66 protein-coding genes (2 of these 66 only partly in view) are annotated in these 54745 nt (G+C 59.8%); 16 read left to right on the plus strand and 50 right to left on the minus strand.

The window, feature by feature from the left end; translation table 11 throughout:
* From rpoA to rpsJ, 27 genes are all read right to left on the minus strand, one after another.
* Window positions 1–711 carry the 5' portion of a DNA-directed RNA polymerase subunit alpha gene (rpoA, locus tag MRK42_RS20175; RefSeq protein ID WP_005307997.1) on the minus strand. It extends 279 nt beyond the left edge of the window, so 711 of the gene's 990 nt are visible here — the first part of the coding sequence; it begins with the start codon at window positions 709–711; its stop codon lies off the left edge, out of view.
* 25 nt (window positions 712–736) lie between these two features.
* Entirely contained in the window at window positions 737–1357 is a 621-nt protein-coding gene (gene rpsD / locus MRK42_RS20180) for a 30S ribosomal protein S4 (protein ID WP_005307996.1), read from the minus strand.
* A 40-nt stretch (window positions 1358–1397) separates the two neighbouring features.
* Window positions 1398–1787 carry a 30S ribosomal protein S11 gene (gene rpsK / locus MRK42_RS20185; protein WP_005319702.1) on the minus strand — a complete coding sequence of 130 codons (390 nt, stop codon included), beginning with the start codon at window positions 1785–1787 and terminating at the stop codon, window positions 1398–1400.
* A gap of 14 nt (window positions 1788–1801) precedes the next feature.
* A complete protein-coding gene (rpsM, locus tag MRK42_RS20190; protein ID WP_005307991.1) occupies window positions 1802–2158 on the minus strand; it encodes a 30S ribosomal protein S13 in 357 nt (118 codons plus the stop codon).
* Between the two features lie 139 nt (window positions 2159–2297).
* Entirely contained in the window at window positions 2298–2411 is a 114-nt protein-coding gene (gene rpmJ, locus MRK42_RS20195; RefSeq protein ID WP_005319705.1) for a 50S ribosomal protein L36, read from the minus strand.
* A 27-nt stretch (window positions 2412–2438) separates the two neighbouring features.
* Entirely contained in the window at window positions 2439–3767 is a 1329-nt protein-coding gene (gene secY / locus MRK42_RS20200) for a preprotein translocase subunit SecY (RefSeq protein ID WP_026456047.1), read from the minus strand.
* 8 nt (window positions 3768–3775) lie between these two features.
* Window positions 3776–4213: a 50S ribosomal protein L15 gene (gene rplO / locus MRK42_RS20205; RefSeq protein WP_026456046.1), complete on the minus strand. Its 438-nt coding sequence runs from the start codon at window positions 4211–4213 to the stop codon at window positions 3776–3778.
* 2 nt (window positions 4214–4215) lie between these two features.
* Window positions 4216–4395 (minus strand): 50S ribosomal protein L30, encoded by a 180-nt coding sequence (gene rpmD, locus MRK42_RS20210; RefSeq protein WP_005307985.1) that lies wholly within the window; start codon window positions 4393–4395, stop codon window positions 4216–4218.
* A gap of 6 nt (window positions 4396–4401) precedes the next feature.
* Window positions 4402–4902, minus strand: a complete 501-nt coding sequence (gene rpsE, locus MRK42_RS20215; protein WP_005342686.1) for a 30S ribosomal protein S5 — start codon at window positions 4900–4902, stop codon at window positions 4402–4404.
* 14 nt (window positions 4903–4916) lie between these two features.
* On the minus strand, window positions 4917–5270 hold the full coding sequence (gene rplR, locus MRK42_RS20220; protein ID WP_005340606.1) for a 50S ribosomal protein L18: 354 nt from the start codon (window positions 5268–5270) through the stop codon (window positions 4917–4919).
* Window positions 5271–5279: 9 nt separating this feature from the next.
* Window positions 5280–5813: a 50S ribosomal protein L6 gene (gene rplF, locus MRK42_RS20225; protein ID WP_026456045.1), complete on the minus strand. Its 534-nt coding sequence runs from the start codon at window positions 5811–5813 to the stop codon at window positions 5280–5282.
* Between the two features lie 13 nt (window positions 5814–5826).
* On the minus strand, window positions 5827–6219 hold the full coding sequence (rpsH, locus tag MRK42_RS20230) for a 30S ribosomal protein S8 (RefSeq protein ID WP_010672564.1): 393 nt from the start codon (window positions 6217–6219) through the stop codon (window positions 5827–5829).
* 20 nt (window positions 6220–6239) lie between these two features.
* The gene (rpsN, locus tag MRK42_RS20235) at window positions 6240–6545 is read right to left on the minus strand and encodes a 30S ribosomal protein S14 (protein ID WP_005340609.1); all 306 of its coding nucleotides are present in this window, start codon (window positions 6543–6545) and stop codon (window positions 6240–6242) included.
* A gap of 10 nt (window positions 6546–6555) precedes the next feature.
* Window positions 6556–7095 (minus strand): 50S ribosomal protein L5, encoded by a 540-nt coding sequence (rplE, locus tag MRK42_RS20240; protein WP_005331162.1) that lies wholly within the window; start codon window positions 7093–7095, stop codon window positions 6556–6558.
* Window positions 7096–7108: 13 nt separating this feature from the next.
* Window positions 7109–7426 (minus strand): 50S ribosomal protein L24, encoded by a 318-nt coding sequence (gene rplX, locus MRK42_RS20245; RefSeq protein WP_005307977.1) that lies wholly within the window; start codon window positions 7424–7426, stop codon window positions 7109–7111.
* Window positions 7427–7437: 11 nt separating this feature from the next.
* Entirely contained in the window at window positions 7438–7806 is a 369-nt protein-coding gene (rplN, locus tag MRK42_RS20250) for a 50S ribosomal protein L14 (protein WP_005307975.1), read from the minus strand.
* A gap of 147 nt (window positions 7807–7953) precedes the next feature.
* Window positions 7954–8202: a 30S ribosomal protein S17 gene (rpsQ, locus tag MRK42_RS20255; RefSeq protein ID WP_005307966.1), complete on the minus strand. Its 249-nt coding sequence runs from the start codon at window positions 8200–8202 to the stop codon at window positions 7954–7956.
* Entirely contained in the window at window positions 8202–8393 is a 192-nt protein-coding gene (gene rpmC, locus MRK42_RS20260) for a 50S ribosomal protein L29 (protein ID WP_005307965.1), read from the minus strand. The genes rpsQ and rpmC overlap by 1 nt, the downstream gene beginning before the upstream one ends.
* Window positions 8393–8806 carry a 50S ribosomal protein L16 gene (gene rplP, locus MRK42_RS20265; RefSeq protein ID WP_005307963.1) on the minus strand — a complete coding sequence of 138 codons (414 nt, stop codon included), beginning with the start codon at window positions 8804–8806 and terminating at the stop codon, window positions 8393–8395. Before rplP ends, rpmC begins: the two co-directional genes overlap by 1 nt.
* 13 nt (window positions 8807–8819) lie before the next feature.
* Complete coding sequence (gene rpsC, locus MRK42_RS20270) at window positions 8820–9533, minus strand: 30S ribosomal protein S3 (protein ID WP_005331168.1); 714 nt, start codon at window positions 9531–9533, stop codon at window positions 8820–8822.
* Window positions 9534–9536: 3 nt separating this feature from the next.
* Window positions 9537–9881, minus strand: coding sequence for a 50S ribosomal protein L22 (gene rplV, locus MRK42_RS20275; protein WP_005319741.1), 345 nt, complete (start codon window positions 9879–9881; stop codon window positions 9537–9539).
* A 10-nt stretch (window positions 9882–9891) separates the two neighbouring features.
* Window positions 9892–10170 (minus strand): 30S ribosomal protein S19, encoded by a 279-nt coding sequence (rpsS, locus tag MRK42_RS20280; protein WP_005307960.1) that lies wholly within the window; start codon window positions 10168–10170, stop codon window positions 9892–9894.
* Window positions 10171–10192: 22 nt separating this feature from the next.
* Window positions 10193–11014, minus strand: a complete 822-nt coding sequence (rplB, locus tag MRK42_RS20285; protein ID WP_026456043.1) for a 50S ribosomal protein L2 — start codon at window positions 11012–11014, stop codon at window positions 10193–10195.
* A gap of 15 nt (window positions 11015–11029) precedes the next feature.
* Window positions 11030–11329: a 50S ribosomal protein L23 gene (rplW, locus tag MRK42_RS20290; RefSeq protein WP_342690021.1), complete on the minus strand. Its 300-nt coding sequence runs from the start codon at window positions 11327–11329 to the stop codon at window positions 11030–11032.
* Window positions 11329–11934 (minus strand): 50S ribosomal protein L4, encoded by a 606-nt coding sequence (gene rplD / locus MRK42_RS20295; RefSeq protein ID WP_005307949.1) that lies wholly within the window; start codon window positions 11932–11934, stop codon window positions 11329–11331. Before rplD ends, rplW begins: the two co-directional genes overlap by 1 nt.
* A 17-nt stretch (window positions 11935–11951) precedes the next feature.
* Complete coding sequence (gene rplC, locus MRK42_RS20300; protein ID WP_005307947.1) at window positions 11952–12584, minus strand: 50S ribosomal protein L3; 633 nt, start codon at window positions 12582–12584, stop codon at window positions 11952–11954.
* Between the two features lie 22 nt (window positions 12585–12606).
* Window positions 12607–12918 carry a 30S ribosomal protein S10 gene (gene rpsJ, locus MRK42_RS20305; protein WP_005307944.1) on the minus strand — a complete coding sequence of 104 codons (312 nt, stop codon included), beginning with the start codon at window positions 12916–12918 and terminating at the stop codon, window positions 12607–12609.
* Between the two features lie 356 nt (window positions 12919–13274).
* Here rpsJ and MRK42_RS20310 point away from each other — a divergent pair, with 356 nt between their 5' ends.
* Entirely contained in the window at window positions 13275–14189 is a 915-nt protein-coding gene (locus MRK42_RS20310; protein ID WP_354688603.1) for a DMT family transporter, read from the plus strand.
* 36 nt (window positions 14190–14225) lie between these two features.
* Here the strand turns inward: MRK42_RS20310 and envZ are convergent, their stop codons facing one another.
* The gene (gene envZ, locus MRK42_RS20315; protein WP_042027322.1) at window positions 14226–15536 is read right to left on the minus strand and encodes a two-component system sensor histidine kinase EnvZ; all 1311 of its coding nucleotides are present in this window, start codon (window positions 15534–15536) and stop codon (window positions 14226–14228) included.
* Complete coding sequence (gene ompR, locus MRK42_RS20320; protein ID WP_124239256.1) at window positions 15533–16255, minus strand: two-component system response regulator OmpR; 723 nt, start codon at window positions 16253–16255, stop codon at window positions 15533–15535. The genes envZ and ompR overlap by 4 nt, the downstream gene beginning before the upstream one ends.
* Before the next feature lie 227 nt (window positions 16256–16482).
* Here ompR and greB point away from each other — a divergent pair, with 227 nt between their 5' ends.
* Entirely contained in the window at window positions 16483–16956 is a 474-nt protein-coding gene (gene greB / locus MRK42_RS20325; protein WP_354688604.1) for a transcription elongation factor GreB, read from the plus strand.
* Between the two features lie 177 nt (window positions 16957–17133).
* Complete coding sequence (locus tag MRK42_RS20330) at window positions 17134–19443, plus strand: Tex family protein (protein ID WP_354688605.1); 2310 nt, start codon at window positions 17134–17136, stop codon at window positions 19441–19443.
* Window positions 19444–19500: 57 nt separating this feature from the next.
* On the opposite strand, the gene MRK42_RS20335 is transcribed toward MRK42_RS20330, so the two are convergent.
* The 4 genes from MRK42_RS20335 to bioH all read right to left on the minus strand — a co-directional run bounded on the left by MRK42_RS20335 (window position 19501) and on the right by bioH (window position 21706).
* The gene (locus tag MRK42_RS20335) at window positions 19501–19779 is read right to left on the minus strand and encodes a hypothetical protein (RefSeq protein WP_124239259.1); all 279 of its coding nucleotides are present in this window, start codon (window positions 19777–19779) and stop codon (window positions 19501–19503) included.
* An 82-nt stretch (window positions 19780–19861) separates the two neighbouring features.
* Window positions 19862–20635: a putative metalloprotease CJM1_0395 family protein gene (locus MRK42_RS20340; protein ID WP_354688606.1), complete on the minus strand. Its 774-nt coding sequence runs from the start codon at window positions 20633–20635 to the stop codon at window positions 19862–19864.
* Window position 20636: 1 nt separating this feature from the next.
* A complete protein-coding gene (locus MRK42_RS20345) occupies window positions 20637–20870 on the minus strand; it encodes a flagellar hook protein FlgE (protein ID WP_042027316.1) in 234 nt (77 codons plus the stop codon).
* Between the two features lie 71 nt (window positions 20871–20941).
* A complete protein-coding gene (bioH, locus tag MRK42_RS20350; protein ID WP_216993449.1) occupies window positions 20942–21706 on the minus strand; it encodes a pimeloyl-ACP methyl ester esterase BioH in 765 nt (254 codons plus the stop codon).
* A 38-nt stretch (window positions 21707–21744) separates the two neighbouring features.
* Here bioH and MRK42_RS20355 point away from each other — a divergent pair, with 38 nt between their 5' ends.
* Complete coding sequence (locus MRK42_RS20355; RefSeq protein ID WP_354688607.1) at window positions 21745–22473, plus strand: ComF family protein; 729 nt, start codon at window positions 21745–21747, stop codon at window positions 22471–22473.
* An 80-nt stretch (window positions 22474–22553) separates the two neighbouring features.
* The gene (gene nfuA, locus MRK42_RS20360) at window positions 22554–23132 is read left to right on the plus strand and encodes a Fe-S biogenesis protein NfuA (RefSeq protein WP_026456827.1); all 579 of its coding nucleotides are present in this window, start codon (window positions 22554–22556) and stop codon (window positions 23130–23132) included.
* A 71-nt stretch (window positions 23133–23203) separates the two neighbouring features.
* Here nfuA and gpsA read toward each other — a convergent pair whose 3' ends face one another.
* The 3 genes from gpsA to MRK42_RS20375 are packed head-to-tail and all read right to left on the minus strand — an operon-like array spanning window position 23204 to window position 25160.
* Window positions 23204–24208, minus strand: a complete 1005-nt coding sequence (gene gpsA, locus MRK42_RS20365; protein ID WP_354688608.1) for an NAD(P)H-dependent glycerol-3-phosphate dehydrogenase — start codon at window positions 24206–24208, stop codon at window positions 23204–23206.
* Window positions 24209–24210: 2 nt separating this feature from the next.
* Window positions 24211–24681 (minus strand): protein-export chaperone SecB, encoded by a 471-nt coding sequence (gene secB, locus MRK42_RS20370; protein ID WP_026457218.1) that lies wholly within the window; start codon window positions 24679–24681, stop codon window positions 24211–24213.
* A 47-nt stretch (window positions 24682–24728) separates the two neighbouring features.
* Entirely contained in the window at window positions 24729–25160 is a 432-nt protein-coding gene (locus MRK42_RS20375; protein WP_026457217.1) for a rhodanese-like domain-containing protein, read from the minus strand.
* Between the two features lie 245 nt (window positions 25161–25405).
* Between MRK42_RS20375 and gpmM the strand changes: the two genes are divergently transcribed.
* Window positions 25406–26935: a 2,3-bisphosphoglycerate-independent phosphoglycerate mutase gene (gene gpmM / locus MRK42_RS20380; protein ID WP_354688609.1), complete on the plus strand. Its 1530-nt coding sequence runs from the start codon at window positions 25406–25408 to the stop codon at window positions 26933–26935.
* A 9-nt stretch (window positions 26936–26944) separates the two neighbouring features.
* The gene (envC, locus tag MRK42_RS20385; protein ID WP_354688610.1) at window positions 26945–28246 is read left to right on the plus strand and encodes a murein hydrolase activator EnvC; all 1302 of its coding nucleotides are present in this window, start codon (window positions 26945–26947) and stop codon (window positions 28244–28246) included.
* A gap of 139 nt (window positions 28247–28385) precedes the next feature.
* Here the strand turns inward: envC and MRK42_RS20390 are convergent, their stop codons facing one another.
* Complete coding sequence (locus MRK42_RS20390) at window positions 28386–29036, minus strand: Qnr family pentapeptide repeat protein (protein ID WP_201942480.1); 651 nt, start codon at window positions 29034–29036, stop codon at window positions 28386–28388.
* Between the two features lie 88 nt (window positions 29037–29124).
* On the opposite strand from MRK42_RS20390, the gene MRK42_RS20395 reads away from it, so the two are divergent.
* Window positions 29125–30153 carry a substrate-binding domain-containing protein gene (locus tag MRK42_RS20395; RefSeq protein WP_201942477.1) on the plus strand — a complete coding sequence of 343 codons (1029 nt, stop codon included), beginning with the start codon at window positions 29125–29127 and terminating at the stop codon, window positions 30151–30153.
* Window positions 30154–30206: 53 nt separating this feature from the next.
* Here the strand turns inward: MRK42_RS20395 and MRK42_RS20400 are convergent, their stop codons facing one another.
* From MRK42_RS20400 to MRK42_RS20410, 3 genes are read right to left on the minus strand one after another with little or no spacing between them, the layout of a single operon-like run.
* A complete protein-coding gene (locus MRK42_RS20400) occupies window positions 30207–30848 on the minus strand; it encodes a bifunctional 4-hydroxy-2-oxoglutarate aldolase/2-dehydro-3-deoxy-phosphogluconate aldolase (protein WP_354688611.1) in 642 nt (213 codons plus the stop codon).
* Window positions 30849–30871: 23 nt separating this feature from the next.
* On the minus strand, window positions 30872–32668 hold the full coding sequence (gene edd / locus MRK42_RS20405; protein WP_201942471.1) for a phosphogluconate dehydratase: 1797 nt from the start codon (window positions 32666–32668) through the stop codon (window positions 30872–30874).
* Complete coding sequence (locus MRK42_RS20410; protein WP_026456630.1) at window positions 32665–33174, minus strand: gluconokinase; 510 nt, start codon at window positions 33172–33174, stop codon at window positions 32665–32667. Before MRK42_RS20410 ends, edd begins: the two co-directional genes overlap by 4 nt.
* A gap of 245 nt (window positions 33175–33419) precedes the next feature.
* On the opposite strand from MRK42_RS20410, the gene gntU reads away from it, so the two are divergent.
* The 4 genes from gntU to MRK42_RS20430 all read left to right on the plus strand — a co-directional run bounded on the left by gntU (window position 33420) and on the right by MRK42_RS20430 (window position 40634).
* A complete protein-coding gene (gene gntU / locus MRK42_RS20415; protein WP_026456631.1) occupies window positions 33420–34760 on the plus strand; it encodes a gluconate transporter in 1341 nt (446 codons plus the stop codon).
* A 152-nt stretch (window positions 34761–34912) separates the two neighbouring features.
* Window positions 34913–36262 (plus strand): CDP-diacylglycerol--serine O-phosphatidyltransferase, encoded by a 1350-nt coding sequence (pssA, locus tag MRK42_RS20420; protein WP_268856201.1) that lies wholly within the window; start codon window positions 34913–34915, stop codon window positions 36260–36262.
* A 192-nt stretch (window positions 36263–36454) separates the two neighbouring features.
* On the plus strand, window positions 36455–38524 hold the full coding sequence (gene recG, locus MRK42_RS20425; protein WP_354688612.1) for an ATP-dependent DNA helicase RecG: 2070 nt from the start codon (window positions 36455–36457) through the stop codon (window positions 38522–38524).
* A 31-nt stretch (window positions 38525–38555) separates the two neighbouring features.
* Window positions 38556–40634, plus strand: a complete 2079-nt coding sequence (locus tag MRK42_RS20430) for an AsmA-like C-terminal region-containing protein (RefSeq protein ID WP_354688613.1) — start codon at window positions 38556–38558, stop codon at window positions 40632–40634.
* Window positions 40635–40679: 45 nt separating this feature from the next.
* On the opposite strand, the gene MRK42_RS20435 is transcribed toward MRK42_RS20430, so the two are convergent.
* On the minus strand, window positions 40680–41600 hold the full coding sequence (locus MRK42_RS20435) for a bifunctional GNAT family N-acetyltransferase/hotdog fold thioesterase (RefSeq protein WP_026456896.1): 921 nt from the start codon (window positions 41598–41600) through the stop codon (window positions 40680–40682).
* Window positions 41601–41651: 51 nt separating this feature from the next.
* On the opposite strand from MRK42_RS20435, the gene MRK42_RS20440 reads away from it, so the two are divergent.
* Window positions 41652–42332 (plus strand): methyltransferase domain-containing protein, encoded by a 681-nt coding sequence (locus MRK42_RS20440; protein WP_354688614.1) that lies wholly within the window; start codon window positions 41652–41654, stop codon window positions 42330–42332.
* On the opposite strand, the gene dtd is transcribed toward MRK42_RS20440, so the two are convergent.
* From dtd to MRK42_RS20460, 4 genes are all read right to left on the minus strand, one after another.
* Window positions 42321–42758 (minus strand): D-aminoacyl-tRNA deacylase, encoded by a 438-nt coding sequence (gene dtd / locus MRK42_RS20445; protein WP_201942457.1) that lies wholly within the window; start codon window positions 42756–42758, stop codon window positions 42321–42323. The two genes, MRK42_RS20440 and dtd, sit on opposite strands and share 12 nt — an antisense overlap.
* A gap of 86 nt (window positions 42759–42844) precedes the next feature.
* The gene (locus MRK42_RS20450) at window positions 42845–43717 is read right to left on the minus strand and encodes a virulence factor BrkB family protein (RefSeq protein ID WP_354688615.1); all 873 of its coding nucleotides are present in this window, start codon (window positions 43715–43717) and stop codon (window positions 42845–42847) included.
* Window positions 43718–43880: 163 nt separating this feature from the next.
* A complete protein-coding gene (locus tag MRK42_RS20455) occupies window positions 43881–45137 on the minus strand; it encodes a malic enzyme-like NAD(P)-binding protein (protein ID WP_354688616.1) in 1257 nt (418 codons plus the stop codon).
* Between the two features lie 179 nt (window positions 45138–45316).
* Window positions 45317–46750 (minus strand): DUF2867 domain-containing protein, encoded by a 1434-nt coding sequence (locus MRK42_RS20460; protein WP_354689067.1) that lies wholly within the window; start codon window positions 46748–46750, stop codon window positions 45317–45319.
* Window positions 46751–46970: 220 nt separating this feature from the next.
* Between MRK42_RS20460 and MRK42_RS20465 the strand changes: the two genes are divergently transcribed.
* On the plus strand, window positions 46971–48056 hold the full coding sequence (locus MRK42_RS20465) for a hypothetical protein (RefSeq protein WP_354689068.1): 1086 nt from the start codon (window positions 46971–46973) through the stop codon (window positions 48054–48056).
* Window positions 48057–48119: 63 nt separating this feature from the next.
* Here the strand turns inward: MRK42_RS20465 and priA are convergent, their stop codons facing one another.
* Window positions 48120–50327 carry a primosomal protein N' gene (priA, locus tag MRK42_RS20470; RefSeq protein ID WP_354688617.1) on the minus strand — a complete coding sequence of 736 codons (2208 nt, stop codon included), beginning with the start codon at window positions 50325–50327 and terminating at the stop codon, window positions 48120–48122.
* A 147-nt stretch (window positions 50328–50474) separates the two neighbouring features.
* Here priA and rpmE point away from each other — a divergent pair, with 147 nt between their 5' ends.
* Window positions 50475–50690: a 50S ribosomal protein L31 gene (gene rpmE, locus MRK42_RS20475; protein ID WP_005306787.1), complete on the plus strand. Its 216-nt coding sequence runs from the start codon at window positions 50475–50477 to the stop codon at window positions 50688–50690.
* Between the two features lie 80 nt (window positions 50691–50770).
* Here the strand turns inward: rpmE and MRK42_RS20480 are convergent, their stop codons facing one another.
* Window positions 50771–51421, minus strand: a complete 651-nt coding sequence (locus tag MRK42_RS20480) for a chromophore lyase CpcT/CpeT (RefSeq protein ID WP_354688618.1) — start codon at window positions 51419–51421, stop codon at window positions 50771–50773.
* Between the two features lie 306 nt (window positions 51422–51727).
* Here MRK42_RS20480 and rraA point away from each other — a divergent pair, with 306 nt between their 5' ends.
* Window positions 51728–52213: a ribonuclease E activity regulator RraA gene (gene rraA / locus MRK42_RS20485; RefSeq protein ID WP_026456861.1), complete on the plus strand. Its 486-nt coding sequence runs from the start codon at window positions 51728–51730 to the stop codon at window positions 52211–52213.
* A 272-nt stretch (window positions 52214–52485) separates the two neighbouring features.
* On the opposite strand, the gene MRK42_RS20490 is transcribed toward rraA, so the two are convergent.
* From MRK42_RS20490 to MRK42_RS20500, 3 genes are all read right to left on the minus strand, one after another.
* On the minus strand, window positions 52486–53160 hold the full coding sequence (locus MRK42_RS20490) for a 7-cyano-7-deazaguanine/7-aminomethyl-7-deazaguanine transporter (RefSeq protein ID WP_042027298.1): 675 nt from the start codon (window positions 53158–53160) through the stop codon (window positions 52486–52488).
* A gap of 94 nt (window positions 53161–53254) precedes the next feature.
* Window positions 53255–53542, minus strand: a complete 288-nt coding sequence (locus tag MRK42_RS20495) for a DUF3630 family protein (RefSeq protein ID WP_042070595.1) — start codon at window positions 53540–53542, stop codon at window positions 53255–53257.
* A gap of 10 nt (window positions 53543–53552) precedes the next feature.
* Window positions 53553–54745: the 3' portion of a protein adenylyltransferase SelO gene (locus MRK42_RS20500; protein ID WP_354688619.1), read on the minus strand. It continues 235 nt past the right edge of the window; only the last 1193 of its 1428 coding nucleotides appear in the window; its start codon lies beyond the right edge, outside the window; the stop codon is at window positions 53553–53555.

Below are 54745 nucleotides of genomic sequence, written 5' to 3' on the forward strand. Positions count from 1 at the left end.
GACATCGCGCAGATCCACGAAGGCTTCCAGTTGCTCGGCCAGAATAGTGGCAGAACGACGGATGGCTTCTTCAGGATCCAGGGTACCATTGGTCTCCATGTCGATGACCAGCTTGTCCAAGTCGGTACGCTGTTCAACCCGTGCTGCCTCAACATTGTAGGCAATACGAACGATGGGGCTGAACGCGGAGTCCAGCAGCAGGCGACCGATAGGACGCTCTTCATCATCGTTGTGAACACGAGCAGAAGCAGGCACATAACCACGACCGCGCTGAACTTTCAGGCGCATGCTGATTTCAGCATTGGCACCAGTCAGGTGGCAGATTACGTGCTCCGGGTTTACGATCTCGACTTCATCACCGTGAGTGATATCACCAGCGGTAACGGGGCCTGTTCCAGACTTGGTCAGGGACAGAGTTACCTCGTCCTTGCCTTCCAGCTTCACAGCGATACCTTTCAGGTTGAGCAGGATTTCAAGAATGTCTTCCTGTACACCTTCTTTGCTGCTGTACTCATGCAGTACCCCGTCAATTTCGACTTCAGTAACTGCACAACCGGGCATAGAAGACAGCAAAATACGACGCAGGGCGTTGCCCAGCGTGTGACCAAAGCCACGCTCAAGTGGCTCAAGAGTCACTTTCGCATGAGTCGGGCTAACTTGCTCGATGTCAACTAGCCGCGGTTTAAGAAAATCTGTTACAGAACCCAGCATTGTGTCCTCTCTTTAGAAGCTAGCTTTACTTGGAGTAAAGCTCGACGATCAGCTGTTCGTTAATGTCGGCAGACAGGTCGGAACGCTCCGGCAGGCGCTTGAAGGCACCTTCCATTTTAGCGGCATCAACCTCTACCCAAGTCGGCTTCTCGCGCTGACCAGCAACCTCAAGGGCAGCTTTGATACGCGCTTGCTTCTTAGCCTTTTCACGAACGCAGATCACGTCCTCAGGGGAAACCTGGAAAGAAGGAATGTTCACAACGCGACCGTTGACCATGATGGCCTTGTGGCTCACCAGCTGACGAGACTCAGCACGGGTAGCGCCGAAGCCCATACGGTAAACAACGTTGTCCAAACGACCTTCCAGCAGCTGCAACAGGTTTTCACCGGTGTTACCCTTTTGACGGGCAGCGTCGCGGTAGTAGTTGCGGAACTGTTTTTCCAATACGCCGTAGATACGACGAACTTTTTGTTTCTCGCGCAGCTGAACACCGTAGTCAGACAGACGCGCTTTACGCGCACCGTGTTGACCAGGAACGGTGTCAATCTTGCACTTAGAATCAATCGCACGAACACCAGACTTCAGGAAGAGGTCGGTGCCCTCACGACGGCTAAGCTTAAGCTTAGGACCGATATATCTTGCCATCTTCTTTCTCCAACAATCCTAGACCAAGTAGCTAAACGCGTTACACGCGGCGCTTCTTGGGAGGACGACAACCGTTGTGCGGGATCGGAGTCACATCAGTAATGTTAGTGATGCGGAAACCAGCCGCGTTCAGAGCGCGGATGGAAGACTCACGACCGGGACCCGGACCTTTGACCATGACTTCCAGGTTCTTCACGCCGTATTCTTTGGCGATCTCACCAGCGCGCTCAGCAGCTACCTGGGCAGCAAACGGAGTGGACTTACGGGAACCACGGAAACCGGAACCACCAGAGGTAGCCCAAGACAGAGCATTGCCCTGACGGTCAGTAATGGTCACGATTGTGTTGTTGAAAGATGCATGAACGTGCGCAATACCGTCGCTCACTTGCTTTTTAACGCGCTTGCGAGCACGAGTCGGAGTTTTAGCCATTTTCTACCTTCCCGTTACTTCTTGATAGCCTTGCGCGGACCCTTACGGGTACGAGCGTTGGTCTTGGTACGTTGACCACGAACAGGCAGGCTACGACGGTGACGCAAACCACGGTAGCAACCCAGATCCATCAAACGCTTGATGTTCATGGAAATCTGACGACGCAGGTCACCTTCAACGGTGAATTTACCTACTTGTTCACGCAGACTCTCGATCTGAGCTTCGTCCAGGTCTTTAATTTTCACATTCTCAGCGATACCGGCTGCGGCACAGATGGCCTTGGAGCGGGTACGACCGACGCCATAAATAGCAGTCAAAGCGATGACAGCATGCTTATGGTCAGGAATGTTAATGCCAGCGATACGGGCCACTATTCACTCCTACATATAGTAGATTACGACCACCACAAAGCCCGTGAGCGGATACGTGGCGGTCAACCAATACACAACAAAAGTTGGCTGGCTATATTAGCCAGCACAACTATTTGTTGCAAGTACTAACCGTAAAAAATTAGCCTTGGCGTTGCTTATGCTTAGGCTCGCTGCAAATCACACGCACCACACCGTGACGCTTGATGATTTTGCAGTTACGGCAGATTGCCTTAACGGAAGCACGAACTTTCATTGCTTAACTCCGTAACTACGCCGACCTTTAGCGGCCGTAGCCCTTCAGGTTGGCCTTCCTCAGGACATCACCATATTGATGAGACATCATATGGGTCTGAACCTGAGCCATGAAGTCCATGATAACTACCACGATAATCAGCAGCGAAGTGCCACCGAAGTAGAACTGTACGTTCCAGGCAGTCATCAGGAACTGGGGTACCAGACAGATAAAGGTTATATAGAGTGCACCTGCCAATGTCAGGCGAGTCATAACCTTATCGATATAACGTGCTGTCTGCTCGCCCGGGCGAATCCCCGGGATAAAGGCTCCACTCTTCTTCAGGTTGTCTGCTGTCTCGCGCGGATTGAACACCAGCGCAGTATAGAAGAAGCAGAAGAAGATAATGGCTGCTGCATACAGCATCTCGTAAAGCGGTTGACCCGGCTGCAGGACCATAGAGACCTGCTGCAGAATATCAGCAACTTTACCCTCACCCTGACCAAACCAAGAGGTGATGGTCCCTGGGAACAGGATGATACTGGATGCGAAAATCGCAGGAATCACACCGGCCATATTTACTTTCAACGGCAGGTGTGTGCTTTGCGCTGCGAATACCTGGCGGCCTTGTTGACGCTTGGCATAGTTCACGACGATACGACGCTGACCACGCTCCACGAACACCACAAAGTAAGTCACTGCGAAAACAATCAAGCCCAGCAACAACAACAGCAGGATGTGCAATTCCCCTTGACGTGCCTGTTCGGCCGTAGCGCCAATGGCATGCGGCAGACCGGCAACGATACCCGTGAAAATAATCAGCGAAATACCATTACCAATCCCACGCTCGGTAATCTGCTCACCTAACCACATCAAAAACATGGTACCGGTGACCAGACTCACAACGGCTGTGAAGTAGAAGCCAAGACCCGGATTAGTCACGAGTCCCTGCATCATGTTCGGCAGACCGGTTGCGATACCAATGGCCTGGAAAGTTCCCAAAACCAGCGTGCCCCAACGGGTATATTGGCTAATCTTGCGACGGCCGGATTCACCTTCTTTCTTGAGTTCAGCAAGAGCGGGGTGAACCACTGTCAGCAGCTGGATAATGATCGATGCCGAAATGTACGGCATGATCCCCAACGCAAGAATAGAAGCACGCGAGAGTGCACCACCACTGAACATGTTGAACATCTCAATGATGGTGCCCTTCTGTTGCTGGAACAACTCGGCCAGTACGGCGGCGTCAATACCAGGAATCGGCACATAAGAGCCTGCACGGAAAACGATAATCGCCCCGAGAACGAAGAGCAGACGGCTCTTCAGTTCACTCAGACCACCCTGTGCTTTAACATCCAATCCTGGTTTCTTAGCCATTGTACTGATTATTCCTCGATTTTACCGCCAGCGGCCTCGATGGCTGCGCGTGCACCTTTGGTGACGGACAGACCACGAACAGTCACAGCACGGTCAATGTTGCCAGACAGAACAACTTTAGCGAACACGATGTTTTTGGTAACAACACCGGCTTGCTTCAGAGTGCTCATATCGACCACATCACCTTCTACCAGGGCGATTTCGTTCAGACGCACTTCGGCAGAAACCAAAGATTTGCGAGAAAAGAAACCGAACTTCGGCAGACGGATTTTCAAAGGCATCTGACCACCCTCGAAACCGTTGCGGACTTTACCGCCACCGGAACGAGAGGTTTGACCTTTCACACCACGACCACCAGTCTTGCCCAGACCGGAACCGATACCACGGCCCGGACGGTGCTTAACGCGCTTGGAACCAGCGGCCGGAGACAGAGTATTCAGACGCATGCTTAGCCCTCCACCTTAACCATGTAGTAAACCTGGTTGATCATACCGCGTACGCAAGGAGTATCTTCCAGCTCAACGGTGTGACCAATGCGACGCAGGCCCAGACCACGCAGAGTCGCCTTATGCTTGGGCAGACGGCCGATAGAGCTGCGAGTTTGAGTTACTTTTACAGTGTTAGCCATGTCACATTACCCCAGAATTTCTTCAACGCGCAGACCACGCTTGGCGGCGATCTGTTCCGGTGATTGACCGTGAACCAGAGCGTCTACAGTAGCGCGAACGACGTTGATTGGGTTGGTGGAACCGTAGGTCTTGGCCAGCACGTTGTGGATACCAGCAACTTCCAGAACGGCACGCATAGCGCCGCCGGCGATGATACCAGTACCTTGAGAGGCCGGCTTCATGAACACGGTAGAACCGGAGTGAACACCTTTCACCGGGTGGTGCAGGGTGCCGTTGTTCAGCTCAACCTTGTTCAGGTTACGCTTGGCCTGTTCCATTGCTTTTTGAATAGCAGCCGGAACTTCACGGGCCTTACCATAACCGTAACCTACACGGCCGTTACCATCACCCACCACGGTCAACGCGGTGAAGGACATGATACGACCACCTTTAACAGTTTTCGAAACACGGTTTACTGCAATCAGCTTTTCTTGCAGTTCGCCGGCTTGAGATTCGACTTTAGCCATCTTCGACTCCTAGCTTAGAACTGAAGACCAGCGTCACGTGCAGCAGCTGCCAGAGCAGCGATGCGACCGTGATACTTGAAACCGGAACGATCGAAAGATACGTTCTGAACGCCTTTGGCAATAGCACGCTCAGCGATAGCTTTACCTACAGCGGTAGCAGCGTCTGCATTACCGGTGTATTTCAGAGCTTCACTGATGGCTTTCTCTACTGTGGAAGCAGAGGCCAGAACTTCGGAACCGTTGGCTGCAATAACCTGCGCATAGATATGACGCGGGGTACGGTGCACAACCAGACGGGTGGCTCCCAGTTCCTGCATCTTTTTCCGAGCACGAGTAGCACGACGGAGACGAGCTGCTTTCTTGTCCATAGTGTTACCTTACTTCTTCTTAGCTTCTTTAGTACGCACTTGCTCGTTGGCATAGCGTACACCCTTGCCCTTGTAGGGCTCCGGAGCGCGGTAAGCACGGATATCGGCGGCGACTTGGCCAACCAGCTGCTTGTCAACGCCACGCAGAACAACTTCAGTCTGGGACGGGCACTCAGCGGTTACACCAGCCGGCAGCTCATGCTCTACCGGGTGAGAGAAGCCCAGAGCCAGCGCGACAGCATTGCCCTTGATGGAGGCTTTGTAACCTACACCAACCAGCTGCAGCTTACGCTCGAAGCCTTGGGTAACACCGATTACCATGTTGTTGACCAATGCACGGGCAGTACCGGCCTGAGCGTCAGCACCAGCGATGCCGTCGCGCGGGGCGAACTTCAGTACATTGTCTTCTTTGGTCACTTCTACAGCGGCGTGGATAGAACGAACCAGGGAACCTTTACCACCTTTGATGGACAGTTCCTGACCGTTCAGAGTCACTTCTACGCCAGCAGGAATAGTGACGGGTGCCTTAGCAACGCGAGACATTTCCGACCTCCTATTAAGCGACGTAGCAGATGATCTCACCACCCATGCTTGCTTTGCGAGCAGCACGGTCGGTCATCACACCTTTAGACGTGGACACGATAGCAACACCGAGACCACCCATTACTTTCGGCAGATCGGTAGTGCGCTTGTAAATACGCAGGCCAGGACGGCTCACGCGTTGGATCAGTTCTACAACCGGCTTGCCCTGGAAATATTTCAGTTCAATTTCCAGTTCCGGCTTCACGTCACCAGCTACGTTGTAGCCAGCGATGTAACCTTCTTCTTTCAGCACTTTGGCAATAGCCACTTTCAGCTTGGAAGAAGGCATGGAAACCGCAACTTTGCTCGCCGCCTGACCGTTACGGATGCGGGTCAGCATATCCGCGATCGGATCTTGCATGCTCATAGTCTAACTCCCGAGATTCTTTACCAAGAGGCCTTTTTCAGGCCCGGAATTTCGCCCTTCATGGCATGCTCACGCACCTTGATGCGAGACAGGCCAAACTTGCGCAGGAAACCGTGCGGACGACCAGTAATATTGCAACGGTTACGCTGGCGGGACGGACTGGAATCACGGGGCAGCTGTTGCAGTTGCAGAACAGCATCCCAACGCGCTTCTTCAGAAGCGTTCATGTCAACGATGATAGCTTTCAGCTCGGCACGCTTGGTCGCGTACTTGGCTACCAGCTTGGCACGCTTTGCTTCGCGCGCTTTCATGGATGTTTTAGCCATAACCCTAACCTTACTTGCGGAATGGGAAGTTAAAGGCAGCCAGCAGAGCACGGCCTTCTTCATCGGTATTCGCGGAAGTGGTGATGGTGATATCCAGACCACGGACGCGATCGACTTTGTCATAGTCGATTTCCGGGAAGATGATCTGCTCACGCACGCCCATGGAGTAGTTACCACGACCGTCGAACGCTTTAGCGTTCAGGCCACGGAAGTCACGGATACGCGGTACGGAGATGCAGATCAGCCGTTCCAGGAACTCCCACATACGCTCGCCACGCAGGGTTACTTTACAACCTATCGGGTAGCCTTCACGAATCTTGAAGCCCGCAACAGATTTGCGAGCTTTGGTGATCAGCGGCTTCTGACCGGAAATGGCAGCCATGTCGGCAGCAGCATTTTCCAGCAACTTCTTGTCAGAGATCGCTTCACCAACACCCATGTTCAGGGTGATTTTCTCGATCCGAGGGACTTGCATGATAGTCTTGTAACCGAACTGCTTGGACAGTTCATTTACTACATCGGATTTGTAGTAATCATGCAGTTTCGCCATCGTTAAACTCCAATTACTTCACAAGTTCGCCGGTGGATTTGAAGAAACGAACTTTCTTGCCGTCTTCAATCCGGAAACCAACGCGGTCAGCTTTGCCAGTGGCAGAGTTGAACAGCGCTACGTTAGATACATCGATGGGGGCTTCTTTGGTGACGATACCGCCAGCCTGACCCAGTGCGGGTACCGGCTTCTGGTGCTTCTTCACCTGGTTGATGCCTTCCACGATTACCTTACCTTTGGCAATCAGGACCTGGGTGACTTTGCCACGCTTGCCCTTGTCTTTGCCGGTAAGAACAATCACTTCGTCTTCGCGACGGATTTTAGCTGCCATCGTTCGACTCCTTACAGTACTTCGGGTGCCAGGGACACAATCTTCATGAACTTCTCATTACGCAGTTCACGGGTCACCGGGCCAAAAATACGAGTACCGATTGGCTGTTGGTTGTTGTTAAGCAACACAGCCGCATTGTTGTCGAAACGGATGACAGAGCCGTCCGGACGACGAACGCCTTTACGGGTGCGTACGACCACCGCGTTATACACATCACCTTTCTTCACTTTACCGCGAGGAATGGCTTCCTTGATGGAAACCTTGATGATGTCGCCGATGCCGGCGTAACGGCGGTGCGAGCCACCCAGAACCTTAATACACATTACACTGCGAGCGCCGGAGTTGTCGGCAACACCCAGCATACTTTGCATCTGGATCATCTTAGTGCTCCGCTTTGTTTACTTCTTATCCCCAACGGGATCTGGCTGCCTTCAAAAGGCGCGAAACTATAACACAGGATTTTTAGAAAAGGTAGCCTAAAAAACAAACGGCCCCTGGAAGGGGCCGTTTGGGCAAAAAAGTACCGATTAGGCCTTTTCTACGACAGCAACCAGGGTCCAGGACTTGGTCTTGGACAGCGGGCGGCACTCGCGGATTTCCACGAGATCGCCAGCTTTGCACTCGTTGTTTTCGTCATGTACGTGCAGCTTGGTAGTACGCTTGATGATCTTACCGTAGATCGGGTGCTTTACCTTGCGCTCGATGGCAACAGTGATGGACTTGTCCATCTTGTCGCTGATTACACGACCCTGCAGAGTACGGATTTTGTCAGTCATTACGCACCTGCCTTCTCAGTCAGTACAGTCTTGATACGTGCGACGTCACGACGCACTTGTTTCAGAGTGTGAGTCTGAGCCAGCTGGCCGGTGGATGCTTGCATGCGCATGTTGAATTGCTCACGCAGCAGGCCCAGCAGTTCCTGGTTCAGTTCTTCGACGCTCTTTTGACGCAGATCTTGGGCTTTCATCACATCACCGTCTTAATTACGAAAGTGGTCTGAACAGACAGCTTAGCTGCGGCCAGGGCAAACGCTTCACGCGCCAGAGCCTCAGGTACACCGTCCATCTCGTACAGAACCTTGCCAGGCTGGATCGGGCAAACCCAGTATTCCACGTTACCCTTACCTTTACCCATACGAACTTCCAGGGGCTTCTCGGTGATGGGCTTGTCCGGGAACACACGGATCCAGATCTTACCTTGACGCTTAACGTGACGGGTCATGGCACGACGGGCTGCTTCGATTTGACGAGCAGTCAGCTGACCACGAGATGTCGCCTTCAGGCCAAAGGTACCGAAGGATACTTCGTTACCAGAGTTGGCCAGACCGCGGTTACGACCTTTGTGGGTCTTGCGGAATTTAGTACGCTTAGGTTGCAACATTTACCGAATCTCCTTACTTGGCAGCGCGGCGCTTGTTGTCACGCTTGGGCTTCGCAGGAGCTTGCTCTTGAGCAGCGGCAGCGTTGACAGCAGCCAGACCACCCAGAACTTCGCCCTTGAAGATCCAAACTTTAACGCCGATCACACCGTAAGTGGTGTGGGCTTCAGAAGTTGCGTAGTCAATGTCGGCACGCAGGGTGTGCAAAGGCACACGACCTTCACGGTACCATTCGGTACGCGCGATTTCAGCGCCGCCCAGACGACCGGAAACTTCCACTTTGATGCCCTTGGCACCCAGGCGCATGGCGTTTTGTACGGCGCGCTTCATAGCACGACGGAACATTACACGACGCTCCAGCTGGGAAGTGATGCTGTCGGCAACCAGTTTGCCATCCAGCTCCGGCTTGCGGACTTCGGAAATGTTGATCTGAGCAGGCACGCCAGCAATTGCGGCTACAGCTTTGCGCAGTTTCTCAACGTCTTCGCCTTTCTTACCGATCACAACACCCGGACGAGCGGTGTGAATGGTCACACGGATGCTCTTGGCCGGACGCTCGATGGTGATCTTGGACAAGGACGCGTTTTTCAGTTCCTTGGTCAGGAACTGGCGTACTTGAAAATCGCTGTACAGGTTGTCAGCGAAGTCTTTGGTGTTCGCGAACCAGGTAGAATTCCAAGGCTTGGTAATACCCAGGCGAATGCCATTAGGATGTACTTTCTGACCCATTGCTTATCTCCCAGCCTTAGCGTCGGATACCACTACAGTGATGTGAGCGGTACGCTTGAGGATACGATCCGCGCGACCTTTGGCACGAGGACGGATACGCTTCATGGAGGGACCTTCGTCAACCATGATAGTGGCAACACGCAGTGCGTCGATGTCGGCGCCTTCGTTGTGCTCAGCGTTGGCAATGGCAGATTCCAGCACTTTCTTCACCAGAACAGCAGCCTTTTTCGGGCTGAAGGTCAGGATGTTCAGAGCCTTGTCTACGGACAGACCACGTACTTGATCGGCTACCAGACGAGCTTTCTGGGCAGAAGTACGGGCATAACGGTGTTTAGCGATAGCTTCCATCATTTATCCCTTAGCGCTTCTTAGCCTTCTTATCAGCAGCATGGCCGCGATAAGTACGAGTAGGTGCGAATTCACCCAGTTTGTGACCGATCATTTCTTCGGTAACGAAAACCGGAACGTGCTGACGACCATTATGGACAGCGATGGTCAAACCGATCATGTTCGGGATGATCATTGAACGACGGGACCAGGTTTTAACCGGCTTTTTATCCCCGCTTTCCACCGCTTTCTCTACCTTCTTCAGCAAGTGCAGGTCGATAAATGGACCCTTCTTGAGAGAACGTGGCATGGTGATTCCTCTATGTTAACAATTACTTGTTACGACGACGTACGATGTACTTGTCGGTACGCTTGTTCTTACGGGTCTTGAAGCCTTTAGCCTTCTGGCCCCATGGGGACACAGGCTGCATGCCCTTGTTACGACCCTCACCACCACCGTGCGGGTGGTCTACCGGGTTCATCGCCATACCGCGAACAGTCGGACGAATACCACGCCAGCGGTTTGCACCGGCTTTACCCAGTTGACGCAACATGTGCTCGGAGTTACCAACTTCACCGATGGTGGCGCGGCACTCGGCCAGAACTTTACGTACTTCGCCGGAACGCAGACGCAGAGTTACATAGTTACCTTCACGAGCCAGGATCTGGATGAAAGTACCAGCGGAACGAGCCAGCTGGGCACCTTTACCAGGCTTCATCTCAACGGCGTGAACGGTAGAACCGACCGGGATGTTGCGCATCGGCAGGGCGTTACCTACCTTGATGGCTGCATCAGCACCAGAAGCGATAGCGTCACCAGCTTTCAGGCCTTTTGGAGCCAGGATGTAACGACGCTCACCGTCTGCGTACAACACCAGAGCGATGTTAGCGGTACGGTTCGGATCGTATTCCAGGCGCTCTACTTTGGCCGGGATACCGTCTTTGTCGCGCTTGAAGTCGACGATACGGTAGTGTTGCTTGTGACCACCGCCGATGTGACGGGTGGTGATGCGGCCGTTGTTGTTACGACCACCGGACTTGTCTTTCTTGTCCAGCAGAGCTGCAAAGGGCTTGCCCTTGTACAGGTCTTGGTTGACGATCTTGACGACGTGGCGGCGGCCCGGAGAAGTAGGCTTGCACTTAACGATTGCCATTTTTCAGAACTCCTCTTACTCGGCTGCGCCCATGAAGTCGATGTCCTGACCAGCTTTCAGGGTCACATAAGCCTTTTTCCAATCGGAACGACGGCCTACGCGTGCACCTGCGCGCTTGGTCTTACCCTTCATGTTCAGGGTACGGACGGTCTCAACTTCGACCTCGAACAGTTTCGCAACTGCAGCTTTGACTTCCGCCTTGGTGGCATCAACAGCAACTTTGAACACGATAGTGTTCTGCTTTTCTGCAACCATGGTGCTCTTTTCAGAGATGTGCGGAGCCTTCAGAACTTTCAGCAGACGCTCTTCACGGATCATGCCAGCATCTCCTCGATTTGCTTAACTGCGTCAGCAGTCATCAGAACCTTGTCGAAAGCGATCAGGCTGACCGGGTCGATACCGGCAACGTCACGCACGTCAACTTTGTACAGGTTACGAGCAGCCAGGAACAGGTTCTCATCGACTTCAGCAGTCACGATCAGAACGTCAGACAGTTCCATTTCTTTCAGCTTGGCGATCAGTTCTTTGGTTTTCGGAGCTTCGATGCCGAACTTCTCAACAACGATCAGGCGCTCTTGACGTACCAGCTCGGACAGGATGCTACGGATAGCGCCGCGGTACATCTTCTTGTTTACTTTCTGGCTGTGATCTTGCGGCTTAGCAGCAAAAGTCACACCACCGGAACGCCAAATGGGCGAACGGATGGAGCCAGCACGGGCACGACCAGTACCCTTCTGACGCCACGGCTTTTTGCCGCCACCAGACACTTCAGAGCGAGTCAGCTGCGCACGAGTACCCTGACGGGCACCAGCGGCATAAGCAACGACAACCTGGTGAACCAGAGCTTCGTTGAATTCGCGCCCGAAGGTAGTCTCGGAAACTTCAAGAGCGCTCTTGGCGTCTTTCATTACCAATTCCATTACTATCTCCTCAGACGTTACGCTTTGACGGCAGGTTTAACGATCACGTTGCCGTTGGTTGCACCCGGTACTGCACCTTTGATGAGCAGCAGGTTGCGTTCAGCGTCAACACGAACCAGTTCCAGGTTCTGAGTCGTTACACGCTCAGCACCCATGTGACCAGCCATCTTTTTGCCCTTGAATACACGGCCCGGGGTCTGGTTTTGACCGATGGAGCCAGGTACACGGTGGGACAGAGAGTTACCGTGGGTCATATCCTGGGTGCGGAAGTTCCAGCGCTTAACAGTACCGGCAAAACCTTTACCCTTGGATGTGCCGGTAACGTCTACCAGCTTAACGTCAGCGAGAAGATCTACTTTCAGCTCGCTACCAACAGTGAAAGTTTCACCGTTGTTCAGGCGGAATTCCCACAGACCGCGACCGGCTTCTACACCAGCTTTGGCAAAGTGGCCTGCTTCCGGCTTGGTTACACGGCTAGCTTTCTTGGAGCCAGTGGTAACCTGAATAGCGTTGTAGCCGTCGGTTTCTACAGATTTGACCTGAGTTACACGGTTAGCTTCAACTTCGATAACAGTCACCGGGATAGAGACGCCATCTTCAGTGAAGATGCGAGTCATACCCACTTTGCGACCTACAAGACCGATTGTCATTGTTATCAACCTCTTTCCGTAATTAACCCAGGCTGATCTGGACGTCTACACCAGCTGCCAGATCCAGACGCATCAGGGCGTCTACGGTCTTGTCAGTCGGCTCAACGATGTCTACCAGACGCTTGTGAGTGCGGATTTCGTACTGATCACGCGCGTCTTTGTTGACGTGCGGGGAGATCAGGACGGTGAAACGCTCTTTGCGAGTCGGCAGCGGGATAGGACCGCGAACCTGCGCGCCAGTGCGCTTAGCAGTTTCAACGATTTCCGCAGTGGATTGATCAATCAGACGATGATCAAAAGCCTTCAGGCGGATACGGATTCTTTGGTTCTGCATTGACAGAGCTCCAATAGATAAAAGAACATAAACCAACACCGCCCGACCGAGATTGCTCCCGCCAGAGGTGTGATTTTTCACGTTTCCTCCCATATCGGGAGGACTGTATGGCTGGTGCCCGTAACCGGGGAAACTCAGCAAGCAGACATATCGTCTGGCTTACCTCATGGGTAAGCGGAGGGGATTATACGGATTTTTCAAATTTGCGCAAGGGAAAGCGAACAGATTGTGCGCAATTTTATGTGACAGATGGATCTCGCACTAACCTGCTCGTTTGGCGCACGAACGGGAGCCACGACAACCTCGCAAACTGGCTGATACACTGGCCCCCGCCTTCGTCAACGGAACGACTTTCAATGCTTAAAGATCAAAAGAAAGCCTATCAGTACGGGCTCTGCGCCGTGGCCCTCTGGTCGACGGTTGCCAGTGCCTTCAAGATCTCCCTCACCTATTTCGAACCGGTTCAGTTGCTGCTGGTTGCAGCCCTCACCTCGACGCTGACGCTGACCGCCATCGTTGCCAAACAAGGCAAGTTGGCACTGCTGCGGGATTACATCAAAGCTCGCCCCCTCTACTATCTGGCGCTTGGAGTACTGAACCCTTTCCTCTATTACCTGCTGCTGTTCAAAGCGTACGACCTGTTGCCGGCCCAGCAGGCACAGACTCTCAACTACACTTGGGCCATTACCCTCAGTCTGCTGGCCGTCCCCTTCCTCGGTCAGAAGCTGCGCCGCCGTGATGGCATCGCCATCGTGCTGGGCTACTTCGGTGCCCTGGTGATCGCCACCAGGGGGGATGTCTTCTCCCTGCAGTTTGACAGCCCGCTAGGTGTGACGCTGGCACTGGTGTCCACCCTCATCTGGGCCAGTTACTGGATCCTCAACACCCGCAATCAGGGGGATCCTGTCGTCAGCCTGCTGCTCGGTTTCACCATCAGCCTGCCGTTCATTGTCGTGGCGACCTGGCTGCTCTCCGATTTCGCCATGACCGCCTGGCAGGGATGGGCAGGCGCCATCTATGTGGGGCTGTTCGAGATGGGGTTCGGCTTCGTGCTCTGGTTGATGGCCTTGCGCCATGCCACCAACACGGCCCCCATCAGCAACCTTATCTTTATCTCGCCTTTTGCCTCCCTGGTACTGCTCAACCTGTTGATCGGCGAGACCATCCACCCGGCCACCCCTATCGGGCTGGCGCTGATCGTGGCGGCATTGCTGATCCAGCAGCTGAAATACGGCAAGCGCTATCGCAAGGCGAGCGAACCTCAAGCCTGATAATGCAAGGGGCGTATCACTCGATACGCCCCCTTTTCAATCCATCCACTCCTGCGGCTGATGCTTCGGCAAGCGGATCTCCACCTGCAGCCCTCCCCACTCCGAGCGCCCCAGCCGAATGGTACCGTGATGCTGGGCCACGATCCGGGCGACGATGGCAAGTCCAAGGCCGCTCCCCCCTGTGGTACGCGCCAAATTGCCCTGAGTAAATGGCTTGAGCACTCGAAAGTGGTCCTGCTCCGGGATCCCGGGCCCATCATCAGAGAGGCGCAAGCGCACCCAGTGGCCATCATCCTTCAACTCGCCAAGCAGCCGGGTTGCGCCATAGCGCAATGAGTTACCCGACAGGTTACTCAGCACCCGGCGCATGCTGACCGGATTGCACGCCACCCTGACCGCCTCTTCCGGCAGGGCCAGCTCGACTTCCAACCCCTGCTCGGCATGCATCAGCAAGGCATCATGCACCAGCTGGGTCAGGTCGACGGGGTCCAGATTTTTCACCTCGTCCGGACGGATGTAGTCGATGAACTGATCGATGATGGCATTGGACTCGTCGATATCGGCGTTGATGCTCTCCTTGAGGTACTCATCCCCGGACGACATCATCTCGGTCGCCAGCCGGATACGGGTCAGCGGCGTGCGCAGATCGTGGGAGACTCCGGCCATCATCAGGTTGCGCTCCTCAATCAATCCCTTGATGGAATTGGACATGTGGTTGAAGGTGCGGGTCAGCCGACGCACCTCCCGCGATCCCTGCTCCCCGAGCGCATCGGGGAAGTTGCCCCTCGCCACCGAGACAGCCCCGGCTTCCAGATCTTCCAGCGGGCGCACCAGCTGGCGAGCGAAACGCCAGGCGGCAAACAGGGTGATCACCAGCAAGACGCTCATGTAGAGGATCAGCGGCTCTATGTCATCATCCTCGATCTCGGTCAGGGGGATACGCACCCAGATTTTGCTGGCCTGAGGTGGCTGGATCCAGATGATGTAGTGATCCTGGATCTCGACCCGTACCTTGGTCGGGCCACCCAGCTCCTTGCTGATGTTCTCTGCCAGATAACGATAGGGCTTGGACTCCTTGAGCCCATGTTGTTCCGCCTCGCTCTGGGTGTAGATGTCGCTGCCGGTCGCCACATAGACCAGCGCCTCGGCATCGTCGCTCAACTCCAGCTGGTTGCTCTCGACCGGAAAAATCAGTTTGACCTGGTTGGCCAGCAGATGGCTGATCTGCTTGACGGTCGGCGCCAGCAGATAGTTGTAGAAAGTGGCATAAGAAACGATCTGATAGACCACCAGCACGGCGGCTAGAAACCAGAGCATGCGGGAGAACATGCTACCCGCTTTTTTCATGTGCGTTCACCGTCCGGGACGAAGACGTAACCCAATCCCCAGACAGTCTGCAGATAGCGGGGCTGGGCCGGATCCTGCTCCAGCATGCGGCGCAAGCGGGAGACCTGCACGTCTATGCTGCGCTCGGTCGCCGTGTATTCGCGCCCCCTGGCCAGATTCATCAACTTGTCGCGGGAGAGCGGCTCGCGAGGGTGACTGACCAGCACCTTGAGCACCGCAAACTCTCCGCTGGTCAGGGCCATGGGCTCGCCATCACGACTCAGTTCCCGGGTCGCCAGATTGAGCTGGTAACCACCAAAGCTGACCACTTTTTCGGCCGTAGAGGGCGCCCCCGGCAACTCGACGGTGTGGCGGCGCAGTACGGCACGGATCCGGGCCAGCAGCTCGCGCGGATTGAACGGTTTGGGCAGATAGTCGTCGGCCCCCATCTCGAGCCCAACGATGCGATCCACTTCATCTCCCTTGGCGGTCAGCATCAGCACAGGGATCTGGTTGCCCCCCTCGCGCAGACGACGGCAGATGGAGAGGCCGTCTTCGCCAGGCAGCATCAGATCGAGCACCATCAGGCTGAAATTTTCGCGCGTCAGCAGACGATCGGCCTGCTCACCATTGGCCACACCGCGCACCACGAACCCCTGTTCGGTCAGGTAGCGCTCAAGCAGGGAGCGTAGTTTCAGATCGTCGTCCACGACCAGGATCTTGTATTGCTGCTGACTCATCGCTTTGCCTCTCAATATCATCTGCCTCAATACTAGGGGCCGTCAGTACGGGAGAAAAGCATAAATGTGTTACCGGTTATTACCTGGAACCCACCTCCCCACCGGGACAAAGTAGACTCAGCCCCCTGGCTACGGACCACGATTTCCCTCGACAGAGGGATGACAAAAGCTAATATTCCCGTGCAGTTAGACTCTACCTCCTCCATTTGACCAGATCACGGATCACCATGAAGACAAAGCTGATCACCCGCGAAGGTTATAACAAGCTGAAGGAAGAACTCGATTTCCTGTGGCGTCAGGAGCGCCCCGAGGTCACCAGGAAGGTCGCATGGGCGGCAAGCCTGGGGGATCGCAGCGAAAATGCCGACTACCAGTACAACAAGAAGCGGTTGCGAGAGATCGACAGGCGGGTGCGCTATCTGCGTAAATGTCTGGAGGAGCTGGGGATCGTCGACTATTCCCCGACCCAGGAGGGCAAGGTCTTCTTCGGCGCTTGGGTGGAGGTGGAGAGCGAAGAGGGCGAGATCAAGCGCTTTCGCATCGTCGGCTATGACGAAATCTTCGGTCGCAAGGATTACATTTCCATCGACTCCCCCATGGCCCGCGCCCTGCTCAAGAAAGAGGTCGGCGACGAGGCCATAGTACGCACGCCGGTCGGTGATGCCTGCTGGTATGTCAACGAAATCAGCTACACCAAGTAGCAAGCAGGGGGAAGAAACAACATTCCCCTCCCCCAGCCGGTGCAGCATCCCCCCAATCGGCTCGAAGCGGCTTGCCCCCGGTGCGATAGGGTGGCATCCACCCGTGCGACCCCATATAGTGCTCACATTCGGCGCCGGATGGCGCGAATCGATCAACAGAGGCGCTCAACAGATACCATGACGCAAAGCATTGAGAGACAGATCGCCGGTGAGTTGAACGCTCGCCCGCAACAAATCGAAGCCGCCATTCGTCTGCTGGATGAAGGTGCCACCGTTCCCTTTATCGCCCGTTACCGCAAAGAGGTCACCGGCGGCTTGGACGACAGCCAGCTGCGCACCCTGGAGAGCCGCCTCGGCTACCTGCGCGAGCTGGCAGACCGCCGCCAGGTGATCCTGCGTTCCATTGAGGAGCAGGGCAAGCTCACCCCCGAACTGATGCGCGAGCTGAATGACGCCGACAGCAAAACCCGGCTGGAAGACCTCTACCTGCCCTACAAACCCAAGCGCCGCACCAAGGGACAGATGGCCATTGAGGCCGGGCTGGAACCGCTGGCCAATCTGCTGCTGGACGACCCGATGCGGGATCCGGAGCAGGAGGCCACCGCCTTCCTCAATGCCGAACAGGGCATCACCGACAGCAAGAGCGCCCTCGACGGCGCCCGCTACATCCTGATGGAACGCTTCGCCGAGCAGGCCGATCTGCTGGAGAAGCTGCGCGACTATCTGTGGCAGAACGCCACCCTGCGTGCCCGCGTGGTGGCCGGCAAGGAGCAGGAGGGGGCCAAGTTCAAGGACTACTTCGAACACGACGAGCCGCTGCACAAGGCCCCCTCCCATCGGGTGCTGGCCATGTTGCGCGGCCGCAACGAGGGCTTGCTCAACCTGGCGCTAGTCACAGGCGAGGATGAGAGCGCCAGCCCCTGCGAGGGGATCATCGCCCACCATCTCAAGCTCAATCTGCAAAACCGCCCCGCCGACAAGTGGCTGCAGGGGGTAGTGAGTTGGACCTGGAAGATCAAGCTCTCCTTGCAGATGGAGACCGAGCTCATCGGCCGCATCCGTGAGTCGGCGGAAGAGGAGGCGATCAAGGTGTTCGCCATAAACCTCAAGGATCTGCTGATGGCAGCCCCGGCCGGCATGCGTTGCACCATGGGGCTGGATCCCGGCATCCGCACCGGGGTCAAGGTGGCCGTAGTCGATCACACCGGCAAGCTGGTCGATACCGCGACCATCTATCCGTTCGAACCGAAACGCCAGGTGGATCAGAGCCTCAAGACCCTGAGCGAACTGTGCCAGAAGCACAAGGTAGAGCTTATCAGCATCGGCAACGGCACCGCCTCACGGGAGACCGACCGCCTGGTGAGCAACCTGTTCGAACGCTACCCCGCCGCCAAGGCCCAGAAGATTGTTGTGAGCGAAGCCGGGGCCTCGGTCTACTCCGCCTCCGAGCTCGCCTCTCTGGAGTTTCCGGATCTCGACGTCTCCCTGCGCGGCGCCGTCTCCATCGCCCGCCGCCTGCAGGATCCGCTGGCCGAGCTGGTCAAGATCGATCCCAAGAGCATAGGTGTCGGTCAGTACCAGCACGATGTCGGCCAGAGCCAGCTGGCCCGCCGACTGGATGCCGTGGTCGAGGACTGTGTGAACGCGGTCGGGGTAGATGTGAACACCGCCTCAGTCGCCCTGCTCAACCGGGTGTCCGGCCTCTCCCAGACCCTGGCCCAGAACATCGTCGCCTATCGCGATGAACATGGCGCCTTCCAGAACCGGCAACAGTTGCTGAAGGTGAGCCGACTCGGGCCCAAGGCCTTCGAACAGTGTGCCGGCTTCCTGCGCATTCGCGGCGGCAGCAACCCGCTGGATGGCTCTGCCGTGCACCCGGAATCCTACCCCGTGGTGGAGCGGATCCTTGCCAAACTGGAACAGACGGTGGATAGCTTGCTCGGCAACAGCAGCCTGCTGCGCAGCCTGAAGCCCGCCGACTACACCGACGAGCAGTTTGGCGTGCCTACCGTGACCGACATCATAGGCGAGCTGGACAAGCCGGGTCGCGACCCCCGCCCCGAGTTCAAGACGGCCACCTTCAAGGAGGGTGTGGAGAAGTTAAGCGATCTGATGCCCGAAATGATGCTGGAGGGGGTCGTCACCAACGTCACCAACTTCGGCGCCTTCGTCGACATCGGCGTCCATCAGGATGGCCTGGTGCACATCTCCTCCCTGACCGATCGCTTTGTCAAGGATCCCCGCGAGGTGGTCAAGGCAGGCGACATAGTGCGGGTCAAGGTGCTGGAGGTGGATGTGCCGCGCAAACGGATCAGCCTGACCATGCGTCTGGATGAAAAGGCCGGCCAGCCGGCGCGCAAACCGGCACAGCCGCATCACTCCCATGGTGGCAATGCCAAGCCCAGACATGAATCACGTCAAAATGCCCCTATGGGCGGCGCCATGGGCAACGCCTTTGCTGCAGCCCTCTCCAAGGCCAAGAAATAAAGCGCAGCCAGAAAATGCAAAAAGCCCCTCGCGGGGCTTTTTGCATCAGGCGCGAGTTTACTGGCTCAAGGTGTTCAGGATGCTCTCGGGATCCTGATGCTGGGCCAGCACCTCCCGCAGTCGATTGAATGCCTTGCAGGCCTCCTGCGGATACTTGCCATAGGAGACTACGCCGGTATGGCTCCAACCCGCCGCCAGCATTACCTTCTTCTTGAAGTGGGTCCCCTCGGTCCCGCCGCCACCCAGCTGCATCAAAAACTGTTCCATCTGGAGGTGTGGCGGAGGAACACGGGAGAAGGTGGCGAAATCTTCCGGTTTGACTTCATCAAAGTGCATGACAGCTCCTGCTAGATAGGATGGGCCTGACCTTCAGATTAGTTGCAAAACCGGGGACAAAGAAAAGTATCGCGCAGGGAATTCAGACCTGGAGATTAAGGGAGTGGCCAGCCGCCGGACTGACCGCCTGCTGGTAGCGACCGGCAATCACTTGGTTGCGTCGATCCATGTAAGTACTCAGCACGCCCTTGGTCGCTGCGGGATCATGCTCGGCCATCAGCGCCTTGCGGGCCTTGGCCTCTGTTGCGGCCGCACTACGGGCCACACTCAAATCCTGGGCAGAGGGTTCGGCAGGAGCAAGGGCCGCGGCACGAACCTGTTGCATCTTGGCAATGGTGGCTTCGGGATCTCCCGCCACCTCGCCAGTATCGATAGACACTTCACCGCCGGTTGCATAACGCTTGCCATCCGGCCCCAATGAAAATTGGTAGGTAGGCGCACCGGCATAAGCCCCACCCACAGACTGGTGCGCCTGCTCATGGGTACGCACCTCCTGGTCTCGGTCATTCAGCTCCTTGACCTGTTGCTCCTGCCGTTGTTGCTGTTCCTGCTGCTTGGGATCCTGTTGCTTGCGCTGCCCATCTTCACCGGTAGCCTCGACAAAACGGTGATCCAGGGCATGGGGAATCGTGAGTTGAGTTGACTCACGATTGTTCTGAGTCGGCGAGGTGTTGCTGGCCGTCTGACCGGCTTTCGATTTCTCTTTCTGGGAACCCACTTCGGTTTCGGCGCTGGACGCCTGTCCGGAACGGGTCTGCGGGATCAGCTCGGCCCGGCGATTATCCGTCCTGGCCGCTTCCACCTGGGGTTGCAGCTGGGTAGGGATCAGCGTGGGCAGGCTGACATTGACGTTCATATCACACCCGGATATCGATCAGGGTGCCCATCATATCGCTGGCGGTCTGCATCACCTTGGTGGAGGCACCGGCCTGAATCTCCGCCACCTTGAGGTTGACCAGCTCATCCGTCACTTGCACCTGATCACCACTCGGGGTGTTGAGGCGGGCGATCTGGCTGGACGCCCGATCGGCGATCTGTTCGGCTCGCTGGAACCCCTGCACCCCGCTGTTGAAGGCAGATTCAATACGCATGATGTAACTCCTCTGGGAACAGATTAATTATCCGTCACCCGGGAGGATTAATGAAGCTTTCAGGCTGTTTTTTAGCCAACAAAATGCCTGATGGCTTCAACAAACTCCGTTGGATGGGAGATGAAAGGCGCATGCGAGGCCTTGTTGAAGGTCACACTGCGACTGGCGGGGTAACGCTCGTCCAGCAGGGGAATGACTGCCTTGGGCACCAATGAATCCAGTCGGCCATAGACCCGTAGCCAGGGCAGCGAGAGCGACGCCAACTCATCGCGCAGATCGATGTCGGCCAGCAAACCGAGCCCGGCCTCCAGCGCGGCCAGTTGCGGAGCCGGCCGTTCAGCCAGCCAATGGCGCAGCTGCCGGATATCGTCGCGGGCATGTTCGCTGCCCATCGCCTGGATCGCGAGGAAGCGCTCTATGGTCTGGCGAAAATCCCCTGCCAGCATCTGGTTGAAACCGGTCAGCACCTTGGGGGCGATCCCGGGCCACTCGTCGCGGGCCATAAAGCAGGGGGAACTGGCTACCGTGATAAGGCTTGCGACACGCTCGGGATGGCTCAGGGCAATCTGGCTGGCGACCAGACCACCGAGGGACCAGCCGAGCAGATGGCATTTTTCCGGCAATACGGCCGCAACCTGCTCTGCTAGCCAGGAGAGGCTGTAATCTACCGTATCGGCCAGCGGGCTGTTGCCAAACCCCGGCAGATCCACCAGATGTACCCGGTAATTTTCCGCCAATGACGGGACAATGCCATGCCAGACGGCACCGTTCATCCCCCATCCGTGCAACAGCACCAGATCGGGCCCCTGACCAAATCGCTCTACCGATACGCTCATCTAGACTCAAGATCCTTGTTCATGTCTCTGGGGTCAGCATGTTAAAGCGACTGCTCGTCAAAGCAAGTCCGCTGCTTGGCAGCCATAGTGACTGGCAAGGGAGTTGTTTGCTCTGTCATCAACCCTGTGATGCCGAGCCCTTGTTGTGCAGCTGGTGCCGAGAGGCTCTGTGGCAGCCTCATCCCAGATGCCGCCTGTGTGCCGCGCCCTTGCCGGAATATATGAAAGAGAGCCAATGGGTGTGCGGCCGCTGCCAGTGTCGCCCTCCCCCCTGGGAACGGTTACAGGTCATTGGCGACTATCAGACGCCTTACCCCCTGCTTATCCCCCGGTTGAAATACGCAGGCCAGACCTTGCTGGCCCCCTTGCTCGCCCGCCTGTTGGCGGACCATCTCGATCAAAGCGATCCGCCGGAAGCCATCATCCCAGTGCCCCTGCACTGGTGGCGTCACTGGTGGCGAGGCTTCAACCAGGCGGAAGAGATTGGTCGCGCACTCGGCGAGATAACCGGCATCCCGCTCGACAGGCGGTTGCTGCAGCGCATCAAGGCCACCCCGCAGCAGACCCGGCTCACCGCCGGCCAGCGACGGCGCAATCTGCGCGGCGCGTTCAGAGTCTCTTCCCATCAATATCGTCACGTCGCCCTGCTTGATGATGTAGTGACCACAGGCGCCACCGCGGGCCAGCTCACCCGCCTGCTCCATGAGAGCGGCATCACAAAGGTGGAAGTGTGGGCAATATGCCGTACTCTCAAGCACATCAAGTAACCCTCTGCATGCTACCCAAGCCCGGATAACCGCGTTATCATGAATACCCTAGTCGTACACTCAGGTTTGTGAGGATAGTGATGATCAGCATTTCCGACGCCGCCCAGGCACATTTCCGTAAACTGTTGGAAAAACAGCCTGACGGCACCAATATCCGGGTGTTTGTGGTCAATCCGGGAACCCAGAATGCCGAGTGTGGCGTCTCCTATTGCCCGCCCGATGCAGTCGATCCGGAAGATCAGCACCTGCCTTTCAGCGGTTTCGACTGCATGGTCGATCCCCTGAGTGCCCCCTTCCTGGTGGATGCCACCATCGATTTCGTCACCGATCAGATGGGTTCCCAGCTGACCCTGAAGGCCCCCAACGCCAAGATGCGCAAGGTGGCCGACGATGCCCCGCTGATCGAACGTATCGAGTACGCCCTCATCTCCGAGGTGAACCCCATGCTGGCCGGTCACGGCGGCAAGGTGACCCTGACCGAGCTGACCGAAGATGGCTACGCCATCCTGCAGTTTGGCGGTGGTTGCAACGGTTGCTCCATGGTCGATTACACCCTGAAAGAGGGGATCGAGAAGCAGCTGCTGGAGAAGTTCCCGGGCGAGCTCAAAGGCGTGAAAGACGCCACCGAGCACCAGCGCGGCGACCACTCCTACTACTGATGACGCCTTGCCTTAGTGGCAAAAAAGGCCCCGCCAACTGGCGGGGCCTTTTGCATCGGGCAATCGGCAGATTACTCGTCCTTCTTGTCTCGTGACAAGAGAGCGATGGCAGCCTCTTTCGGGTTTTTCCCCTCGTAGAGCACCTTGAAGATCTGCTCGCAGATGGGCATCTCGACGCCGCAGCGGGCCGCCAGCAGATGCACCTCCTTGGTATTGCGATACCCCTCCACCACCTGACCGATCTCGGTCATGGCAGTGTCCACATCCTTGCCCGCCCCGAGGGCCAGACCGAAGCGGCGGTTGCGCGACTGGTTGTCGGTACAGGTGAGCACCAGATCCCCGAGCCCCGCCATCCCCATGAAGGTCTTGCCATCGGCGCCAAGCGCGGCGCCCAGGCGCTGCATCTCCACCAGGCCCCGGGTGATGAGGGCGGTTCTGGCATTGGCACCAAACCCCAGCCCGTCGGAGAGACCGGCCCCGATGGCGATGACGTTCTTGACCGCCCCGCCCAGCTGCAGGCCGACGAAGTCCGGGTTGGTATAGACCCGGAACGAGCGGCCGCAATGGAGCAGTTGGGAAAGATCCTCGGCAAAGTCATCGTGGGTCGAGGCGACCGAGATGGCGGTCGGCAGACCGGCGGCCAGCTCTTTGGCAAAAGTGGGGCCGGAAATCACCGCCAGCGGCATGGCATCACCCAACACCTCGCGGGCCACGTCCTGCAACAGACGGCCGCTGTCCGGCTCCAGACCCTTGGTGGCCCAGGCGATACGGGTATCGGGACGCAAGAAGGGTTTGACCTGGGCCAGCACCTGGCCAAACACATGGCTCGGCACAACCAGCAGCAAAACGGGCGCGGCCTGCACCGCCTGTTGCAGATCGGCCGTCAGTCGCAGATCGGCGGGAAAGGGGACATCAGGCAGAAAAGCCTTGTTGCAGCGGTCCTGTTCCAGCTCGGCGACATGGGCGGGATCGTGACCCCACAACAGGGTCGGATGGCCATTGCGCGCCAGAGAAATGGCAAGGGCGGAGCCGTAAGACCCCGCCCCCAAGACCGAGATAGCGATCTGGTCAGCCATTATCAGGCTTCCGCGGTCGCCTGCTGGGCCTGAGCTTGCGCCATGTGCTGGGCAAACAGGGCATCGAAGTTAACCGGTGCCAGGTTCAGCTGCGGGAAGGAACCCTTGCTCACCATGTTGGCCACGGCTTCACGGGCATACGGGAACAGGATGTTCGGGCAGAAGGCAGCCAGGCAGTGAGCCAGCTGCGGCTCAGGCAGGTTGCCGATGGTGAAGATGCCAGCCTGCTGCACTTCGCACAGGAAGGCAGTCTCTTCGCCCAGCTTGCAGGTGACGGTCAGGGTCAGTACGACTTCGTAGACGCTGTCGGCCAGGATGTTGGTCTTGGTATCCATGTCCAGCTTGACGTCCGGCTGCCACTCTTTCTGGAAGATGTGCGGAGTGTTGGGCGCTTCGAAGGAGACATCCTTGGTGTAAACACGCTGGATGTGGAATTCCGGTTGTACTTCCTGGTTGTTGATCTCGTCAGCCATTTCGTTTGATTCCTTTTTATATGGATAAGTGGGCACAGGCCCTTACATCAGCGTTTCTTGGTGACCGGCAGATTCTCTGCACGCCACTGGGCCATGCCACCGCCGAGCACATATACCTGCTTGAAGCCAGCCTTGCTCAGCTGACGGCCGGCGCCGCCCGCAGTCATTCCCGACTCGCACACCACTATGATGGGGGCATCTTTATGCTTTTCAACCGGACCCAGGTTATTGCTCTGGATCTGGGCGAGCGGCAGGTGCTGGGCTCCGGCCAGATGACCCTTGGCATACTCTTCCTGACTGCGAATATCCACTACGGTGGCATTCTCACGGTTGATCAGCAGGGTGGCAGTGTGATTGTTGACGGTTTTCACCGGAGACAAACGGGCACGCACAGTGGTGTAAACCAGGGTGCCCGCCAGGCCCAACCAGGCTGCCGTCAGCAGCGGGTTGCGGGCCGCAAAATCCAAATACTCTTGCATCTTCTACTATCCAGGGACCAAGACAAGGGCCCGAGTATACATGGGGGTGTGGCTAAGATCAGCCATCTTGGCGGCAAAGCGCGAGCAGGCTCCCATCATGCGCTAGCCCGATCAGGAGGAGCGGAGAGCCCCCTACCAGGCGATGGGAGGCCGCCTTGGCTATCAGGTGACTATTTCGGCAGATGTAGTAATATTACGCTAGTTTCATTTCCCGCATTTTTTCCAATCCGAGAGGACATAGCCTTATGTCAACAGCTAAGAAACCTTTGGTTCTGGTCATCATGGACGGTTGGGGCTACAGCACCAAGCAAGAGCACAACGCCGTCGCCGCCGCCAAGACTCCCAATCTCGATCGTCTGGCTCGTGACTACACCAGCACCCTGATCTCTGGCTCCGGCCTGGACGTGGGCCTGCCGGATGGCCAGATGGGCAACTCCGAAGTCGGCCACGTCAACATCGGTGCCGGCCGCATCGTCTATCAGGAGCTGACCCGCATCTCCAAAGACATCCAGGATGGTCCTTTCTTCGACAACGTCGAACTGGCCAAGGCTGTTGACGCTGCCGTGTCCAATGGCAAGGCCGTGCACATCATGGGTCTGATGTCCCCGGGCGGCGTACACAGCCACGAAGAGCACATCATGGGCATGATCGAGATGGCCGCCAAACGTGGTGCCGAGAAGATCTACTTCCACGCCTTCCTGGATGGCCGTGACGTGCCGCCGCGCTCCGCCCAGTCCTCCATCGAGCTGTTCGATGCCCTGTTCGCCAAGCTGGGCAAGGGGCGTTTCGCCTCCATGATCGGCCGTTACTACGCCATGGACCGCGACAACCGCTGGGATCGCGTACAGCAGGCCTATGACCTGATGACCCAGGGCAAGAGCGAGTTTACCGCTGCTTCCGCCACCGAGGCCCTGGCTGCCGCCTATGCTCGCGACGAGAACGACGAGTTCGTCAAGGCGACCCGCATCGGGGAAGCCGCTCCCATGGTTGACGGCGATGCCCTGATCTTCATGAACTTCCGTGCCGACCGCGCCCGTGAAATCACCCGCGCCTTCGTTGATACCGACTTTACCGGCTTTGCTCGTGCCGCCGAACCCAAGCTGAACTTCGTGATGCTGACCGAATACGCGGCCGACATCAAAACCGCCTGCGCCTACCCGCCGACCGCCCTGGTCAATACCCTGGGTGAGTGGCTGGCCAAGCAGGGCAAGACCCAGCTGCGCATCTCCGAAACCGAGAAGTACGCTCACGTCACCTTCTTCTTCAACGGCGGTGAAGAGGCCTGCTTCACCGGTGAAGATCGCGAGATCGTGGCGAGCCCGAAAGTGGCCACCTACGACCTGCAGCCGGAAATGAGTTCCGGCGAGCTGACCGACAAGCTGGTCGCGGCCATCAAGAGCGGCAAGTACGACGTCATCATCTGCAACTACCCGAACGGCGACATGGTTGGCCACACCGGCGTGTTCGATGCAGCCGTCAAGGCGTGTGAAGCCGTCGACCACTGCATCGGTCGCGTTACCGACGCGCTGGCCGAAGTGGGTGGCGAGTGCCTGATCACCGCCGACCACGGCAACGCCGAGAAGATGATGGACGAAGAGACTGGTCAGGCTCACACCGCCCACACCAACCTGCCGGTTCCCCTCATCTACTTCGGTCGCAAAGCCGAGGTGGTAGAAGGTGGCAAACTGTCCGATCTGGCTCCCACCATGCTGACCCTGATGGGTCTGCCGGTGCCGCCGGAAATGACTGGCAAGCCCCTGATGATTCTGAAATAATCCTTCCCCATGCGGGGATGCGAAGTTATTTCACAGAAAACCAGTCGCGTCGGCCTGTTGGCCGGCGCGCTGTTTTTTTGCCTGTTTGGCGGCACGGGCCAGGCCTGGGCAACCAACCAGCAGCTGGGTACCATGCAGACCCAGATCAAGGAACAGCAGAAGACCATCAAGCTGAGCAAGCAGGAGCTGACCAAGCTAAATGCCCAGCTCAAGGCCGATGAGCAAGCCATCTCGGCAGCTGCCGCCAAGCTCAACCAAACCAAACAGCAACTCAAGCAGAACCAGCAGAAGCTGGCCGGTCTGCAGCAAGACAAGCTGGACCTGAAAGAACAGGCCAAACATCAGAAGCAGTTGCTGGCCAGGCAGGCGGAAAGCGCCTTCCAGGCGGGCAGCCACGACTATCTCAAACTGCTGCTCAACCAGCAGGACCCAGCCAAACTGAGCCGCTCCCTCGACTACTACGACTACCTCAACAAGGCTCGTATCGAAGCCATCGAGGCGCTGCGTGCCACCCGCACCAAACTGGCAAAAAACCAGCAGGCGACCAAAGAGACCGAGAGCCGGCTGCAGGCCTTGCTGAGCGAGCAGCAGGAGCACCACCAGGCCCTGTTGGCCAGCCAGCAGAGCCGCGCCAAGGTGCGCAACCAGTTGCAACAGTCGGTGCAGGATGACGAGCAGAAGCTGGCCAAGCTGGTCAAGGCGGAGAAAGCCCTGAAAGCCCGGCTGGAGGAGCTGCGCCGCAAACGGGAAGAGCAGGAGCGCCGCGAGCGGGAACGCCTCGCCAAACTGAAGGCCGAGCAGGAACGCCAGCGCAAACTGGCGGAGCAGCGCCGTGCCGAGGAGCAGGCCAGTCAGCAGCAAGTGGCCAGCAAAGAGCCGGAACCCAGCTCCAGCATCAGCGGCGCCGGCCACTACAGCGGCCTCAAGACCAATGGCAATCTGCGCTGGCCGGTTCAGGGCCCCATCCTCATCTCCTACGGCTCACCCCGTACCGCCCAGCTCAAGTGGAAGGGCACCCTGATCGGTGCCAGCGAAGGGACCCAGGTCAAGGCGGTGGCGCCGGGCCAGGTAGTCTACGCCGACTGGCTGGACGGCTTCGGTATGCTGCTGGTGATCGACCACGGTCGCGGCTACATGAGTCTCTATGGCCACAACCAGTCGCTGCTGCGCCAGGTCGGCCAGAATGTGGAACAAGGCGAACCCGTGGCCCTGGTCGGCGACAGTGGCGGCCAGGACAGGCCCGGCCTCTACTTCGAGATCCGCTATCAGGGAGAAGCCATCAACCCCGCCAAATGGCTGGCCAAACGCTGACCAGGGATCCCGGCCTCGCGCTTCCATCGAAAGCGGCGAACCAAGAACGACAAAGCCTGCATAATGCAGGCTTTTTTATTTGTCACGTGTGGCACAAGAGGCGGCAAAGTGATGAAAAATTACCTCTTTTTCGGCCCTCTCAGGGAAAGACAACAAGCCCTATCTGCTCCAGCAGGGCCTGCTGCTGATCTTCATTTATCTGCACTCCGGTCAGATCGACCCGCCGCAGATCCAGCCCGGGCAGATCACACTGGCGCAGGTCACAACCCTGCAGCTTGAAACTGGTCCACTCTATCTGGCCAAACTCGGAACCGCTGAGATCGGATCCCGCCAACGAAGCCCCCAGCAGGTTTACCCCCTGCCAGCGGTTGCCGCTCAATTCGCATTTTTCCAGCAGGCAGCCCTCGAAGCTGGCATAGCTGAAGTTGTTGCCGGTCAGATGGGCTTCGCAGAAGTAGCTCCTGGCGGTGATCTGGTTGGCGAAGCTGGCGTGACCAAAGTTGATGCCCATCGCCTGACAATCACGCATCTCCAGCCCCAGACACTGGCTGCGGCTGACATCCGCCAGGGTAAGATCGCAGCGCAGGAAGCTCGCCTCCCTCAGATCGCAGCCCTGCAACTGGCAACCCAGCTCGCGCTCCCTGTCATAGAAGCAGCAATCGACGAAGCGACACTCGCCCAGATCCAGCCAGGAGAAGTCACACCCGATAAAGTGACACTCGGAGAAATGCTCGCCCTCCACATCCTGTTGCTCGAAGCGAGCCCCTTCGAAATGTTTGCCTCTGATCATCGGAAAATCCTTCCACTACGGTTTCATATGCTGACTTTGTCCGGTAAAAACGGTAATGTTACACGTAACATCCACGTTGGACACCGACATGACGACCACCCGCAAGCGCCGCCCCACCCTGCAAGACATCGCCGACCTGACCGGCGTGACCAAGATGACCGTCAGTCGTTACCTGCGGGATCCCCAGACCGTGGCCGAGGGGACCCGGGAGCGGATCGCGGCGGCGGTGGAGGAGCTCGGCTACATCCCCAACCGGGCGCCGGATATTCTCTCCAACGCCACCAGCAAGGCGATCGGCATTCTGATCCCCTCCCTCTCCAACCAGGTCTTCTCGGCGGCGATCCACGGTATCGAGTCGGTGACCCGTCCCGCAGGCTACCAGACCCTGCTTGCCCACTATGGCTACAACCCGGAACGGGAAGAGGAGCAGGTGGCCTCCCTGCTCTCCTACCATGTAGATGGTCTCATCCTCTCCGACAGCCAGCACACCGAGCGCACTCGCAAGATGATCGCCACCGCCGGCATTCCGGTGGTGGAGACCATGGATCTGCCACAGGATCCCATCGACATGGTGGTCGGCATGGATCACAAGGCCGCAGCCCGGGCCATGGTAACAGAGATGCTGCTGCGCGGCCGCCGCAAGCTGGTCTATCTCGGGGCCCGCCTCGACGTGCGCACCCAGCTGCGGATGGAGGGCTACTACCAGGCGATGGCGGATTTCGGCCTGGAGGGGCGGCACCTGCTGACCGAGCAGTCCTCCACCTTCACCCTGGGGGGCGAGCTGCTGGATCTGGCGCTGGTGCGCTACCCCGATCTCGACGGCCTGTTCTGCACCAACGATGACCTGGCAGTCGGCGCCCTGCTGCAGTGTCAGGCCAAGTGGATCCCGGTCCCCCAGCAGATCGCCATCGCCGGCTGCAACGCCCTCGACATCGGCCATGCCATGACCCCCAAGCTGGCCAGTATCGCCACCCCCCGCGAGGCGATCGGCCGCGAGGCGGCCACCATGCTGCTGGCGCGGCTCGATGGCAAAGCCCTGGCGGAGACCCGCAAGGACATGGGGTTCACCCTCTATCTTGGTGAGAGCCTGGGGGAAATCGCCCGCACTGCGCCATAAACAGAACAGGCCACCCGAGGGTGGCCTGTCAGCTTGGCAAGCATGATTGTCCGTTAGCATTTCACCAGTTCGACCGCTTCGCGGGAGAGGCGGGTCACCTCCTCCCAGTTGCCGCTCTTGACCGCATCGGCCGGCAGCATCCAGGAGCCGCCAACGGTGGCCACGCATTTCAGCGCCAGATAGTCGGCCACATTCTTCGGACCGATACCGCCGGTGGGGCAGAACTTCACCTGAGGCAGCGGCGCGGCGATGGCGGAGAGCGCCTTGGTGCCGCCATTTGCCTCGGCCGGGAAGAATTTCAGGTGGTCATAGCCCGCTTCCAGCGCCTGCATCACCTCGGACGGAGTGGCTACCCCCGGGATCAGCGGGGCCGTGCTGTTGGCCGCGTGGGCCAGCAGCGCCGGGGTCATGCCCGGGGAGATGACGAAGCGGGCACCGGCGGCCACGGCGGCATCAAACTGCGCGCAGTTGAGCACGGTACCGGCACCGACCATGGCATCCGGCATCGCCTTGGCGATAAGGGCAATCGCATCGAGCGCGACCGGGGTACGCAGGGTGATCTCGAACACAGAGATGCCGCCATCGAGCAGCGCCTTCGCCATCGGCAGCGCCTGCTCCAGTTCGTTGATGACCATCACGGGTACCAGCGGGGAGGCGGCAAACACCTCGGCTGGGGTCACTTTCCAGTTCTGCATAGCTCTTCCTTAGTCAAAGGCTCTTAGTCAAAAATAGTGGCGCCACACTCGGCGCTCGATACCGCGCGACGCATCACGCTAAACAGTTCACGGCCCCACCCCTCTTGCTCCAGAGTGAGGTCAATCTCGGCCTGGGTACGGCCGCTCAAATCGGTCAGGCAGTCGAGACGGCCGGATTCGGCATCCACCCGCAGCAGATCACCGTCTTGCAGCAGGCCGATGGCCCCGCCGTGCAGCGCTTCCGGGGTGACGTGGATGGCGGCCGGGATCTTGCCGGAGGCGCCGGAGAGACGACCGTCGGTGACCAGCGCCACCTTGTGGCCCGCCTTCTGCAGGTTGCCGAGCACCGGCATCAGCTTGTGCAGCTCCGGCATGCCGTTGGCGGCCGGGCCGTTGTGGCGCACCACGATAACGGCATCCTGATTGAGATCCCCCGCCTTGTAGGCCGCCTCCACCGCATGCTGGGAGGAGAAGACCCGGGCAGGCGCCTCGATGACGCGGTATTCGGGGGCGACCGCAGAGACCTTGACCACGGCGCGGCCCAGATTGCCCGCCAGCAGCTTGGTGCCGCCGGTGGCCTGGAATACGGCCCCCGAGGGGGACAGCACGCTCGGATCCCGGCTCTCGCCGACCGGTTGCCATACCAGCTTGCCATCGACCAGTGCAGGACGAGTGAGGTAGTCCGCCATCTCGCCAAACACCGGTACGGCGTCCATGTTGAGCAGATCGGCTTCGGCCAGCCGGCGCATCAGGCCCGGCACACCACCCGCCTGTTCGAAGGCGTTCACGTCAGCCGGACCATTCGGGTACATGCGAACCAGCAGTGGCACCACGTCGGAGAGATCGCTGATGTCGTCCCAGGTCAGCACCAGGCCGGCGGCGCGGGCCAGCGCCACCATGTGGATGCTGTGATTGGTGCTGCCGCCGGAGGCGAGCAGGGCCACCAGGCCGTTGACCAGGGAACGTTCGTCGATCACCTTGCTCAGCGGACGATAGGCCGGAGAGCCCGGGATCATGGCGCTGATGCGGCGGGCGGCCTCGTCGGTGAGGGCACGGCGCAGCTCGCTGTGGGGATGCACGAAGGCGGAGCCCGGCAGCATCAGGCCCATGGCCTCAAATACCAGCTGGTTGGTATTGGCGGTACCGTAGAAGGTGCAGGTACCGGCCGAATGGTAGGCGCCGCACTCCATCTTCAGCAGGGCATCGCGCCCCACCTCGCCGGCGGCGTACTGCTGACGCACCTTCACCTTCTCGTCATTGCTGATGCCGCTGGCCATGGGACCGGCCGGCACGAAGGCGGTCGGCAGATGGGCATGGGAGAGCGCCCCCATGATCTGGCCCGGGGCTATCTTGTCGCAGATGCCGAGCAGCAGGGTGGCATCAAAGGTATTGTGAGAAAGCGACAACGCGGTCGCTTGGGCGATAAGATCCCGGGAAAACAGGGACATGTCCATCCCCGGCTGACCCTGGGTCACGCCGTCACACATGGCGGGCACACCGCCGGCCACCTGGGCACTGTGGCCCAGTTCGGCCAGCGCCGCCTTGATCTGGTCCGGATAGCCCTGATAGGGCTGATGGGCGCTCAGCATGTCGTTGTAGGCGGTGACTATGCCCACGTTGGCGCGGGTCATGTCGAGGATGCGCCCCTTCTCGTCACAGCTGGATGCAGCGACGGCGTGGGCCAGGTTGCCACAGGCCAGGGCGGCACGGGTCTTGCCCTGCTCGGCCTGACGTTGAATGCGGGCCAGGAAGGCCTGACGACGGCTGGCACTGCGCTCGCGGATGCGGGCAGTAACCTCTGAGATGACGCTGTGTGTCATTCGGCTTGCTCCAACGCGGTGACGGCGCGATCAACCACCTGTTCGAAGGTGCCGTCTATATCGATATGGAAGACCCCTGCCTCGCCATCCGGGCGCTCCAGGGTATCAAACTGACTTTGTACCATGCTTTCCCGCATGAAGTGGCCCTTGCGAGCCCGCATGCGTTCAAGGATCAGCGGCTGGTCGCCATCCAGGAAGAGGAAGCTGACCGACTCGTTGCCCTCGCGGATCTGGTCGCGGTACTGCTTTTTGAGGGCGGAGCAGACGATGACACCCACCTCGTTCTTCTGTTCCAGGCTGTAGGCCGCATCGCGGATCCGCTCCAGCCAGGGAGCGCGATCCTCATCGTTGAGAGGGGTGCCACCGGCCATCTTCTGGATGTTGGCTTTCGGGTGCAGATCATCGCCATCGATGAACTTGGCCCCCAGTGCCTCGGCCACCTTGAGACCGACGCTGGACTTGCCGCTGCCACACACTCCCATCACGATAATGCACTTACCCGCCATAATTTGACCTCTGTCCCACTTTTCAAAAAACCAGCTGTTGATGGGTTCTAATCTAACACGTTACCGGTAACATGTTACCGGTAACTACAAAAAATGTGAAGCCGGCCACAGACAGTAACCCATACTCTCCGGCCTCGTGCGAAATGCCACAGACCAAAACATATATATAAATAAATCATGATGTTATGTTTGGTGCTGAGTCCTGCGGCATTGCCACTGAACAACTAAAAAAGGAACAGAGAACAATGTCGGATATCTCTTTGATCATGACGGCAGCCGGGTCCATCGTGCTGCTGCTCTTCCTGGTGATGAAGGCCCGGTTGCACGCCGTCGTCTCCCTCATCCTGGTCTCCATGGTGGCGGGTCTGGCCGCCGGCATGAACCCGGCCGATATTGCCGCCACCATCCAGAAAGGGATGGGCGGTACTCTGGGCTTCGTGGCCGTGGTGGTGGCGCTCGGCGCCATGTTCGGCAAGGTGATGGAAGTGACCGGCGCCCTCGACCGAGTGGCACATACCCTGCTTGGCAAGTTCGGCGTCAAGCGCGCCAACTGGGCCATGGCGCTGACCGGCTTCGTCTGTGCGCTGCCGCTCTTCTTCGACGTGGCCGTGGTGCTGCTGATCGGGGTGGCGTTTGCCATCGTGCGTCGTGGCGGCGGCAGCGTGGTGAAGATCGGTATCGCCCTGCTGGCGGGCATCGCCACCTGCCAGGCCTTCCTCATCCCGGCGCCGGGCCCCATCCTGGTGGCCTCCCAGCTGGGTGCCGATTTTGGCTACATGATCCTGTTCGGCCTGATCGCCGCCGTGCCGGCACTGATCCTGGCAGGCCCGCTGTTCGGTGACTTCATCAGCAAGATCGTCGACGTGCCGCTGCCCGCCGATGCCCAGAATAGCGTCCATGACGACAGCAAGTCCCTCCCCTCCTTCGGGCTGGCCATGGGCCTCATCGGTCTGCCGCTGCTGATGATCGGTCTCAAGACCATCGTCGGTCGCTTCGTCGAGACAGGTTCCACCCTGCACGGCTGGCTGGAATTTGTCGGCCACCCCTTCACCGCCATCATGGTCGCCTGTCTGGCCGCCTTCTATCTGCTGGGCATTCGTCGCGGCATGTCCCGTGACGAGGTGATGAACGTCTGCAACAGCGCCATCCAGCCCGCCGGCGTCATCATCCTGGTGACCGGTGCCGGTGGCGTGTTCAAGCAGGTACTGGTGGATTCCGGTGTGGGCGCGGCTCTTGGCAACATGCTGGCGGACTCCGGCCTGCCCATCGTCGCCCTGGCCTTCATCCTGGCCGCCGCGGTGCGGGTCATCCAGGGTTCTGCCACCGTGGCCATGCTGACCGCCTGCGGCCTGGTGCTGCCAATGCTGGAGCCGCTGGGTCTGAATGGTGCCCAACTGGCCGCCGTGACCATCGCCATCGGCGGTGGTGCCATCGTGCTCTCCCACGTCAACGACTCCGGTTTCTGGCTGGCCAACCGTTATCTAGGCCTCTCCGAGAAGCAGACCCTGCAGACCTGGACCGTGATGGAAACCATCATCGGCACCACAGGCGGCGTGATGGCGATGATCATCTACAGCTTCCTCTAAACGTTGCTGTCATCCCCCGGAAAAAGGCCTCCTTCGTGAGGCCTTTTTCATCTTTCTGACGATTCTTTCTTTGGCTGGAAGGGCGAGATTGTTAGAATCGCCTATTCATCGCTCCGAGTGGAACGCTTAACCCCGTGATTTCAGGTTTCTCTATGCATTCATCGGCCCATTATCGACAACTGCTTGCACGCCTGCCCCAGATCGCCGTCGCGGCGGATCAGTTTGAAGTGCTCTACAGTGCCCAGGATTTCAAGCGCCGCATTCTTGCGCTCATCGCCAGCGCTACCCGCCGCATCTATCTGGTCGCGCTCTATCTGCAGGATGACGAAGCCGGACGGGAGATCCTCGCCGCCCTCTACGCCGCCAAACAACGCAACCCCGCCCTCGACATCAAGGTGTTCGTCGACTTCCATCGCGCCCAGCGCGGCCTGATCGGCAAGGGCAAGCAGGGGGGCAACCACCTGATGTATCAGGAGATGGCCGACCGCCACGAGCACAAGATTGAAATCTACGGCGTGCCCGTCAAGGGACGCGAGCTGCTCGGTGTACTCCACCTCAAGGGCTTCGTCTTCGACGACGTGGTGCTCTACTCCGGCGCCAGCCTCAACGACATCTACCTGCACCAGCAGGATCGCTACCGCTTCGACCGTTACCACCAGATTGCCAGCCCCGAGCTGGCCCGCAGCCTGGTCAACTATCTGGACGACCAGTTCGTGAAGAGCGAGGCGGTGCAGCGCCTGGATCGCACCGACATCCCCAGCGCCAAGCAGCTGAAGGGGCCGATCCGCCGCTTCAAGCAGCAGCTGCGCCGTAGCCAGTACCGCTTCGAGAGCACGCCGGTCAACACCCAGGAGGTGGCGATCACACCGCTGGCCGGTCTGGGCAAGCGAGGCAACCAGCTCAACCAGATGATCCGCAACCTGGTGCGCGCCACCGAGCGGGAGATCTTCATCTGCACCCCCTACTTCAACCCGCCCAAGGAGTTGAACAAGGATATCGAGGAGCTGCTGGCCCGCGGCTGCAAGGTGACGATCGTGGTGGGCGACAAGACCGCCAACGACTTCTTCATTCCGCCGGAGGAGAAGTTCTCCACCATCGGCGGCCTGCCCTATCTCTACGAGACCAACCTGCGCAAGTTTGCCGAGCGCAACCAGCATCACATCGATGATGGCCGTCTCAACCTGATGCTCTGGTGCTGCGAGCGCAACTCCTACCATCTCAAGGGGATCTTCGTGGATGACGAGTGGGCCCTGCTCACCGGCAACAATCTCAACCCCCGCGCCTGGGCGCTGGATCTGGAGAACGGCCTGCTGATCCACGACCGTCGCCACCTGTTGCGTCCCCAGTTCAACGCCGAGCGCGAGAACATCCTGACCAACACCAAGCGGATCAGCCACTTCGACCAGGTAGAGCAGATCAAGGACTACCCGGATCAAGTGCGCAAACTGCTGGCCAGGATCCACAGGGTCAAGGCCCATCTGCTGCTCAAGCGCATCATCTGACGCGAGGCGCTACCGCCCCTTCGCAGCCTGCCACAAGGCCTGCTATTCCCGGCAGGCCTTGCTCAAAAACGGCCCCGACCAGCCTCTTTCACCTGTTTCATCCCATCCTTGCCACGGCAACGCGGCTTGCGCCGCAACATCAATAGCCCCTATTATCTGGACATATTTACAGTGTTTTCGGGCATCTAATTGATGAAATTGGATAAAATTCCTCTCGATAGCCTCAAGGGTGTCGGCAGCAAGATGCTGGAGAAACTCGAGCGGCTGGGGCTGGCCACGGTGCAGGATCTGCTGTTCCACCTCCCTCTGCGCTACGAGGACCGCACCCAGGTGTGGCCCATCGGCGATCTGCCGCCCGGCCTGCACGGCGCCGTCGAGGGCGAAATCCAGGATACCCAGCTGGTGATGGGGCGCCGCCGCATGCTGGTCTGCCGCATCAGCGACGGCACCGGCACCCTGACCCTGCGCTTCTTCAATTTCACCGCCGCCCAGAAGAACAGCCTGGCCCAGGGCCGGCTGATGCGCTGCTTCGGCGAGGTGCGCCCAGGCAAGTACGGGCTGGAGATGGCCCACCCCGAGTACAAGCTGCTCGGCGACGATCAGGCGGGCCAGACCGAATCGGCCCTCACCCCCGTCTATCCGACCACCGAAGGGCTGCGCCAGCTCACCCTGCGCAACCTCACGGATCAGGCGCTGGCCCAGCTCGATCTCTACGGGGTGGAGGAGCTGCTGCCCGCCGGCCTCTACCCCCATCAGATTGAGCTGGCCGCCGCCCTGCGCCTGCTGCACCGCCCGCCCCCCTCGGTGGCGCTGCCGCTGCTGGAAAACGGCCAGCATCCGGCCCAGCAGCGACTGGTGCTGGAGGAACTGCTGGCCCACAACCTCTCGGTGCTTAAAGTACGCGCCCAGTCGCAAACCCAGCTGGCCCGCGCCCTCAAACCGGCGCCTGAGCTGGTCAAACAGCTGCTCAGCGCCCTGCCGTTCAAGCCGACCGGAGCCCAGAGCCGGGTGGTGGCGGAGATAGGTAAGGATCTGCAGCAGAGCCACCCCATGATGCGGCTGGTGCAGGGAGACGTGGGCTCCGGCAAGACCCTGGTGGCGGCCCTGGCCGCCCTGCAGGCCATCGGCAATGGTTGTCAGGTGGGGTTGATGGCACCGACTGAGCTCCTGGCCGAACAGCACGCCATCAATTTCGCCAAATGGCTGGAACCGCTTGGCATCCAGGTCGGCTGGCTGGCGGGCAAGCAGAAGGGCAAGGCGCGGGAGGAGGCGCTGGCTGCCATCGCCGATGGCAGCGTCAAGATGGTGGTGGGCACCCACGCCATCTTCCAGGAGCAGGTGGTGTTCCAGCGTCTGGCGCTGGTGATCATCGACGAACAGCACAGGTTCGGCGTGCACCAGCGCCTGGCCCTGCGCGAGAAAGGGGAGCGGGAAGGGGTCCATCCCCATCAGCTCATCATGACCGCCACCCCCATCCCCCGCACCCTGGCGATGACCGCCTATGCCGACCTCGATACCTCGGTCATCGACGAGCTGCCGCCGGGCCGCACCCCCATCACCACGGTGGCGCTACCGGACAGCCGCCGCCAGGACGTGATCGAGCGGGTCAGGCTCGCCTGTACCGAGGGTAAGCAGGCCTATTGGGTCTGCACCCTGATCGAGGAGTCCGAGGTGCTGGAGTGCCAAGCCGCCGAAGACACTGCCGCCGAGCTGCAAGCCTTGCTGCCCGGTCTGCATATCGGCCTGGTGCACGGCCGGATGCGACCGGTCGAGAAGCAGCGGGTGATGGAGGAGTTCAAGGCGGGTATTTTGCAGTTGCTGGTCGCCACCACCGTCATCGAAGTGGGGGTGGACGTGCCCAACGCCAGCCTGATGATCATCGAGAACCCTGAGCGGCTCGGGCTGGCCCAGCTGCATCAGCTGCGCGGCCGGGTCGGCCGGGGGGCGGTGGCCTCCCATTGCGTGCTGCTTTATCATGCTCCCTTGTCCAAGACGGCCCAGAGCCGGCTCGGGGTGCTGCGCGAGACCAATGACGGCTTCCAGATCGCCCAGCGCGATCTGGAACTGCGCGGCCCGGGGGAACTGCTCGGCACCCGTCAGACCGGGCTGGCCGATCTCAAGATCGCCGATCTGGTGCGCGACCAGCCGCTTATCCCGCAGGTACAGAAGATGGCGCGCTTCCTGATGGACAAGCACCCGAGTCACGTCGAGCCCCTGATCCGCCGCTGGCTGGGGCTACGGGATCACTACTCCAACGCGTGATCACGCAAACAGAAACAGGAGGAAAGCACTCATGAATTCCTGGCTACGCGGCCTGCTCTACACCTTCGCCTTCCTGCTGCTGTTTGTCTGGGTCGCTCTCGGGCTGTTCGACGCCGAACGGGCCAAGGGGCCCATCGCCAGCTGGATCAGCCAGCAGACCGGGGTGCCCGTCAGCATAGGCCGGCTGGTGTTCAATCCGCTCCACCCCTATACCCTGCTGGCCGAACAGGTGCGCTACGGTGATGCGGTCACCCTCGACAAGCTCTATCTGGAAATCGAGGATATCGACTGGCTCAACCGGGACGTGCGCATCGCCCATCTCGATCTCATTCGCCCGGCCATCAAACTGCCGCTGCCAAACCGGCTGCCAGACTTGCCGATCCGCTCCCTCACCATCGCCGACAGCACCATAGATCGCCTCAGCCTGCAGAGTGACGCCCTGACCCTGCGCGGCCTCAACGCCACCCTGAGCGACTGGGAACTGCTCGACCCGAAACGCCAGCCACAGGCTAACCTGACCCTCAACATAGGCCAGCTGGAGACACCGCAATTCACCTTCGCCCGCCTCAACCTGAAGGGGCGGCTGGAAGGGGAGGTACTGTCCAGCGACAAGCTGATCACCAACCTGTTCGACGGCCTGCTGGAGACGGGTCTGGTACTGGACTGGCCCGCCCGCAGCCTGCAACTGCGCGATCTCAAGGCACGCGGCATGCGGGTCGAGATGGGGGATCTGGCACTACATCCCCTCCCCCTGCGCCAGGTCAGCCTGGATCGGGGCCAGTTCGACGAGGTGAGCATCAACGACATCAGGCAGGAGCTCGCCTTCAACAACTTCAGCGGCCAGCTGACCGCCTTCAACTGGCAGGCGGGCAGCCAGCCGAGCGGCTATCTGGCCGGCACCCTGGGTGACATGGGACGTGGCCTGTTCCAGCTGGAAGCCATCAAGGGCAAGCTCGCCTTCTCCCCCCAACAGATCGAGGGCGAACTGCAGGGCAAGGCCTACGAGGGGGAGTTCAACCTGGAGCTGGCCCTCGATAGCCAGCAGCAGAAGCTGACGTTGAAAGACATGGCCCTGAGCGGCATGGACATCAGCCTGCCCCAGGGGTGGTGGCAGGATTGGCAGAGCTGGCGGCCACAGCAGATCGACATCCGCAAGCTGGCGTTTGACAAGCTCAAGGTGCTCTCCTTCGATGACAGCCTGCCCCTGTCGCTGACCGGCTGGCAGCTCTACCTGACCGATCTCTCCCTGCGAGGCAACCAGCCCGGCCCCCTGTTCGGCCGCGCCCGCGTCGAGAGCAAGTGGTTCGAGCTGGTATGGGATAGTCTCAGCGCCCGCAACGGCGAGCTGGATGGGGAGCTGACCCCCAGCACCTGGCAGCTCGACAAACTCACCAGTTCGCTGCCGGATGAGGGAAGCCTCACCCTGAATGGCCAGTGGGGACGGGAGCCGGGCCAGCTCAGCCGCCTGCAACTGAACGCCACCAGGCTGGATCTGGATCAGTGGGGCAAGATACTGCACTCCCCCGTCTCCTTCGCGGGCAAGGCGGATCTCAGCGCCGATCTGCAGGCGACGCACGGCAAGAGCGCCGGCGAGTGGCGCAGCACCCTGCAGGGAAGCTTCGCCCTCGACGCCGACGAGCCCTTCTGGGACAAGGTGAAGATAGATCCCCTGCTGGATGAGTGGTTCAAGGGGGCGACCCCACCCACTCTCTCCCCGGAGCAGCTGTGGCAGGCGATGCAGGAGGGAGATACCCCCTTCTACCGCATCAGGCTGCAAGGCAAGATCGAAAATGGCCAGCTGAGCGTCGAACAGGCGGGCGCCTCCACCATCACCCACCTGCTGGCCCTGCAGGGGGGGATCGACCTGGTCAACGAACAGTGGCAGCTGGATCTGGGCGTGCTCAATGGCAAGCGCTGCGCCGAACTGACCGGTCAGTGGCGCGGACCGCTCTCGGCGCCAACCCTGACCTGGGCCTTCCCGCAGAAACAGGCGTCATGTGGCTGGGAGGTGGGTGTACGCTACCCCGCCCAGGGTCGCAGCGCCCCGCTCTGGCGACCGGAACCCGCGGCAAAAGCCCAGACCGGGCAGGATGCGCCGACAGAGCAGTAAACAACAAGGCCTCATCATGAGGCCTTGTTTGCATCGCACAACCGGTTACAGCACCGGCGCCTGACCGCGCCGCTTGATGGGTTGCACCACGTACTGGCCAACGAATTCCACCGCCAGCTTGTCACCGCTGAACAGCTTGATCTTGAGACTGAACTTGGCGGACTCCCCGCTCTTGAGCGGCTCCAGCACCGCAGGCATGCCCTCCCGGGCGACCCTCGCCTCCGGCTCCTCGTCGACTGGGCGGTAGTACTTGATGTTGCCCTCCGCCAGTACTATGTCCCCCATCAGCCCGGCCTCCTTGAGCTGCAGCCAGATCAGGCCCCAACCCGCCAGCACGCACTGGCTGTAGATGCTGCCGGCGAACATGGTGTCGTGCACATTGAGGTTGGCCGCCAGATTGGCCTTGAGGTGGAAAGTCTGGCCGTCGTAGTGGGTGATGTGCATCCCCATCTTCTCGCTGATGGGGATCCCCCTGGACCAGCGGGTGGTGAGGTCCTGGCACCACTCGGGACGGTACTGGATGGTCTGCATGGGGGTCAGGGACTTGATCATCTGACGGTGCGGAATGCGACCGAAGGAGACGGGCCCTTCACCCACCTCGAGAAAGCCGCACCTGCGGTAGAACTCCACCGCCTCCTGACGGGCGTTCATCACCAGTCGTTTGACCTTCTCGCTCAGGGCCAGTTGCTCGAGATCTTCCACCATGCGGGCGCCCAGCCCTTGGCCGCGATATTCCGGGCGCAGCGCCATGAAGCGGATCTGCGCCTCGTCACCGCCGACAAACAGACGGCCGACGGCAATGGGAGTACCATCGGGTGCCAGCATCAGGCGATGAATGGCAACGGAGTCGTATTCGTCCCGCTCGGAACCGAGGGGAAGATTGAAGGGTTTACGCAGCAGTTCCCAGCGCAACTGGTAATAGGCATCCAGCTCGGCTGCCGTCTGGGGGGTGACCACCCGGTACATAGTTCCATCCTTGAGTTACACTGGTCGAAAACCATCTTGCCGTGCAAATTCATGGACTTCAATCTGCAAGCGTACCAAGCCGATCACTTATTGCACCTCAGTGTCCAACCCCGGCGCCGTCTCTCGGTGCAGGAAAATGCCCACCATCGCTGGCTCGAAATCGACGGCGTGGTGCAATCCGCCATGTCACTGAACGACCCCGCCGCCCTCTGCCTGCCCCACCAGCAGGTGATCGCCTGCCTGCTGCCACAGCAGGCCGACAACATCCTCGAGCTGGGACTGGGTGGCGGCGATCTGACGCGCCATATCCGGCGCCGCTGGCCCGCGGCCAGGCACGAATGCGTCGAGCTGGACGAGGAGGTGATCACCCTCTATCGCCTGTTTTTCCAGCATCCCGGGGAAGAAGATAACCGCGCGCCCCAGGTGCATCAGGCCGATGCCCTCGCCTTCCTCGAGCAGAGCGAGGCCAGCTACGATCTGGTGCTGCTCGATCTCTTCAGCCAGGATGGCAACCCGCTGCAACTGTTTCAGGAGCGGATCTATCGGGCGCTGGCTCCCCGCCTGAGCGGGGATCTCATCGTCAACCTGCTGCCCCGCACCCGGCTCGAGCTGAGCCAGGCCCTGCTGCTGCTGGAGCAGTGGGTCGGCCCCACCACCCCCTATCCGGTGCCCGGCTTCGTCAACGTGATCGTCCACACCCAACCGCGCCAGGGCGACGAATCAGACCTGTAGCCAGAAGGTCACCGGGCCGTCGTTGACCAGCGCCACCTTCATATCGGCGGCAAAACGCCCCGTCTCGGTCGGGATCTCCCCCGCCCGGGCCTTGGCCACGAAGTAGTCATAGAGCCGCTCGGCCTCCGCCGGATGGGCCCCACCGGAGAAGCTCGGGCGCATCCCCTTGCCGGTATCCGCCGCCAGGGTGAACTGGGAGACTACCAGCAGGCTGCCACCGGCCTGGCCCACGTTGAGGTTCATCTTGCCATTCTCGTCGGAGAAGATCCGGTAGCCGCTCACCTTGTGCAGCAGCTTGTCTGCCTTGGCCTCGTCATCCCCCTGCTCCACCCCGAGCAGCACCAGCAGCCCCCGACCGATGGCCCCGGTCACCTCGCCCTCTACCGTTACGCTGGCCTCGGACACCCGCTGAATCAATGCAATCACATCCCTCTCCTCTCAAAACAGAACGACCGCCCTTCGGGAAGGGCGGTCGTCGATGCTACCAATAAAACCGCCGGCAAGGCGACGGCTCAGGCAAGCTCCTCGCTCGCCGGCTTCTCGTATTCACCGAGGCAGGCGGTGGTTTCCGCGCCAAGCAGCACCACCAGCCAGCTCAGATACACCCAGACAAACAGGATCGGAATGGTCGCCAGGGCGCCATAGATGGCCTGATAGGAGGGAAAGTTGGTGATGTAGATGGCAAAGCCGCGCTTGGCCAGCTCGAACAGAGTGGCCGCCACCAGGGCGCCGATAAAGGCGTGCACCAGCCGCACCTTGCAGTTGGGCACCACGGTATAGACCAGCAGGAAGGTGAGCACCGAGAAGAGGAACGGCAGGCTGCGCAGCAGCAGGTAGCCGGCGCCGAACAGACTCTCCTCCGACAGGAAGCGCAGCGACAGTATGTAGGAGGAGATGGCGATGCTGGCCCCGATGAGCACGGGTCCCAGGGTCAGGATCATCCAGTACATGGCGAATGCCTGGGCCAGCGGCCGGCTCTGGGTCGAGCGCCAGATGTAGTTGAGGTTCTTGTCGATGGCCGAAATCAGCATCAGGGCCACCACGATCAGGGCGCCGATCCCCACCGCCGTGGTGTTGGTGGCATTGGCCACGAAGCCGTCGATGTACTCCTTGACCATATCGCCCGCAGTGGGCACGAAGTTGTGGTAGACGAACCGCTCCATCTGCTGCTTGATGCTCTGGAATACCGGGAAGGCGGACATCATGCCGAACACCACGGCGATCATGGGCACCAGGGAGAGCAGGGTGACATAGGCGAGATAACCGGCGGTCACCGTCAGCCTGTCCTGCTGGAAGCGGCCCCAGACAAACTGGATGAAGTGGCGGCCATCGTGGCGCAAGAAGGAGAGGGTGTGGGCCAAACGGCCGTGAATTTGCTGCTGCATCTTGATTCTCGTAAGCGTCGTCATGCAGACATTGTGTCAGAGGGGAGCGCTGTTTGACCACCTCTGCGCCCGGATTGACCTGTCGGCACCAGCCCCCTTCACCCCCTCAGCCCAATCCTGCTTATAAAAAAACGGCCCCGATGACGGGGCCGTTGGCGCTGACTCAAGAGAGCATATAGTCGGCAGGCAGTTCGGTGCGGGCGACGCCGGATTCCACCGCCGCCAGCGCCACGGCGCGGGCGACGCGCGGCAGCAGACGGGCATCCATCGGCTTGGGAATGACGTAATCCTTGCCGAAGGCGAGCTCGCTCACGCCGGCAGCAGTCAACACCTCGGCCGGTACCGGCTCCTTGGCCAGACCGCGAATAGCCTCGACCGCCGCAATCTTCATGGCGTCGTTGATGCGGCTGGCACGGGCGTCCAGGGCGCCACGGAAGATGAAGGGGAAGCAGAGCACGTTGTTGATCTGGTTCGGATAATCGGAGCGGCCTGTGCCCATGATGAGGTCATCGCGCACCGAGTGGGCCAGGGCGGGCTTGATCTCGGGATCCGGGTTGGAGCAGGCGAAGATCACCGGGTTGGGGGCCATCAGGGCCACCGCCTCGGCGGGCAGCACGTCCGGGCCGGAGACGCCGACGAATACGTCAGCCCCGTCGATCACCTCCATCAGGGTACGCAGATGTGTGTCGTTGGCGAAACGCAGCTTGTACTGGTTCAGATCGGTGCGACCGGTGTGGATGACGCCCTGACGGTCCAGCATGAAGATGTTGTGCGGCTTGGCGCCACACTTGATCAACAGCTCCATGCAGGCGGTGGCGGCAGCTCCCGCCCCCATGCAGACGATGCGGCTACAGCCAATCTCCTTGCCCTGCACTTCCAGCGCATTGAGCAGGCCGGCGGCGGTGACGATGGCGGTACCATGCTGATCATCGTGGAATACCGGGATGTCGCAGCGCTCGATCAGCGCCTGCTCGATCTTGAAGCACTCGGGAGCCTTGATGTCTTCCAGGTTGATGCCGCCAAAGGTATCGGCAATGGCGGCGACCGTGTCGATGAACTGCTGGCTGGTTTCGTGCTTCACCTCGATGTCGATGGCGTCGATGCCGGCAAAGCGCTTGAACAGCAGGGCCTTGCCCTCCATTACCGGCTTGGAAGCCAACGGACCCAGATTACCCAGCCCCAAGATGGCGGTGCCGTTGGAGATGACGGCCACCAGATTGCCCTTGCCGGTATAACGGTAGGCATCGGCCGGGTTGGCGGCAATCTCGCGTACCGGCTCTGCCACGCCCGGGCTGTAGGCCAGCGCCAGATCGCGGGCGGTCTCGGCGGGCTTGGTGAGGGCGATGGCAATTTTGCCCGGTACGGGCTGGGCGTGGTAATCGAGTGCTTGTTGACGAAGATCGTGACGCTGATCGGACATGGGTGACCCCGATACGGATGTGAATGAGTGGTGCATTGGCTCGCCGATGGCGAGGGCTGGGGATCATAAAGAAAACCGGCGGGCTTTCACAGAGGAAAGTATCGCCATCATGGCACCAACAAGCCAGTAATCAGCATGTCATACCAGTCAATAATACCTATTTAGTTATAGATATGGTTTCAATCCATGACGGGTATCCCCGCCATCGCCTCCGCCTCCCGGGCAATCGCCTCCGTCATCCCCTGAAAGATGAAGAGGTGAAACGGCAGCATGGCGAGCCAGTAGGCCAGTCCCCAGGCCCCCTGCGGATGCCAGTGAGCCGTCACCTTGAGCCGGGTCAGGCCAGACTCCTCCGGCAGTATGTTGAACTCAAGCCGCCCGACACCGGGCGCCTTCATGTTGAACAACAGATCCAGCCTGCGCCCCTCGTCCACCCCGAGGATCTGCCAGGAGTCCAGCATGTCCCCTTTCACGAAACGATCCGGATTGGTGCGACCACGGGTCAGGGCCGGGCCACCGATCAGGTGATCCATCCATTCGCGCACCACCCACAGCTGGTTCATGTAGAAGTAGCGCTTCTCGCCCCCCAGCTGTTGCAACACCTGCCACACCACCTCGGGGGCGGCGAGGCAGATGGCTTCCCCGCTGGCAGTACGGTCATAGAAGCCGTATTCGGGATGGCGCCAGCGCAGACCGAGCGGCGTCTCTTCCCCCTGCTGTTCGGCGCCAAGCCGCTGCTCCAGCGCCAGGCTCTCCGTCAGCGCCTCGTCGAAGCTGAGCAGGGTTTGCGGCAGCAGGGTCCGCAGCGGACCGTCATCCGCCGGAATATCGTGTTTGAGCCCCCCCACCAGCGCCTTGGCCACCGGCTGCGGCACCGAGGTAACAAATTGCAACCACCAGGCGGAGAGGCGCGGGCTCAGAAACGGCAGCGGCACTATTGGGCAGCGCTTGCCGATGTGGGCGGCGAACTTCTGCAACTGCTGCTGATAGCTGAGCAGCTCGGGGCCGGCGGCGTTGAAGATATGGCCGTCCACCCCCTCAGCTTCCACCAGCCCCCCCAGATAGTGCAGCAGGTTGGAAAGCGCGATGGGGGGCGTGCGCGAGCGCACCCACTTGGGTGTCACCATCAGCGGCAGGTTGAACACCAGATCCCGCATCACCTCAAAGGCGGCGGATCCGGGCCCAATGATGATGCCGGCACGCAGCTCCACCGTCGGCACGCCGGCGGCGCGGAACAGCTCGCCGCAGTGACGGCGGGAGTTGAGGTGGCGGCTGTTGCACCGCTCCGGCTGAATGGCGCCGAGATAGATGATGCGGCGCACCCCGGCGGCCCATGCGGCGGCGGCGAAGTTCTTCACCCCCTGCTGCTCCAGCCGGTGAAAATCAGCCCCCGCCCCCATGGCGTGTACCAGATAGAAGACGGTATCTATGCCTGCCAGCGCCGATGGCAGGGTCGCAGGCTTGAGACTGTCGGCAAGACGAAACTCCACCCCGGGCGGCAGCCGGCAGGGACGCCGCGCCCCGGCAATCACCCTGTAGCCCAGCGTTTGCAGATGAGGCACCAAATAAGAACCTATATAACCCGCCGCTCCCATCACCAGACAATCACGCATCACCACCTCCGTCCCGCTCAATTCAGACGCCGCCCAGCCGTCAGCAGAGCTCATACAGGGCGCCATCTCCATACCCGCATGCGGGCCTCACCATCATGCTGTCTGACGGCCACTTTGCAACATCAAGATAACAGAGTCGCCGCTTAGTGCGATTCGGTGTTAATCCCTCTTCTGCATGCGGTCGATAAATGACCAGGTGGATAGCGCCGAGGGCACAGGGATGCGCATCGATCACTACGACCTCCAGGGGGAGGTGCAATACCAGCAGCAACAGGCGCAGGCCCGCAAGGTACGCAACCTGGGGCCCACGGCCGCGGCTATCAACCCGGCAGACACGCAAACGCCCCTCACCACCAGCGAGGCGCGCACCAGCCTCATGCTGACACAGACCAACTCCCTGACACGGCAAGGGACCAGCCGTGCCGCCACCAGTCAGCCGCAGGCCACCCCCAATCCAGCGCTGGCCAAACCCGCCGAAACCGGCAAGAGCGAGGAACAGGACGGCATCCCCAACGACGGGCTCGACAACCGCCAGCGCCTCATCAAGCTGATGATCGAAGCCATGGTCGGCCACGAGATCGAGGTGCCCGACCCTATCCAGCAGAGCCATCAGGAGGGGGCAGCTTCCACTCAAAGAGGGTCAACCGGCCAGGCTGCCAGTCAGGATCAAGTAGTGGAGGTGACCGACACCCTGCTGCAACAGGAACAACTCAAGGTGATCGCATCGGCCAGCGTCCAGACCAACGATGGCCAGACCCTGCAGCTGGATCTGGGCTTTGTGCTCGACTGGCGTCAGCTGGAGGTGAGCCAGCGCCGCACCACCCTGAATGCCCTCAAGGATCCGCTGGTGCTCAGCCTGGACGGCAAGATAGCCGATCTGACCGACGCCCGGGTCAATTTCGACATCGATCAGGATGGCAAGGCGGACAGCCTGCCTGGCCTCGGCGAGGGGAGTGGCTTCGTGGCACTGGATCGCAACGGCAACGGCACCATAGATGACGGCGGCGAGCTGTTTGGCGCCCGCTCCGGCAACGGCTTTGGCGAGCTGGCTACCCTGGATGAAGATGGCAATGGTGTGCTGGACGAGCGGGACAGCCAATTCTCGGCGCTGCAGTTCTGGCAGCCGGAGCAGGCCCCCATCGCCTTGGTGGAGCTGGGGATCGGCGCCATCCTGCTGCGCCCCCTCGATACCCCCTTCAACCACCTTGGCGAGAGCGGCAGTCAGGGGGTGTTGCGCCAGTCCGGCCTCTATGTGACCGAACAAGGCAAGGGGGGCTGGGTACAGCAGATCGATCTGAGGGTCTGAACCCAGATGCAAGATCGCAAGCTTGGCCACTGACGAGACGTGCCAGTGACCGCTTGAATCGGCTTAGCTCAGCTCGGTGGGATCGATATCCAGACTCCAGCGCACCTTCTTGGTCTCGGGCCAGCCCTCCAGCTCCTTCACCGCCCAATCCAGCAGCTGGGCCAGGGTTGCCCGGCTGGGCCCCTGTACCAGCAACTGCATGCGAAACTTCCCTGCCTTGCGCTCCATGAAGCCGCTGATGGGCCCGAGCACCTGCACATGGGGATAACGGGCGCTGCGTAGCGTCTCGGCGAGACGGCTGAGGAACAGTTGCACCTCGTCACGGCCGTTGGCCTCGGCCCGAAACAGCCCCTGATAGCTGAACGGCGGCAGCCCCAGCAGGCGACGCTCCTTGAGCGCCGTATCGGCAAAGTGGCCATAGCCATTCTGGGTCAGATCCTGCAGCAGGGCGTGCTCCGGGTGATGGCTCTGCAATACCACCAGACCCGGCTTGCTGGCGCGACCGGCACGACCCGCCACCTGGGTATAAAGCTGGGCCAACCGTTCGGCTGCCCGAAAATCGGCGCTGAACAGGGCACCATCCACATCCAGCAGTCCTACCAATGTCACATCCGGAAAGTGATGTCCCTTGGCCAGCATCTGGGTACCGATCAGGATCTTGTACTTGCCCGCCTTGATGTCGCCGAGATGGGTCTCCAGCTCCCCTTTGCGGCGGGTGTTGTCCCGATCGATGCGCACCACAGGATATTGCGGAAAAACCGTGGTGAGCAGCTGCTCAAGCTGCTCGGTGCCGACACCTGAGCCAATCAATTCGCTGCTGCCACACTCGGGACAATGATGGGGTAAAGGACGAATACTGTCGCAGTGATGACAGTGCAGCCGTCGTCTGGCCTGGTGCCAGGTGTACCAGGCATCGCAACGCTCGCAGGCGGCGCTCCAGCCACATTGATGGCAGATGAGGGCCGGCGCATAGCCGCGGCGATTGAGAAACAGCATCACCTGATTGCCAGCCGCCAGATGCGACCCCATCAGCTGCTCCAGCTGGGGCGAAAGCCCGGCCTGCAGCCGCACGTTCTTGATGTCCAGGATCACCTGGCGAGCGGTCTGAGCGTTACCGGCGCGGCGGGTCAGGCTGAGGTGGTGATACTTGCCACTGCGGGCGTTGTGCAGCGTCTCCAGCGAGGGGGTGGCCGAACCGAGCAGGATGGGAATGCCGGCACGATGGGCCCGCATCACGGCGAGATCCCGCGCATGGTAGCGAAAGCCGTCCTGCTGCTTGAAGGAGCCGTCGTGCTCCTCGTCGATGATGATGATGCCGAGGTGCTTGAACGGGGTGAACACGGCAGAGCGGGTACCGATCAGGATGGCGGCGCCCCCGTCACGGCAGGCGAGCCAGGCATCGAGACGCTCCCGATCGTTCATGGCGGAGTTCATCGCCACCACGGGCACGTTGAAGCGGCGGCGAAAGCGATTGATGGTCTGCGGGGTGAGGCCGATCTCCGGCACCATCACCAGCGCCTGCTTGCCCGCCTTGAGCAGGGGTTCGAGGATGCTCAAATAGACTTCGGTCTTGCCGGAGCCGGTGATGCCATCCAGCAAAAAGGCGCCGAACTTGTCGCTCTGGCTGGTGACGGCAGAGACCGCCAGCGCCTGCTCGCCGTTGAGGCGAAGCCCCTCGCCCGACTCAAAATGGGCGGCCCAGTCACCGTCGTGACTCGGCTCCAGGCTGCGCTTCTCCAGCAGCCCCTTCTTCTCCAGCGCAGTGAGGGCAGCGCTCTGGATCTCCTCCTGCTTGAGGGCGGAGGGCGTCTGCGGCCCCTTGCGCAGCAGGGCGAGGGCCTGCTGCTGCTTGGCAGCCCGCTTGAGCTCGTTGAGATCGACTGCCATACCGGCCTCGGTCGCAAACCAGAACTCCAGCTCCCGATAGGCGGCGGGCTCTCCCTTGCGCACCAGCACCGGCAGGGCGTGGGGCAATACCTCGCCCAGCGGATGCTGGTAGTAACCGGCGCTCCAGGCCATCAGTGCCAGGATATCCGGCCCCAGCACCGGCGTCGCATCGAGTACGCGCTTGATGGGCTTGAGCTTGTTGCGGGGCACCTGGCTCTCGGCCGGGTGATCCACCACCAGACCGACCAGAGTCTGGGGGCCGAAAGGGATCTCGACCCGGCAACCGGGTTCGGGCAGAGGCAGGGGGGAGAGATAGTCGAAATGACGGCGTAACGGCACCGGCACAGCCACACGAACCAGATCCAGCGTTTGGGAAGAATTCACCAGGGGTTGCCTATTTTTTCTGCGAAGCCACTTGCCTGATCTCAGGCATTTCCTATATTATTCGCAGCCTTTGAAACTGTGTTCAACAATCGTGTGGTGTCCGACAAGAGATCGGATGGCGACACGGCCTATTAATTGAGGTTGTCCATGAAAGCTGGTATCCATCCTGACTACGTAGCCATCACCGCCAAGTGCTCTTGCGGTAACGTCATCAACACTTTCTCTACCGTTGGTAAAGATCTGAACCTGGACGTGTGCTCCGAGTGCCACCCGTTCTACACCGGCAAGCAGAAAGAAGTTTCTAGCGGCGGCCGCGTAGACAAGTTCAACAAGCGTTTCGGTGCGATGACCACCAAGAAGTAATCTTACTTCTGAAGAATTCTGAAAAAGGCGCCCGATGGGCGCCTTTTTTACATCCCAAATTCACCCACCAGATAACCGGATCATTGTCCGCGTTCTTCGCTTCGGCGCAGATAGACGTATCCCTCTCCCGGGCTGCCCCAGCGCGCCTTGCCTTTCAGATCATATGCCCGATCCAGCAGCCTGACGCTGTTCGGCCCAATCCAGATATGCTGCACCAGGGTCGCGGCCCCACCAAAGTTGGTGGCGCAGTGCCCGACCCGGGTATGGCCGGCATATTCGCCGGCGGAGGTGCGTGCCAGCCAGATCTCGCACCCCTGGCGTAAAGAGAGCTGTTGCGGAGTCAGAGAATCGAGCAAGGCAGGGTTGTGCCAGGCGCCGGCAAAATCGGTCGCCATCGGCATGGTCAGCTCGGCCATCAGGATGCGTCCGTCGGGCGAGGGCGAGAAGCGGTAGATGCGCTGGCGAAAAGGACGCACCGCACGCTGGGTCAGATATTGCTCGGCATATACCCAGCGATAGCCCTGGCGGCCGCGCCAGATCTCCATCAGCCGCAGCTCGGCGCTGGTAAAGCGACTATCATAGCTGGCCTGCTCCTTGCTCGAGAACTCTCCGCTGAACCAGGAGAGCAAGGGCTCCATGCTCGACGTGGGCGAACCATTCCCGGGGGATGTTCCTGCCAACGCCAGACAGGAGCAGAGCAGCCCGAGCACGGCCGCCAGCAATTTTGCCATCGAATCCTTCCGAATCATCATAGTGGCGGCGATTATATGAGCGAATCCCGTCAATAACAGCCATCAGGATCAAATCCTGGCCACTCTGGGGCAAAAACCTTGTGGGAAGAGACATACGGAGATGATGAAAATTCCCTTCCTCGCCAATCTTGACCGACCAGACAAGAAAGCGACACCGGCTGGCAACATGGTGCAGGTGCTGGCACAAAAGCGGGAGCGTGCCGACCTGTTCAAGGAATATTCATTGAAATGCCGGGCTCACTCCTTATACTGGATCCACCTGTTTCCGGCGGTGGATTTGACACAATGGAATACAACACTTCAGAACTGTGCGACATCTATCAGGATATGGTGGATGTGCTCGAACCCATGCTCTGCTCCTTCGGCGGCCGCGCCTCTTTCGGCGGCGTCATCACCACGGTCAAATGCTTCGAATCGAACGGCCTGATCCGTGAAATCGTCAAGGAGAACGGCGTTGGCCGCGTGTTGCTGATCGATGGCGGCGGCTCCATGCGCCGCGCCCTGATAGACAGCGAGATCGCCACCACGGCTGCCGAGAACGAATGGGAAGGGATCGTCTGCTACGGCTGCGTGCGCGAAGTCGACATCCTGGAAGATCTGGATATCGGCATTCAGGCACTGGCGGCCATTCCCGTGGGTGCCGACAGCAAGGACGTTGGTGAAACCGATCTGCCGGTCAACTTTGGTGGTGTCACCTTCCTGCCGGATGACCATCTCTACGCGGATACGACTGGGGTGATCCTCTCCCCCGAGGCGCTCGATATCGAGTAAGCCGCAACCAGAGTGACAACGGGAGCCAAGGCTCCCGTTTTTTATGGCCGCTTTCCGCCAGACGCAGACAAAAAAAGAGGGCCAGTAAAAACTGGCCCTTTAACTGGAAGCAATGTGAGCAATGTCGTGCCTTCACAAGAAGTCCATCACGTTGGAACAAATGAAGTCTTTCCCGGAAAACAAGTTAACAATAATCATTCTCATTTAACTGTGCAACCCTTATTTGCCAAAAAAGCAAAAAAATTGACCACCGCTAAGGGTGGTCAATTTCGTCAGGCTTGTCGTGTGGCCGTCTGCAGGCTGGCCAATCCAGCCTCGCCCACCAGCTTGCGGCTGAGGTAACGCAGCAATACACCATAGAGCGGAACGAACAACCCCAAGCTTATCAGCAGCTTGAATACATAGTCCACGGTCGCGATCTCGACCCAGTGTTCAGCCATGAAGGGGTCCGTGCTGCGCCAGAAGGCGATGCTGAAGAAAGTGATAGTATCCACCAGATTGCCAAACAGGGTGGAGGCAGCCGGCGCAATCCACCAGTGCTTGAGCAGCCGCAACCGGTTGAACACCACCACGTCCATGAACTGCCCCACCAGATAGGCCATAAAGCTGGCCAGGGCGATGCGTGCCACAAACAGGTTGAACTCGGCCAGATGGCTGACCCCCTGGAAGCTCCCTTCAAAGAAGAGCACCGAGAGCACATAGGAGATAGCCAGAGCGGGCAACATCACGGTCTGGATGATCTTGCGCGCCAAGCCGGCACCGAAGATCCGCACCGTCAGATCGGTAGCCAAAAAGATAAACGGGAAACTGAACGCACCCCAGGTAGTGTGAAAGCCGAAGATGGTGATCGGCAGCTGAACCAGATAGTTGCTGCTGGCAATGATCAGGATGTGGAACAACGAGAGACGCACCAGCGCCGTCTGGTGCTGAGCAGGGGTCAGATTCATATTGTGACCTTTTTGGTTAATGGGGTTAGGGAACCCATACCGCCACCATTGGCGATAATTGAGGGGCGGCATTATACCGCCCCCTATCGATAGTTCAATCTTTATGCTGTTCAGCAAGCCAGAACAGCACCTCCTGATCGGCCGGGTGAACCGCGGTCAGCCAGCAACCGCTGTAGTGTTCATACTCGAGTCGCAGCCGGCTGCCTTCAAATTCCAGCAGCCAGCTGTGGCGGTCTGCCCCCCATTCCCGTTCGATCACAACCAGCTCCCACGCGGCCAGCAACAACTCGGCACGGGCGGGAAAGTTGTCCCACTCAAGCCCATCACACGCCAGCATCACCACGCCGGCGTCCGTATCTGTCTGTGTAATTCGCCAGTTCATTCCTTGCCTCTCAACTGCTGCACGACAGCTCGCCACCGCAATACCAAGCGACAACCGGCGTGGCGAGCTCCTCATATTCAGGCTGTTCATCAAAGGGGTTTTGCAAGACTGCAAACAGCCGCTCAAACGGCATCATATCCCCTCGCTCTGCAGCCTCGATCACCTGCTGGGCCAAGGCATTGCGTAGCACATATTTCGGATTGACCGCATCCATCTTCGTCTTGCGAACAGCGTCCTCGCTCCCCTCCCGGGCTAGGCGCTCACGATAGTCCGTCAACCACCCCTGCCAGGCGGCAGGATCCGGCAACAAGGCCAGCAGGGAGGCGGGCCACTCCCCCTGTCGGGTCAGTTCGCCCAGCCGACGTAGGAACAGGTGGTAGTCCACCTTGTGTGCCGCCAGCAGTCGGAACAGCTCGCGAAACAACGCCGGATCATCGTCCTCCCACACCACCAGCCCAAGCTTGGCCCGCATCAGCTCGGAGTAGTGCAGCATCAACTGGTGTTCATACTGGGCCAGGGCCGACGCCAGGGCGTCTCCCTCGACATGACCCGCCAGCGCCTGGGCCAGCTTTTGCAGGTTCCAGTAGCCGACCGCCGGCTGCTGATCCAGTGCATAGCGGCCGCCCGGATCCGAGTGGTTGCAGACAAAATCCGGCACATAGGCATCGATGAAGCCGTAGGGGCCGTAATCCAGGGTCAGGCCGAGCAGCGACATATTGTCGGTGTTGAGCACCCCGTGGCAGAACCCCGCAGCCTGCCACTTGGCGATGAGCCGCGCGGTGCGGCGCACCACCTCGGCAAACAGCTCTGCTCCGTCGCTCAGCTCGGGGAAGTGGTGGCGAAGGAGATAATCGATCAGCAAGGGGATCTTCTCCCCCTGCCCGCTCCAGGCGAAATACTCGATGTGGCCGAAGCGCAGGTGGCTCGGGGCGGTACGCAGCACGGTCGCCCCCGTCTCCACCTGTTCCCGGTAAACGGGCTCCTGACTGCCCACCAGCACCAGCGCCCGGGTAGTCGGGATGCCGAGAGCATGAAGCGCCTCGGAGGCCAGATACTCGCGAATGCTGGAGCGCAGCACGGCACGACCATCGCCAAAGCGGGAGAAGGGTGTCTTGCCCGCCCCTTTCAGATGCAGATCCCAGCGCTGGCCATCCGGCGCCAGTTGTTCTCCCAACAACAGTGCCCGTCCGTCACCAAGGCGCG

The sequence above is a fragment of the Aeromonas sp. 19NY04SH05-1 genome (genome assembly GCF_040581895.1).
Classification (GTDB): Bacteria; Pseudomonadota; Gammaproteobacteria; order Enterobacterales; family Aeromonadaceae; genus Aeromonas; species Aeromonas enteropelogenes.

Coding starts and splice junctions, on each gene's coding strand:
- rpsD (WP_005307996.1), bottom strand. CDS start 1,357: ATGGCAAGATATATCGGTCCTAAGCTTAAGCTTAGCCGTCGTGAGGGC.
- rpsK (WP_005319702.1), bottom strand. CDS start 1,787: ATGGCTAAAACTCCGACTCGTGCTCGCAAGCGCGTTAAAAAGCAAGTG.
- rpmJ (WP_005319705.1), bottom strand. CDS start 2,411: ATGAAAGTTCGTGCTTCCGTTAAGGCAATCTGCCGTAACTGCAAAATC.
- secY (WP_026456047.1), bottom strand. CDS start 3,767: ATGGCTAAGAAACCAGGATTGGATGTTAAAGCACAGGGTGGTCTGAGT.
- rplO (WP_026456046.1), bottom strand. CDS start 4,213: ATGCGTCTGAATACTCTGTCTCCGGCCGCTGGTTCCAAGCGCGTTAAG.
- rpmD (WP_005307985.1), bottom strand. CDS start 4,395: ATGGCTAACACTGTAAAAGTAACTCAAACTCGCAGCTCTATCGGCCGT.
- rpsE (WP_005342686.1), bottom strand. CDS start 4,902: ATGGCTAAAGTCGAATCTCAAGCCGGCGAACTGCAAGAAAAGCTGATT.
- rplR (WP_005340606.1), bottom strand. CDS start 5,270: ATGGACAAGAAAGCAGCTCGTCTCCGTCGTGCTACTCGTGCTCGGAAA.
- rplF (WP_026456045.1), bottom strand. CDS start 5,813: ATGTCTCGCGTTGCTAAGGCACCCGTCACTATTCCTGCTGGCGTAGAA.
- rpsH (WP_010672564.1), bottom strand. CDS start 6,219: ATGAGCATGCAAGATCCGATCGCGGATATGCTGACCCGCATCCGTAAC.
- rpsN (WP_005340609.1), bottom strand. CDS start 6,545: ATGGCTAAAACATCCATGAAAGCGCGCGAAGCAAAGCGTGCCAAGCTG.
- rplE (WP_005331162.1), bottom strand. CDS start 7,095: ATGGCGAAACTGCATGATTACTACAAATCCGATGTAGTAAATGAACTG.
- rplX (WP_005307977.1), bottom strand. CDS start 7,426: ATGGCAGCTAAAATCCGTCGCGAAGACGAAGTGATTGTTCTTACCGGC.
- rplN (WP_005307975.1), bottom strand. CDS start 7,806: ATGATCCAGATGCAAAGTATGCTGGGTGTTGCCGACAACTCCGGCGCT.
- rpsQ (WP_005307966.1), bottom strand. CDS start 8,202: ATGACTGACAAAATCCGTACTCTGCAGGGTCGTGTAATCAGCGACAAG.
- rpmC (WP_005307965.1), bottom strand. CDS start 8,393: ATGAAAGCCCAAGATCTGCGTCAAAAGAGCGTCGAAGAACTGAACCAG.
- rplP (WP_005307963.1), bottom strand. CDS start 8,806: ATGTTGCAACCTAAGCGTACTAAATTCCGCAAGACCCACAAAGGTCGT.
- rpsC (WP_005331168.1), bottom strand. CDS start 9,533: ATGGGTCAGAAAGTACATCCTAATGGCATTCGCCTGGGTATTACCAAG.
- rplV (WP_005319741.1), bottom strand. CDS start 9,881: ATGGAAGCTATCGCTAAACACCGTTATGCCCGTACTTCTGCCCAGAAA.
- rpsS (WP_005307960.1), bottom strand. CDS start 10,170: ATGCCACGTTCTCTCAAGAAGGGTCCATTTATCGACCTGCACTTGCTG.
- rplB (WP_026456043.1), bottom strand. CDS start 11,014: ATGGCAATCGTTAAGTGCAAGCCTACTTCTCCGGGCCGCCGCCACGTC.
- rplD (WP_005307949.1), bottom strand. CDS start 11,934: ATGGAATTGGTAATGAAAGACGCCAAGAGCGCTCTTGAAGTTTCCGAG.
- rplC (WP_005307947.1), bottom strand. CDS start 12,584: ATGACAATCGGTCTTGTAGGTCGCAAAGTGGGTATGACTCGCATCTTC.
- rpsJ (WP_005307944.1), bottom strand. CDS start 12,918: ATGCAGAACCAAAGAATCCGTATCCGCCTGAAGGCTTTTGATCATCGT.
- MRK42_RS20310 (WP_354688603.1), top strand. CDS start 13,275: ATGCTTAAAGATCAAAAGAAAGCCTATCAGTACGGGCTCTGCGCCGTG.
- envZ (WP_042027322.1), bottom strand. CDS start 15,536: ATGAAAAAAGCGGGTAGCATGTTCTCCCGCATGCTCTGGTTTCTAGCC.
- ompR (WP_124239256.1), bottom strand. CDS start 16,255: ATGAGTCAGCAGCAATACAAGATCCTGGTCGTGGACGACGATCTGAAA.
- greB (WP_354688604.1), top strand. CDS start 16,483: ATGAAGACAAAGCTGATCACCCGCGAAGGTTATAACAAGCTGAAGGAA.
- MRK42_RS20330 (WP_354688605.1), top strand. CDS start 17,134: ATGACGCAAAGCATTGAGAGACAGATCGCCGGTGAGTTGAACGCTCGC.
- MRK42_RS20335 (WP_124239259.1), bottom strand. CDS start 19,779: ATGCACTTTGATGAAGTCAAACCGGAAGATTTCGCCACCTTCTCCCGT.
- MRK42_RS20340 (WP_354688606.1), bottom strand. CDS start 20,635: ATGAACGTCAATGTCAGCCTGCCCACGCTGATCCCTACCCAGCTGCAA.
- MRK42_RS20345 (WP_042027316.1), bottom strand. CDS start 20,870: ATGCGTATTGAATCTGCCTTCAACAGCGGGGTGCAGGGGTTCCAGCGA.
- bioH (WP_216993449.1), bottom strand. CDS start 21,706: ATGAGCGTATCGGTAGAGCGATTTGGTCAGGGGCCCGATCTGGTGCTG.
- MRK42_RS20355 (WP_354688607.1), top strand. CDS start 21,745: ATGTTAAAGCGACTGCTCGTCAAAGCAAGTCCGCTGCTTGGCAGCCAT.
- nfuA (WP_026456827.1), top strand. CDS start 22,554: ATGATCAGCATTTCCGACGCCGCCCAGGCACATTTCCGTAAACTGTTG.
- gpsA (WP_354688608.1), bottom strand. CDS start 24,208: ATGGCTGACCAGATCGCTATCTCGGTCTTGGGGGCGGGGTCTTACGGC.
- secB (WP_026457218.1), bottom strand. CDS start 24,681: ATGGCTGACGAGATCAACAACCAGGAAGTACAACCGGAATTCCACATC.
- MRK42_RS20375 (WP_026457217.1), bottom strand. CDS start 25,160: ATGCAAGAGTATTTGGATTTTGCGGCCCGCAACCCGCTGCTGACGGCA.
- gpmM (WP_354688609.1), top strand. CDS start 25,406: ATGTCAACAGCTAAGAAACCTTTGGTTCTGGTCATCATGGACGGTTGG.
- envC (WP_354688610.1), top strand. CDS start 26,945: ATGCGGGGATGCGAAGTTATTTCACAGAAAACCAGTCGCGTCGGCCTG.
- MRK42_RS20390 (WP_201942480.1), bottom strand. CDS start 29,036: ATGATCAGAGGCAAACATTTCGAAGGGGCTCGCTTCGAGCAACAGGAT.
- MRK42_RS20395 (WP_201942477.1), top strand. CDS start 29,125: ATGACGACCACCCGCAAGCGCCGCCCCACCCTGCAAGACATCGCCGAC.
- MRK42_RS20400 (WP_354688611.1), bottom strand. CDS start 30,848: ATGCAGAACTGGAAAGTGACCCCAGCCGAGGTGTTTGCCGCCTCCCCG.
- edd (WP_201942471.1), bottom strand. CDS start 32,668: ATGACACACAGCGTCATCTCAGAGGTTACTGCCCGCATCCGCGAGCGC.
- MRK42_RS20410 (WP_026456630.1), bottom strand. CDS start 33,174: ATGGCGGGTAAGTGCATTATCGTGATGGGAGTGTGTGGCAGCGGCAAG.
- gntU (WP_026456631.1), top strand. CDS start 33,420: ATGTCGGATATCTCTTTGATCATGACGGCAGCCGGGTCCATCGTGCTG.
- pssA (WP_268856201.1), top strand. CDS start 34,913: ATGCATTCATCGGCCCATTATCGACAACTGCTTGCACGCCTGCCCCAG.
- recG (WP_354688612.1), top strand. CDS start 36,455: ATGAAATTGGATAAAATTCCTCTCGATAGCCTCAAGGGTGTCGGCAGC.
- MRK42_RS20430 (WP_354688613.1), top strand. CDS start 38,556: ATGAATTCCTGGCTACGCGGCCTGCTCTACACCTTCGCCTTCCTGCTG.
- MRK42_RS20435 (WP_026456896.1), bottom strand. CDS start 41,600: ATGTACCGGGTGGTCACCCCCCAGACGGCAGCCGAGCTGGATGCCTAT.
- MRK42_RS20440 (WP_354688614.1), top strand. CDS start 41,652: ATGGACTTCAATCTGCAAGCGTACCAAGCCGATCACTTATTGCACCTC.
- MRK42_RS20450 (WP_354688615.1), bottom strand. CDS start 43,717: ATGCAGCAGCAAATTCACGGCCGTTTGGCCCACACCCTCTCCTTCTTG.
- MRK42_RS20455 (WP_354688616.1), bottom strand. CDS start 45,137: ATGTCCGATCAGCGTCACGATCTTCGTCAACAAGCACTCGATTACCAC.
- MRK42_RS20460 (WP_354689067.1), bottom strand. CDS start 46,750: ATGCGTGATTGTCTGGTGATGGGAGCGGCGGGTTATATAGGTTCTTAT.
- MRK42_RS20465 (WP_354689068.1), top strand. CDS start 46,971: ATGCGCATCGATCACTACGACCTCCAGGGGGAGGTGCAATACCAGCAG.
- rpmE (WP_005306787.1), top strand. CDS start 50,475: ATGAAAGCTGGTATCCATCCTGACTACGTAGCCATCACCGCCAAGTGC.
- MRK42_RS20480 (WP_354688618.1), bottom strand. CDS start 51,421: ATGGCAAAATTGCTGGCGGCCGTGCTCGGGCTGCTCTGCTCCTGTCTG.
- rraA (WP_026456861.1), top strand. CDS start 51,728: ATGGAATACAACACTTCAGAACTGTGCGACATCTATCAGGATATGGTG.
- MRK42_RS20490 (WP_042027298.1), bottom strand. CDS start 53,160: ATGAATCTGACCCCTGCTCAGCACCAGACGGCGCTGGTGCGTCTCTCG.
- MRK42_RS20495 (WP_042070595.1), bottom strand. CDS start 53,542: ATGAACTGGCGAATTACACAGACAGATACGGACGCCGGCGTGGTGATG.